A 56769-nucleotide genomic window follows, 5' to 3' on the forward strand; every position below is an offset into this window, starting at 1 on the left:
GGGCTTATAGACCCTACCTCCGAACCAAGTCAACACTCATACTGTAAAAATTCTGACATTTTTCTAAGCCATTGATAAGAAAAAGAGATTTGATGGAACCTGTCGAGATCGTCCGCTTTTGCCCACAGGCGCTCCCAAAATCTTTGTCCAGATGATCAAAATTCCTGCCGGCCGACCAAAAAGGCCATGCGTATGCCGCTCTTCCACGAGGCTTGGCTTTTGGCAGTGCCAATCGGAACAGCGAGAGAGCTGATCCAGGGCAATCTCGGATGCTGCATCCGCTCGCTATTCCATAGGGATGCAAGCCTCAGAAAAACCGATATTTTATAAGAGATTTCTGCTATATATAAGAGAAATAGAATAGGAGGGAGGAAACAATGCATAGAGCAAGACCGGAAAGCATCGTCGAAGTCAGCGTCGACAGTGGCGGCGGACGGCGGGCGCTGGGGATCATGAGCATGCGTCAGGCATTGGATCTGCCCGACCTGCACCGCTTCACCTATACACATCCCGACCCGCTAAAGGCTGCAGAGGGCATTGTCCTCAGCCGGGAAGAACTGCGGACGTTTCTGACCTGCCACTGAACAGAAGAAGACAGGTGATATGACATCGACCGCCCGGTGCAGTCGCTGCTGATCCATGCTGCCTCAGGCAGCCTTTCTCTGGCTGACGGCAAGCGGCAACAGCACAACGGCATTAAGCCCGCCGCCCTCGCGGTCCTCCAGGCAAAGCGCGCCGCCATGCGCATCGAGAATTTGCCGAACGATCGCCAGACCCAGACCGCTGCCCCCGAGATCACGGTTACGGGACTCTTCCAATCTCACGAATGGTTCGAGCACTTCCTTGCGTCGCTCCGTCGGAATGCCCGGCCCGCGATCGCCGACGATGATGGCCGCCTGACCGTCGCGCAGCCCCGCCTCGATCTCCGCACAGCCGCCATAACGCAGGGCGTTGTCGATCAAATTATCCAGCACCCGCACCAATGCCGTCTGCGGCACGCTCACGGGCAGAGACTGTCCGAGCGGAGAGAAGGCAACGAGGTCCGACCCGTCCTGGCGTTCGGCAATGTGGGAGCAGATGGCAGCGTCGAGGTCGACAATATTCTTGCCGTCCAGAACGACCGTGCTGCGCGCAAAGCCAAGCGCATCCTCGATAAGACGCTGCATGGCCTCGACATCGGCGATCGCCCGATCGCGATGCGGCGTATCCGGCATCATCTCCACGCGCAGGCGGAAGCGCGTCAAATAGGTCCTGAGATCGTGCGAAATCGCGCCAAGAATGAGGGTCCGGTTATTGACAAGCGCGGCTATGCGCAGCTGCATCGCATTGATGGCCTTGATCAGCATGCGCAGTTCGCAGGCGCCCCTCTCCGGAATGCGGACGGGCTGCAGGCCATTGCCGATGGAGTTGACGGTACGCGATAGCCGCGTCAGGGGCCGCGTTTCCCGTGCCACAGCAGCAATGGCGATGACGGCGACCAGCATGCCAAGCACGCCGGCGATGAGGCCGACCGGAACGCCATGCAATCGGACCGTCGGCGTGTCAGGAAGATTGAAGACGGCAACCTTGCCCCCGGCAACACCGATCGACACTTCCATGATCCGGTCCGATGCACCGACCGAGAACCAGCCCTGCGGCTTCTCAGACAGCGATCGCATATTGAAGTAGCGATTGCCGAGCGCGATCGTTGCGAACTCGCGGGCCAGCTTGTCGGTCAGGGTGAGATTGGACGCACCGTCCTTTTGTTCCGACTGCGGGGTGTCGATGAGCCTCAGGGCCAAGCCATTGGCATTCAGGGCGCGAACGGCGAGCGGCTGGGTCTCCGGCGGAATGGCGTCGAGAAGGCGGATTGCCGACTTGACCTGCATTGCCGGCGAGATCTCGGGATTGAATGAAGTGTCCGGCTTCAACTGCGCCGCAGCGAAAGCCGCAAGCTGGATGACGAACAATGCCACGGCAACAATCATGATGATGCGGGCGACGAGGCCGAGTTTCAACATGGCTCAGACATCCTTCACATCGGTGGTGAGGAGATAGCCGGCGTTACGCACGGTGGTGATGATATGGGCGCCATCGGGCAGGCAATGCCCAAGCTTGGTGCGAAGACGCGAGACCGTCACGTCGATGGTGCGGTCGAAAGGATCGGCGCCGCGGCCGCGCGTCCAGTCGAGCAACTGATCGCGTGACAAGACGCGGCGCGGTCTTTCAAGAAAGCAGACCAGCAGATCGAACTCCGCCGTGGTCAGATGCACGAGCCGCTCGCCCTCCATCTCGATCACCCGGCCATCGAGATCAACGATCATGCCGGCGAAGCTCTTGCGCCGTGCGGGCACCGCGCCCTCCTCCGTCCGCTCGGGGCCCGAGCGGCGCAGGATGGCACGGATGCGCGCCAGAAGCTCTCGCGGGTTGAAGGGTTTGCCGAGATAATCGTCAGCGCCCATTTCGAGGCCGAGAATGCGATCGATGTCTTCCGTCTTCGCCGTCAGCATGAGGATCGGCACCTGGCTGCGGGCGCGGATACGGCGGCATGCCGACAGGCCGTCTTCGCCCGGCAGCATCAGATCGAGAATGATGAGATCGGGAAACCCCCTCGAGAGAATGCGGTCCATGGCGGCAGCGCTATCGGCAGCCTGCACACTGAAGCCCTCGCGACTCAGGAACTCCTCGAGGAGCGCCCTAATCTCGCGGTCGTCCTCGACCAGAAGAAGCGATGCGGAAACCATGACCCTCCATGCGGGGCGGAAGGTGGTTTTGGCAACAGGGAAACCGCCGACGTTACAAACTGTAACAAATCTCGGCCGTTTTGAAAAATCCCAGCAATAGAAGCAATGCAGTTTCCAGGCAGCGACAATCCCTCCGGAGCGAATGGCGGCAGCCTCGATGCCGCCTACCCGACCCCATCGCCCGCTCCGGTCCAAGGCAGGGCTCGCATCCATGACATGCGAGCCCTGCCACCTCCGCGCTGTTGCGACAAACCGAATTGCCTCGTGACCATCCTCGTGCGAAAGGATTGTTCCTGAAGGGCGCCATGCCCGATCATTCCAGAAACGAGCACGAGGCAACACGGTTGAGCCAACGGCATTCAGCGCAGCGGTCCGGCAAGACGGCGAAGGGCAGGCAGGAGCCCGACGGCAAGCGCGTGACCTTGCCGCGGGCGCTTTCCAAGCTCGGCTATTGTTCCCGCACCCAGGCGGAAGCTTTGATCCTGGCCGGCCGCGTGACGGTGGACGGCCGCAAGGTCACGGATCCCTCGACCTGGGTCGATCTGGAGCACGCACGATTTGCCGTGGATGATGTCGCGATATCCGCCGAGGAAAAACTCTATTTCATGCTGAACAAGCCGCGCGGGCTGGTGACTACCCGTGACGATCCCGAGGGCCGGCCGACGGTCTATGATTGCCTGAAAGACATCGATGCGCGGCATCTGGCCCCTGTCGGTCGCCTGGACAAGGCAAGCGAAGGGCTGTTGCTCTTTACCAATGATACGATACTGGCCCAGGCGCTGCTCGACCCGATCAGCCATGTCGGCAAATCCTATCACGTTCAGGTCGACCGCATCATGGATGTGGAAGAGCTTGCGCGCATGGAGCGCGGTATCATCGACGACGGCGAGCTGCTGACCGCCAGCTCGGCGCGCCTGCTGCGCAGCGGCGATCGAAACAGTTGGATCGAAGTGGAGCTGAAGGAAGGCCGCAACCGGCAGATCCGGCGGATGCTGGAATCGCTCGGCATCGAATGCCTGCGGCTGGTGCGCGTCACCTTCGGCGATATCGCGCTCGGCGATCTGCCGAAAGGTGCGGTCCGGGCGCTGACGGAAGCGGAAATCCTTCGTCTCCGCCGGCGGGCCGACTTGAAAACCAAGGGACAGGATGCAGCCAAGGCGAGACGCAATGCAGCCTCATGACTTCTGGCAGGAACTCCATCCACCGCAAAGCTTTTCAACAGGCCAAGAATGCCGCGACTTCTATGTGTCCGAGCTGCCGGATGGCCGTCAGCTGCGGCTGCCGATCCGCGTCCTGGCCGATGGCGAACATGCGCTCGCATCGCTGATCGTCAATCAGGCCAGCTTTTCCGTACAGGAAGCGCTGGCCGAGGCGCTTGCGGCGCGAATTGCCGCCTTTGATGTCGAGGTCGTCGCCGGATTGCCGACGCTTGGCCTGACATTGGCAAGCGCGGTTGCACGCGCACTTGGCCATGCGCGCTACGTGCCGCTCGGGACTTCGCGCAAATTCTGGTATCGCGAGGAATTGTCTGTCTCGCTCTCCTCCATCACCACGCCGAACCAGCAGAAGCGCCTTTATATCGATCCGCGCATGCTGCCGCTGCTTGAAGGAAAGCGGGTGGCGCTGATCGACGACGTCATCTCCAGCGGCGCCTCGATCGTTTCCGGCCTGCAGCTTGTGACGGCTTGCGGTATCGAGCCGGTGGTGATCGGCGCGGCCATGCTGCAGTCGGAGCGCTGGCGGGAGCGGGTCGATGCCGACGGCAAGTCGTGGAGCGAGCGGATCGTCGGGGTCTTTTCCACGCCCATCCTGGAGAAGACCGCAAACGGCGGCTGGCGCGTGCCGAATTGACCACTCCGGTGGACAGGCGAACAAGCGGCCATGAGAATGCACTCTTATATGTGAAAATCGTTCCGATTTCCGTCACAATGCGCTAAGGGTCCGCTGAAGAAGCGTCCGTCGGGCGGACGCATGAGCCTGCTGGTGGACGCGTTGCGAATTCTCTCCGAAGCCCATTTTCCGGAACTGCCCAATTACTATCGCGGCAAGGTGCGCGAGAATTACGACCTGCCTGACGGCAGCCGCATCATCATCAGCACCGATCGGCTGAGCGCCTTCGACCGCATTCTCACCTGCATTCCCTATAAGGGGCAGGTGCTGACACAGACGGCGCGCTACTGGTTCGAGCAGACGCGCGATATCTGCCCGAACCATGTCGTCGACTATCCGGACCCGAATGTCGTCGTCGGCAAGCGGCTCTCCATTCTCCCGGTCGAGGTCGTCGTGCGCGGCTACCTCGCCGGCACCACCGGCACCTCGATCCTGACGCTCTATAAGAAGGGTCAGCGCGACATGTACGGCATCACGCTGCCGGATGGCATGCGCGACAACCAGATCCTGCCGGAGCCGATCATCACGCCGACCAGCAAGGAATTCGATGGCGGCCACGACGAGCCGCTGACACCGGCCCAGATTATCGGCCAGGGGCTCTTGACCAAGGCACAATGGGAGACATTGTCGAGCTATGCCCTGGCGCTTTTCGCGCGGGGGCAGGAGATCGCCCGCAAGCGGGGGCTGATCCTCGTCGATACGAAGTATGAATTCGGCACCGACGAAAATGGAACAATCATCCTCGCCGACGAGATCCACACGCCGGACAGCAGCCGTTATTGGCTTGATGACAGCTACCAGGACCGATTCGAAAAAGGCGCACGCCCGGAAAGCTTCGACAAGGATTTCGTGCGCGCCTGGGTGACGGAACGCTGCGATCCCTACAAGGACGAGATTCCCGAGATCCCGCTGCAGCTCGTCGAGGAGACCTCGAAGGTCTATATCCGCGCCTATGAGGCGATTACAGGTACGCCTTTCATGGCTGACGACCGCGGTGCAACACCGCGCGATAGGGTTCGCGCAAGTCTGGCTCGCTATTTTTAAATAAAGATAAGTGAGATGGCCCTTTGATGGGCTCCGCGCACCGAAAAACCTTCCCATGGTTGCATTTTCGGCCAAATCATTCCTTTCCCGCACCCATGGGTGGTGCGTGAAAGGGTATGTTTTTTGCAACACTTTATATTTTTTTTAACGACACCCTGATATTTTGCTCGATCCCACATATGTTCGCGAACGAGAATTCGTAAAAGCCACTGTGCTATTGCAAAACTCATTGCTAGATTGACGACGACCGCTTCGGGTCATTTGTTTGTTTTGAGTAGGGCTGGAGCGCCGACACACATGGGTCACGTCGACCCTTAAAACACTGATCAGTAAATTGAATTGTGGGACAATGTGATGGTTTCCATTCGTACTGCCGCCCCCGCCCTGCTGCTTATTCTGGCAGGTTGCGTTAGCGGCCCAGACCATAAACCACCGGAAATGCCTCTGCCGGCCAAATTCTCGGAGGGCGGTACGAAGATGAACGGCGATGTCGCCGGTTCGCAATGGTGGACTGCTTTCGGCGACGCCAAGCTGAATGCCTTCGCCGCGCAGGGACTTGCCCAGAACCTAAACATCCAGCAGACGCTGGAGCGCATCAACCAGGCTGAAGCCGCAGTCGTTACCGCAGGCGCCGGCGGGCTTCCGAGCCTGACCGTCAGCGGCGACAACACGACAAGCGGCCAGAAGGGTGGCTCGTCGGTTTCCTCTTCGGCTGGACGACGCAATGTCACGACGGGCACCGCTTCGGCTTCCTGGCTGCTCGACCTCTGGGGTCAGTATCGCCGCGCGACGGAAAGCGCCAACGCTTCGCTCGACGCCGCCTATTCCAACGTTGATGTTGCACGCCTGACCTATCTGCAGGATCTCGCCAACAGCTACGTCAATGCCCGCTACTACCAGGCGCTCATTTCGATCGCTCAGGAAAACCTGAAGTCCCGGCGCGATACGCTTTCGCTGACCAAGTTCCAGCTCGAAGCCGGCGCAGCATCCCGCCTCGACGTGGTTCAGGCGGAAGGCCTCGTCAACCAGACGCTGGCATTGGTACCTGGTTATGAAATCAGCTATCGCCAGCAGGTGCATCACATCGCGACGCTGCTCAACGTTTCTTCGTCAACGATCATCGCCCAGATGCAGGGCGGCGGCAAACAGCCGGTGTTCCGCGGCAGCGTCCGCACGGGCCTCCCGGCTGACCTCATCCGCAACCGTCCTGATATTCGCGTTGCAGAGCGTACTCTTGCAGCCTCGACGGCTCAGATCGGCGTGGCGGAAGCCAAGCTCTTCCCGTCGATCACGCTCAGCGGTTCGATTTCGCCGACCTATACCCATACCTCGGCAGCAAGCGGCGGCTTCACCACCTGGTCGTTCGGCCCGTCGCTGAACCTGCCGATCTTCGACGGCGGCGCCCTGCGCGCTGGCGTCAAGAGCGCGCAGTCGTCAAGCCGCGAAAACTATATCGCATGGCAGCAGACGGTACGGTCGGCTATCGAAGATGTCGAAAACTACCTCTCAGCCGTCTCCCGCGATGCACAGACGGTTGCTGCGCAGCATGCTCAGGTCAAGTCCTATCAGGAAGCCCTGCAGCTCTCGACCGCGAGCTACAAGGACGGTGCGTCTTCGCTGCTCGACGTTCTCGATGCACAGCGTAACGTGACAGCCGCCCAGCAGAGCCTGGCACAAGCCGTTCAGCAGAGCGCCCTCGACTACATCGGGTTGAACATCAACATCGGTGCTGGTTATGTGCCGGCCGGCAAGGCAAACGTGGCCGAAGCTCCGGCCAAGATCGTCAAGGTCTCGGCCAAGAAGGCGAACTAAGGACAGCGCCCGGCCACGCCGGGCTCATTCCTCGAATTTAAACCGCCGCAGGCAACTGCGGCGGTTTTTGTTTTCCGGGAGAAAAGCGTCGAAAATGAAAATGGCGCGTCCCCGTTTTCACAGGAAACACGCCACCACCATGAAAACAAAAAGGCCGGAACAATCCGGCCTTTCGTCATCCGCCCTCGCAACAGTGCCAGTACATCCGTGGTCAAAGGGAAAGCGGAACTGCAGTCAGATTGCTCGTCAAAAGTTAACGAAAGGTCAACTTGCTTCGACAATCCCGACGGACGAACACGGATCGCTCTCAAGCGCTCCAGCCATCCATCGGCTGCATGACTGGACTGTATATCGGACGGCAGGATGGCGATTTCAAGGCCACCACCATTGTTCTCTCATGATTGCAAGCGAGCATAAGAAACTCAACCGATGACAACCCACCAACGGCAGGCGAGGCTTGCCATGAAATCTCCCGGTACCCCAATGCATGATGATTGGTCGTTCAAGCTGTATTCATGCAAAGACTTCTAAAACACATGTAAAGATTGAAGGCGCGCCATGGAATCCTATCAGATTCCGTGCATGCGCAGGCCTTTATCTTGCCGAATTTGGAACGTCACTGCGAATGGCGTCGGGGTAGACGCACGACAGATGGAACAGGCACCGGTCGATGATTTCGAGCGCCGGTGTGCAAGGGGGAGAGTTTTCATGAGATTCAAGGTTTTTGCCGCGAGCATACTGGCCGCATTCATTGCGTTGCCGGCCATCGCGGAGGCAGCGGAGGGTTTTGCCACCGCAAACGTCAACATGCGGTCCGGCCCGAGCACCGCCTATCCCGCCGTCACCATGATACCCGTCGGCGTACCGCTGCAGATCAATGGCTGCCTCAACGACACGCCCTGGTGCGACGTCTCGTTCTACGGCGGCCGCGGCTGGGTCGCCGGCCGCTATATTCAGGCGACCTATCAGTCGCGCCGCATCTATGTCGACCGGCAATACTACCGCCCGCTCGGCATCCCGACGGTGGTTTTCAATTTCGATGACTATTGGGGCCGCTACTATCGTGGCCGCGACTTCTATCGCGATCGCGATCGCTGGCGCCGCGGCCCCGGCTGGGTCGACCGTCGTCCGGATAACAACTGGGATCGCAATCCTCCGGGATGGGATCGCGGATCGAACTGGAATGACGGGCAGGATCGCAATTGGGATCGCCGTCCTGACCGCAATCGCGACTGGGATCGCGGGTCTGACTGGAACAACGGGTCGGACCGCAACTGGGATCGCCGCCCTGATCGCAATCGCGATTGGGACAGGCAGCCTGACGGCAATCGCGATTGGGGCCGCCAGCAGCCTGACAACAATCAGGGCTGGGGCAACCGCCCGGATCGTCACCGCGACAACAATCGCCCGGACAACCAGCCCCGCCCGGAACCGCAGCGTCAGCCGCAGGCTCAACCGCAGCCACAGCCGCAGCCGCAAAACAATCCGCGTCCGAATGCGGGCACGCCGGGACCTTACAGCCCCGATCAAAAGGATTGCCCGGCATCGGAACCGAATTGCCGCATGTCTGTCAGAGGCTCAAACCGCTAACAATACTGCGCCCCGCTAGACAACACAAAGCCAGCGACCTTTAAGGTTGCTGGCTTTTTTGATGAGAGACGGGTGATTTGAAGAATGCAGGCCGTCTACGCAGAGGGGCGGGGCGCTAGAAATATGCCTTGCGAGAAAGTACGCCTTCAAAGGTCGCTGCCCCTTGCGCGCTCCCGCCGGCTCACAGGATCGGGTCACTAAACGGGCCGATAGTCTCGACTGGCGTCAGTGCATCTTGAGATGCGCTTCGCGCGTCGCCGAAATGAACATTTCCCGCGCTTCTTCAGCTGACTTGCGGCCGTCGATTGCCGCGCGGCAAATGCTTCTCGCCGCGACATAGAGCGGACCGCGCCGGTCAGGCCAAAGATTGGCCATGCAATTCAATGCCTCGGACGGACCTGTCACGAGCTGAAACGTACCTTGAGCAAAACCGATCTCGATTGGGTTGCTCCATTTGATGTGTCGCATGAATACTCCTCCTCACGCGCTGCCGCTTGTTTGGAACCACCCTCCAAGACGGCCACATGACAATACTATAACCTCGATCAGAGCTTTCGAAAATACGGAAGATTGAGGGCGCGCCGCGAAGTTTCGACGCATTCGATCAAGGGGAGCCCCACACCGATCCGGCTGGCGCTGGTCTATTTGTCCCGCGCGATCCGTTTGGCTTCGTCAGGCGAAAACCCGGCGCGGCGCGCGAGCCGTTCAAGCCCGAAAATCCGGTCGATCCGATCGACCAGCCATAATTCAAAACGCTTCCACATCGGCATAGCCTCCTCCGCCGCCAGCCTCTCAGCCGCAACGGCCCACGATCGACATCGCGCCGGGCCTGCCAATCTCGCTCAGCGAAATAGCGGCGGCCTTTGCGCGTTCGAGAGCAATTCCTGCTTTGTCGCGAAGTCGCCGAACAGCTTTTTCAGCCGGGCTTCCTCCTCCTTGCAGATCCGGTGACGCCGGGCAAAATCCTCGACGCTCCAGACTTCCCGCAGCTTGCTCCCGCTGCCTTCCTCTATCTTCGTCAACGAACTCATATGCTCGTCCCCTTCGTTTTTATGATCGGATAATGCCCGAAGCGGCGGAAAGTTCCCTGAAAGGCCTGCCAGCACAGGCGAAACCGCTGTCACACAAGCGTCGGGAATGTTCTTAATCCCTCCTTAAATCGCCGCATTTACAGTTCAGGCGGGATTTGATGTCTTCACGAGGGGTTCGTGAGCAAAGGCGGGTGGCGTCCCGCTCCGGGAATCGGTATCCATTTTTCGGAACGACGTGCCAGCAAGGGCGGCTTCTCACGCTGAAAGCCATGTGCTGCCGCAGCGATCAGCCTGACAGAAGACATGGAACACTAGGCATCGAGGTACGACCGGCCCGCAATGGCAGATAAGAAGAAATCACGCCAGAGGATAGAACCATCCTTTTCCAGCGGTCGGGAACGCAACGAAGACGGATTCAATGCCGGCGAACGCATCATCGGCAACAGGCGCTCGGCCAAGAAATATCCGTCTCCTTCCAAGACATACTACGAAGAACCTGAGCCCGACGAAGACGAGGATGAAGACGACGAGGATGAGCCCGTGGTCGAAAAGCCTCGCCGCACCCGCGCCCGCAGCCGCCGCAAACCTGCGCGCCGGGCGCAGCCGCGGCGCGGCTTTTTCGGCTTCATCCGTTCGACAATCTACTGGGGTCTTGTGCTCTGCCTCTGGGGCGGTATCGGCCTTGCCGGCCTTGTCGCCTATTACGGCTCGCGCATGCCGAGCGCCAGTACCTGGGTCATTCCCGAGCGGCCGCCGAACGTCAAGATCACCGACCTCGACGGCAGCCTGATTGCCAATCGCGGCACGACCGGCGGCGAGGCCGTGGCGCTCAGCGACATGTCGCCCTACATTCCGGAAGCCATCATCGCCATCGAGGATCGGCGCTTCTATTCGCATTTCGGTTTCGATCCGATCGGCCTTGCCCGCGCCGTCGTGACCAATGTGGTGACGGGCCACGCCGTCCAAGGCGGCTCGACGCTGACGCAGCAGCTCGCCAAGAACCTGTTCCTCTCGCCGGACCGCACGCTGGAACGCAAGGTGCAGGAAGTGCTGCTGGCGCTGTGGCTGGAGCACAAGTACACCAAGGACCAGATCCTGACGATGTACCTGAACCGCGTCTATTTCGGTTCGAACGCCTACGGCGTCGAGGCGGCGTCACGGCGCTACTTCAACAAATCGGCCAAGGACGTCAATCTCGGTGAAGCGGCCATGCTTGCCGGCCTCGTCAAGGCGCCATCAAGGCTCTCTCCCGCCCGCGATCCCGCCGCCGCTGAGGCGCGCGCGCAGCTGGTGCTGCAGGCCATGCAGGATCAAGGCTTCATTACCGAGGCCGATACCAAGACGGCGATGTCTCAGCAGCCAACACGATCGAAAAGCTACTGGACCGGGGCTGAGAATTACGTCGCCGACATGGTCATGGACCAGCTTCCAAAGCTGATCGGCGGCAACGTCAAGGAAGACCTGATCGTCGACACCACGCTCGACATGTCGCTCGAGGAACAAGCCGAAAAGGCACTGGAAGACGTGCTTTCGAAAGACGGCAAGAAGCTGAACGCGTCGCAGGCCTCGCTCGTATCCGTCGATGCGACTGGTGCTATCCGCGCGCTGGTCGGCGGCCGCGATTATGCGCAGAGCCAGTTCAACCGCGCCGTGACAGCCAAACGCCAGCCCGGCTCCGCCTTCAAGCCTTTCGTCTATACCGCGGCGCTGGAAGCGGGCCTGACGCCCAATTCGATCCGCCAAGACATGCCGGTCAAAATCGGCAATTGGGCGCCGGAAAACTACGAGCAGCGCTATAGCGGCCCCGTGACGCTTGCAACAGCAGTGGCGAAATCGCTGAACACGGTTGCCGCACAGCTCGTTGCGGAAGTCGGCCCCGATCAGGTGATCAAGGTGGCGCACAGGCTCGGCATCGAATCCGACCTGCAATCCAATGCCTCGATCGCGCTTGGAACCTCCGAAGTGTCGCTGCTGGAGCTTACTTCCGCCTATGCCACCTTCATGAACGGTGGCTTCAAGGTGGCGCCGCACGTCATCACCAAGGTAACCACAGCCTCGGGCAAGGTGCTCTACCAGGCCAATACCGACAATCCGCAGCGGGTGCTGAACCCGGATATCGTTACCAACATGAACGCCATGATGGCCGGCGTCATCGCCTCGGGCACGGGCAAGTCGGCGCGTATTCCAGGCTGGCAGGCGGCCGGCAAATCGGGCACGACGCAGTCCTTCCGCGACGCGCTGTTCGTCGGCTTCACCAGCCATCTGACCACCGGCGTCTGGTTCGGCAATGACGATGGCAAGTCGATGCGCAAGGTGACCGGCGGCGGGCTGCCGGCCAGGGCGTGGAAGGAATTCATGATCGCCGCCCATAAGGGCATCACGCCGACGCCGATCTTCGGTGGCGGCCAGATCATCGACAACGGCCTGCCGGTGGCGCAGACCGAGCCGAATGCGGGTCAGCCGACGACGATCGGCAATATCATCTCCGGCTCGCTCGATGGCGGGCAGCCGATCCAGCAGCCAACATTGCAGCAACGGCCGTCGCAGCAGCCGATTCAGCCGCAGATCGTCAATCAGGCCTCGGCCAATGACGACCCTCAGGATCTGCCGCCGGCCAACATTGCCGACGATACCAATCCCTACAGCTCCAACTCTTACGACACCGGCGATATCCCGCCGGCCGATGTCGGCGAGACCGCTCCTCCGACCGCAGCAGCACGGCCACACCGTTCGTCGCTGCTCGACGTCATTCTCGGGCGGTGACGCGGTAGAGGAAGCGAATTCTCCGAGGATTGCCGAACCGCGGCGCGTCATCTGACATTGGCGCGTCGACGGAATGGCCGCGGCGGCTGAACGATCAGCATCAAGAGATGATCATCTGCGCGCCGCGACCGGCAGCTTTCGTTTGACGTCAGATTTCTTCGGCCACGATGCGGGCAACTTCGGCCAGGATGGCCTCCTGGTCCTTTATCGAGCCCGGTGCTTCGCCGAGATAGGCCGCAACCACGATCGGATCGCGGCCGGGTGGAAAGATCACCCCGATATCATTGGTGGAAATTCCGTTCCATGTCCCGGGCTTATTCGCTATACGCCAGCCGTTCGGCAGGCCGACGCGAAGGCGCTGCGCGGCCGCATCCTTGGAGGCGATCATCCAATTTGTCAGCTTCGCGCGGGACGCGGCTGACAGCGCGTCGCCAAGGATGATCTTCTGCAGCGTGGCCACCATGGCACGGGGAGAGGTCGTGTCATGTGTTTCGCCGGGCTTGACGATATTCAGATCCAGCTCGATCTTATCAAGCCGCGTCACCGGATCGCCGAGGGATCGAAGATAGCCGGTCAAGGCCGCAGGGCCGCCGAAGCTCGCCAGGAGCAAATTGGCGGCGGTGCTATCGCTTACGATCAGCGCCGCCTCGCATAGCTGCTCGATCGTCATCCCATCCGCCAGATGCGGTTTCGTTGCCTTGAAGGGCGTCACCAGATCGCCCTCCTTGAAAAAGATGCGGCGGTCGAGCTGCTCTTGCCCGTGATCGACGCGGGAAAGCGTAAACGCGACGGCCAATGCCTTGAACGTGCTGCACATCGCAAAGCGTTCGTCCAGACGGTTGCCGGCAAGCTGCCCGGTGGCGGTGTTCAGCACGGCGACACCCAGGCGTCCACCGCTGCGCTTCTCCAGCTTTTTAAGTCTTGCCGCGATGCCTTTGTCGCTATCTTTGGCGAGAACATGGGATCCCAACAGCCCCGTCATGGCGAGGAATGGCGTCATTAACGCAACGCGACGCGTGATTGTAACGGACATATAATTGCAATTTCCTGTTTTGATTGTCGGATACAGCGACGGTGAAAACAGGAGGCAGCAAGGCGTCAAATTTAAGACGGGACGACGAAGCCGATAGGCCTTGGAAACCTCATCCCCAACGACGGAAATCGACTTGTCGGCGCAGGCACTCGTTGCGGCGCCTTCGATCGAAGCAGCACCGATTCAATGCATCGCTAAAGGACGAGATATCAATCGCGCGAAGGCGCTCGTCAAAACGCCATCTTTTACAAACTTTCCGCTGCGAACCAATCTGCCCGGACCTATATAAAATCGCAATTTTGCGCCTTGCCGCTTGCATGGTCGCCGCAAGGCTGCTCTGATATAAGATTGCTTCAAATCCGCAGGGTCTCGGCGCACTCACGGCCATGTGGAATTTGGGCGACAAACCATTCGTTTTGCTGGATTCCGGGTGATTTCCTGCCTTGCAGTCAGTAAAACCGCTACTTATATACGCGGCATCACCGCAGTCATGGCTGCGCAATCCTCAAGACCATCCCGTAAGGGGCTGTCAATGGAATGCCTGACAGGGGTTCCGACAGCTTGCTTCAAGGAGAGAATGATATGGCAAAAGTAATTGGTATCGACCTTGGAACCACAAATTCCTGCGTCGCCGTCATGGACGGTAAAGACGCCAAGGTGATCGAGAATGCCGAAGGCGCCCGCACGACCCCCTCAATGGTCGCCTTCTCCGACGACGGCGAACGTCTCGTCGGCCAGCCGGCCAAGCGCCAGGCTGTTACAAACCCCACGAATACCCTCTTCGCTGTCAAGCGCCTCATCGGCCGCCGCTACGAAGATCCGACCGTCGAGAAGGACAAGCACCTCGTTCCCTTCACGATCGTCAAGGGTGACAATGGCGACGCCTGGGTCGAAGCTCAGGGCAAGGGCTATTCGCCCGCACAGATTTCCGCAATGATCCTTCAGAAGATGAAGGAAACCGCCGAATCCTACCTCGGCGAAAAGGTCGAGAAGGCCGTCATCACCGTTCCCGCATACTTCAACGACGCCCAGCGCCAGGCAACCAAGGATGCCGGCCGCATTGCTGGCCTTGAAGTCCTGCGCATCATCAACGAGCCAACCGCTGCTGCACTTGCCTACGGTCTCGACAAGAAGGACGGCAAGACCATCGCCGTTTACGACCTTGGCGGCGGCACGTTCGATATCTCGATCCTGGAAATCGGCGACGGCGTCTTCGAAGTGAAGTCGACCAACGGCGACACCTTCCTCGGCGGTGAAGACTTCGACATGCGTCTCGTCGAATATCTCGTTGCCGAGTTCAAGAAGGACAATGGCATCGACCTCAAGGGCGACAAGCTTGCCCTGCAGCGCCTGAAGGAAGCTGCCGAAAAGGCCAAGATCGAACTGTCTTCCGCTCAGCAGACCGAAATCAACCTGCCCTTCATCACGGCAGACGCGACCGGCCCGAAGCACCTGACGCTGAAGCTGACCCGCGCCAAGCTGGAAAGCCTGGTCGACGATCTCGTCCAGCGTACGATCGCTCCGTGCAAGGCTGCCCTCAAGGATGCCGGCGTTACGGCTGCCGAGATCGACGAAGTCGTTCTCGTCGGCGGTATGAGCCGCATGCCGAAGGTACAGGAAGTCGTCAAGCAGCTGTTCGGCAAGGAGCCGCACAAGGGCGTCAACCCGGATGAAGTCGTCGCACTCGGCGCCGCCATCCAGGCCGGCGTTCTGCAGGGCGACGTCAAGGACGTTCTGCTGCTCGACGTGACCCCGCTGTCGCTCGGCATTGAAACGCTCGGTGGCGTCTTCACCCGTCTGATCGAACGCAACACGACGATCCCGACGAAAAAGTCGCAGACCTTCTCGACCGCCGATGACAACCAGTCGGCCGTGACCATCCGCGTCTCGCAGGGCGAGCGTGAAATGGCTGCCGACAACAAGCTGCTCGGCCAGTTCGACCTCGTCGGCCTGCCGCCGGCACCGCGTGGCGTACCGCAGATCGAAGTCACCTTCGACATCGACGCCAACGGCATCGTCCAGGTTTCGGCCAAGGACAAGGGCACCGGCAAGGAACAGCAGATCCGCATCCAGGCTTCCGGCGGTCTTTCCGACGCCGACATCGAAAAGATGGTCAAGGATGCAGAAGCCCATGCTGCCGACGACAAGAAGCGTCGCGAAGGCGTCGAAGCCAAGAACCAGGCCGAAAGCCTGATCCATTCCAGCGAGAAGTCGCTGAAGGATTACGGCGACAAGGTTAGCGAAGCCGATCGCAACGCCATCTCCGACGCGATTGCAGCGCTGAAGACCGCGACGGAAGCTTCCGAGCCGGACGCCGAAGACATCAAGGCCAAGACCCAGACGCTCATGGAAGTTTCCATGAAGCTCGGCCAGGCAATCTATGAAGCTCAGCAGGCGGAAGGCCCTTCGGCCGATGCCTCGGCAGCCGGCAAGGACGACGTCGTCGATGCCGACTACGAGGAAATCAAGGACGAAGACGACCGCAAGCGGTCTGCATAAGTACGAACCGAAAGGTTCTCTAGGAGACTTAGATCCGGCTGCCTTCGGGCAGCCGGAAATCCATTTCCGGGGTCTTATCCTTAATGGCAAAAGCGGACTACTACGAGACATTGGGCGTCTCAAAGACGGCGGACGAGAAAGAGCTGAAGAGCGCCTTTCGCAAGCTGGCAATGCAATTTCATCCGGACAAGAATCCGGACGACAGCAGCGCCGAGCGGAAGTTCAAGGAAATCAACGAAGCCTACGAAACGCTCAAGGATCCGCAGAAGCGCGCCGCCTATGACCGCTATGGCCATGCTGCTTTCGAGCATGGTGGCATGGGCGGTGGCGGCGGTTTTGGCGCCGGCTTCGGTGGCGGCGGCGGTTTCTCCGATATTTTCGAGGATATTTTCGGCGAGATGATGGGTGGCGGCCGCGCACGCGGACGCTCCTCCGGCGGTCGCGAGCGCGGCGCCGATCTTCGCTACAATATGGAAATTTCCCTTGAGGAAGCCTTTGTCGGCAAGACGGCGCAGATCCGCGTGCCGACCTCGCTCACCTGCGACGTCTGTTCCGGCTCGGGCGCCAAGCCCGGCACACAGCCGAAGACCTGCGGCACCTGCCAGGGCTCCGGCCGGGTACGCGCCGCACAGGGCTTCTTCTCTGTCGAGCGCACCTGCCCGACCTGCCACGGCCGCGGCCAGATCATTCCCGACCCTTGCACCAAGTGTCATGGCCAAGGCCGTGTGACCGAAGAGCGTTCGCTCTCCGTCAACATCCCGGCCGGCATCGAAGACGGCACACGCATTCGCCTGCAGGGCGAAGGCGAAGCCGGTCTGCGTGGCGGGCCTGCGGGCGACCTCTACATCTTCCTCTCCGTCAAACCGCATGAGTTCTTCCAGCGAGACGGCGCCGATCTTTATTGCGCAGTGCCGATTTCGATGACAACGGCAGCGCTCGGCGGCACCTTCGATGTGGCGACGCTCGATGGCACCAAGTCGCGGGTCACCGTTCCCGAGGGTACGCAGGTCGGCAAGCAGTTCCGCCTGAAGGCGAAGGGCATGCCGGTGCTGCGCTCGAGCCAGGTCGGCGACCTCTATATCCAGATCCAGATCGAAACGCCGCAGAAGCTGACCAAGCGCCAGCGCGAGTTGCTGCAGGAATTCGAACAGATCTCGTCGAAGGACAACAACCCCGAATCGACGGGCTTCTTCGCCCGGATGAAGGATTTCTTCGACACCTTCAGCGACTGAGTGGCGAATCACATTGTTTCACATGAATCCGGCCGATGATTCGGCCGGATTTTTTGTTTGGCGGCGAATCACCGCCCTCGTCATTCGAGACGGCCCTTTGGGCCTCCTCACCATGAGGACTAGTCCTCGTCGAATCGATCTCTTTGGGGCCGGGTGCAAGATCTCACTCCACCCCCATCCTGAGCCCGTCGAAGGACGCGGGTGGCCCATGACGGCGCTTACACGGCGGCCCATCGGCAAAAACCTTGCACTTGGCCAATGTTCGGCATACCCCTCGGCCACCGACCAAGAATCCGAAAGACCGATGCCCAACAAGGTTTTCATCTCGCGCCTGAAGCTCACCGACTTCCGCAACTATGCGGCGGCGGCGCTGACGCTTGATGAACGGCATGTGGTGCTGACCGGCGACAACGGAGCCGGCAAGACCAATCTGATGGAAGCGGTCTCGCTGCTGTCGCCGGGCCGTGGCCTGCGCCGCGCCGCCTATGCCGATGTCACCCGCGTCAACGCGCCAGGCGGATTTTCGATCTTTGCCGAACTCGACGGCATGGACGGTACGGTCGAGATCGGCACCGGCATCGATGCAACGGACGAATCGGCTGCCCGCCGACTGCGAATCAACGGCACACCGGCCAAGACTGTCGACGAGCTCACCGATCATCTGCGGCTTCTCTGGCTGACGCCGGCCATGGATGGGCTGTTTACCGGCGGCTCTTCGGAACGCCGCCGCTTCCTCGACCGGCTGGTGCTGTCGCTCGATCCGGCTCACGGCCGCCGTGCCAGCGATTTCGAGCGCGCCATGCGCAGCCGCAACAAGCTTTTGTCCGAAGGCCGGTTCGACCCCTCCTGGCTTGCCGGTATCGAGGAGCAGATGGCAAGTCTCGGCATCGCCATGGCGATCGCGCGGCAGGAAATGCTTGGCCTGCTTTCGCGCCTCATCGCCGAAACGCGCGAGGCGACACCGTTTCCTTCGGCAACATTGGAGCTTTCCGGCTTTTTCGACGGTCAGTTCGACCGGCCGGCCGTCGATCTCGAGGACAATTATGCCGCCCTGCTCCGCGAGGGGCGCTACCGCGATGCCGCGGCCGGACGGACGCTGGACGGACCGCACCGCGCAGATCTCCTGGTTCGCCACCGCGAAAAGGATATGGAAGCCGAGCGCTGCTCGACCGGCGAGCAGAAGGCACTGCTTGTCGGGCTGATTCTCGCCCATGCGCGCCTGGTCGGCAATCTCACGGGCCATGCGCCGATCCTATTGCTCGACGAGATCGCCGCGCATCTCGACGAAGGCCGGCGCGCCGCACTTTTCGATCTCATCGATGGGCTCGGCGGGCAGGCCTTCATGACTGGGACGGACAAGGCGATGTTTTCCGCACTTGGCGAGCGCGCGCAGTTCTTTACCGTTGCGCATGGCGGCATTACGAAATCCTAGCATCTCAAAACCGCCGATCGTGATAGAGTGGCCGCTATGGATCCTTTGACTTCAGACGAAATCGCCCGCTACCAGCGCCATATCCTGCTGCCTGAAGTCGGCGGCGCCGGCCAGCAGAAATTGAAAGCGGCGCGCGTGCTGGTGATCGGTGCGGGCGGGCTCGGTGCGCCTGTGCTGCAATATCTTGCGGCCGCTGGCGTCGGCACGATCGGCATTGCCGATGACGACCACGTTTCGCTCTCCAACCTGCAGCGGCAGGTGATCCACGACAGCGGCACCATCGGCGAATTGAAGACGCAAAGTGCCGCCGACGCCATTGCGCGGCTCAATCCGCATGTGCGGACCATCCGTTTCGAGGAGCGTTTTGCGCTTGATACAGCGGCCAGGCAGCTCGCCGGCTTCGATCTCGTCATCGACGGCTCCGACAATTTCGATACGCGCTATGCCGCGGCCGATGCGACAGAGGCCGCACATCTGCCGCTCGTAACGGGCGCAGTCGGGCGATTTGATGGATCCGTGACGACGCTGAAGCCTTATGAGAGTGGCGCCGACGGCGCACCCAATCCGCGTTATCGTGATCTCTTTCCCGCGCCCCCACCGCAAGGCCTTATCCCGAGCTGCGCCGAGACCGGCATCATCGGCGCATTGACCGGCGTCATCGGCACGCTGATGGCGATGGAGGCCATCAAGCTTGTCACCGGCATCGGCGAGCCGCTAATCGGCCGCCTGCTGCTTTATGATGCGCTCTCGGCGAAATTCGAGACCATTCGCTATCGTCGCAAGCGTGCCAAGGTGGCGGCCGAGTGAGCGATATTACGATTCAACGGCTTAATGGCAGCTTCGACCGGTGGGACGAGTTGCTCGATCTGATCCTCTCATCGTTCGCCTATATGGATGGACGAATCGATCCGCCCTCTTCGGCACATGCGCTCACGGTGCAGTCTCTCAGGGAAAAAGCCCGCAACGAAATCGGTTATGTCGCGCTCGATGGTGATCAGATAGTCGGCTGTGTATTTTGCCGCGCCGAGCCGGAGAGCCTCTATATCGGCAAGCTCGCCGTGCTGCTGGAAGCACAAGGCAAGGGCATCGGCAAACGGCTGCTGACATTTGCGGAAGCCGCGGCGCGCAAGCGAGGTCTCGCCATCCTGCGGCTGGAGACGCGGATCGAACTTGTCGACAATCACACCACCTTCGCCGCCTGGGGCTTCAGCAAGACCGCCGAAAACTCCCATCCGGGTTTCGATCGCACGACGTCGATCGAGATGCGCAAATTCCTAACCTAGTGAATAGCTCCTGCGCCCTCACACCTCCCGCGGCGGAATACGCTTGATTCGGGCGCCGAGCGCATTCAGCCGCTCCTCGATGCGCTCATAACCGCGCTCGATCTGCTGGGCATTGTTGATGACGCTCGTGCCTTCGGCGCACATCGCGGCGATCAGCATGGCCATGCCGGCGCGGATATCGGGGCTTTCGAGTTGGGCGGCGCGCAACTTCGATGGGCCGGCGACGATGGCGCGGTGCGGGTCGCAGAGTACGATCCGGGCGCCCATGGCGATCAGCTTGTCGACGAAGAACAACCGGCTTTCGAACATCTTCTCGAACATCAGCACGACACCGTCGCATTGCGTTGCGGTGACGATGGCGATCGACATGGTGTCGGCCGGGAAGGCCGGCCAGGGCTGATCCTCGATCTTCGGAATATGACCACCGAAATCGGGCTGGACCTTCATTTCTTGCCCAGCCGGGATCACCAGATCGTCGCCTTCGATGCGGCAGCGGATGCCAAGCCGTTCGAAGGTCATCAAGGTCGAGCGCAGATGCTCCACACCTGCGCCGCGAATGGTGATCTCGGAGCCGGTGACGGCGGCAAGGCCGATCAGCGATCCCACTTCGTTGTGGTCAGGGCCGATGCGGTGGGTGGCGCCGCCAAGCGGTTGGCCGCCATGGATCGTCATCATGTTGGTGCCGATGCCTTCAATGCGGGCACCCATGGCGATCAGGAAGCGCGCCAGATCCTGCACATGCGGCTCGGAGGCGCAGTTTCGCAGGATCGTCGTGCCCTCGGCGAGAACGGCCGCGCAGAGCGCATTTTCAGTTGCCGTCACCGAGGGCTCGTCGAGGAATACGTCGGCGCCGCGCAAGCGCTCGGCACGAAAATTATAGGCGCCGTTGACAGTGATCTTGGTGCCGAGCTGTTCGAGCGCCAGGAAATGCGTATCGACACGCCGGCGGCCGATGACGTCGCCGCCCGGCGGCGGCAGGGTAATTTCGCCGCAGCGCGCCAGCATCGGGCCGGCGAGCAAAATGGAAGCGCGGATGCGGGCGCAGAGATCGGGATCGAGATTGGCCGGCCTGAGTTCGCGGGCCTCGATTTCCAGTTCGTTGCGGCCAAGCCAGCGCACCTTGGCGCCCACGGACTGGATCAGCTCCACCAGCGCCTCGACATCGCGAATACGCGGCACATTGCTGAGCACGACACGCTGATCGGTCAAAAGGGAGGCGGCAATGATCGGCAGCGCCGCATTCTTATTGCCGCTCGGCTCGATCTCGCCAGCCAGCTTGAAACCACCTTCTACGACATATTGAATCCGCTCATGCGGCAGCGACTGCGCCATTGTCTTCGCCCTTCCTGCTTCGTATTTCCGGCCACCTCTGGGCCGCCTTTATGACATGGGCGTGACCGGTGGAGGGGATGTGGATCGTTTTTGGATGTGGGTGGCAGGTTGCACCTCGGTGCGGGTGGAGCCGGCACCAAGCCGCCCTGCCCGCAAGCGTAAACCTGTCACCTGAACGGCAGCACGCGATTGGGCGGGCGATGGCCGTCAATGAAGGTGCGGATGTTGATGATGACCTTGTCGCCCATGTCGATGCGGCCCTCGAGCGTGGCCGAGCTCATATGCGGCAGGATGACCACCTTGCCTTCGTTGGCGAGCTTCACCAGCTTCGGATTGACCGCCGGCTCGTTCTCGAACACGTCAAGGCCGGCACCGGCGATCTTTCCCTCGCGCAGGATCTTGATCAGCGCCGTCTCGTCGATGACGTCGCCGCGCGCGGTGTTGACGATGTAGCTCGTCGGCTGCAGCAGCGCCAGGCGGCGAGCCGAGACCAGATGATAGGTCGCAGGCGTCGACGGGCAATTGACCGAGACGATATCGACGCGGGCCAGCATCTGGTCGAGGCTGTCCCAATAGGTCGCCTCCAGCTCGTCTTCCGTCGCCGGATTGACCCGTTTGCGATTGTGATAGTGGATCGAGAGGCCGAATGCCTTGGCGCGGCGGGCGACGGCCGTGCCGATGCGGCCCATGCCGACGATGCCGATGCGCTTGCCATGGATACGGCGGCCAAGCATCCAGGTCGGCGACCATCCCGCCCATTCGCCAGGATTGTCCGTCAGCACACGCGCACCTTCGGCAAGACGCCGCGGCACGGCGAGGATGAGCGCCATGGTCATGTCGGCGGTATCTTCGGTCAGCACATTCGGCGTGTTGGTGACTGTGATGCCGCGACGGGCAGCGGCCTCGACATCGATATGGTCGGTGCCGTTGGAAAAGCTGGCGATCAACTTCATCTGCGGGCCGGCTTCCTCGATCACCTCGGCGTCGATGCGGTCGGTCACCGTCGGTACCAGCACATCGACCGAGCGGACGGCCTCGATCAATTCGGCCTTGGTGCGCGGCCGATCATCAATGTTGAGCTCGGCATCGAAGAGTTCGCGCATCCGCGTTTCTACCGCGTCAGGCAGTTTACGCGTCACATAGACCTTCGGTTTTTTCTTCGGCGTCATGGAGAGCGGCGATGCCTTGTTCAGATGTTCTTAACCAAGAAGCGGGATAATTTCCCCGTTCCGGGCATTTCTACCAGACCCGCAGGCGAAGACAAACAAAACTCGCTGGCGCGAACCGAGGATTTGCCGATAGCCGGAGCGCAAAGGCGATCGAAACGGCGCCTTTGTCATGACGAACGAACGGAAACTCCATGCGTGGCAAAGTATTGAAGTCCTGCGCTATTTTCGCGATTGGCCTGATGATGGCTGCCGCAACGGCCGATCTTGCCGCTGCTCAGGCGGCCAAGGGGCCAAGCGGATTGCCGCTGCCGCGCTTCGTCACGCTGAAATCGAAGCGGGTCAATCTGCGCATCGGCCCGAGCGCCGACTATGCCGTGTCATGGCTCTACCTCAAGCAGGGACTGCCGGTCGAGATCATCCAGGAATATGATAATTGGCGGCGCGTGCGCGATGCCGACGGCACCGAAGGCTGGGTCAACCAGTCGCTGCTGTCAGGCCAGCGTTCTGCGCTTGCAGCTCCATGGATGAAGGGCAAGGGTAAGGCCGTGTTCGTCAATATGCGTCGCGAAGCCCAGCCATCCGCCACCATCATCGCCAAGCTTCAGCCCGGCGTGATGATGAGCGTTCGCGAATGCACGGGCGACTGGTGCATGGTCACGGCTGATGGCACCGAAGGCTGGGTGGCTCAATCCGAGATCTGGGGCGCTTACCCCGGCGAAGCCTTCAAGTAACGAAACACCTCATCAAATCGGCACCCCGAGACTTTTCCTGCGCCATGATATATCTGGCAGCGGAAATGGAGACGGACGATCTTGGGCTATCTACTCGGCGTTTTGGGCGTTGCGATCGTTGTGTTCACATCGACGAATGTCGACGACATCTTTGTTCTGCTCGGCTTTTTTGCCGATCCTAAATTCCGCGCGAAACAGATCATCATCGGCCAATATCTCGGTATTGCCACTCTTTACGGCGTCAGCGTCGTCGCCTCATTTCTCGTGCTCGTCATTCCAGCCGCCTATATCGGCCTGCTTGGTTTCGCCCCGATCTATTTCGGGCTGAGGAGGCTGTGGGAACTCTGGAACGGCATCGAAACAGACGGCGATCCGGAAGACCATGAGAAGGCCTCGGCGGGGCATGGCAACATCGTTGCAGTGACCCTCGTGACGATCGCCAATGGCGGCGACAATATCAGCGTCTACACGCCGCTCTTTGCCACCCGCTCCGCCTATGAAATCATGGCTATCGGCTGCATCTTTGCGGTTCTGACCGCGATCTGGCTCGGAGCGGCCCATTCCCTTGTCAACCATCCGAAGCTTGGCGCACCGATCAGGAAACATGGGCACAGGGTCGTTCCGTTCATTCTGATCTGCCTCGGGATCCTTATTCTCTATGAAGCCAGGACTGCGACGCTCTTCTGGAGCTGGGCGGCCGCTTGATCCGATTCATATAAAAAGCCGCCCCGACGATTTGTCGAAGGCGGCCCTTATTCTCAGCATGTCAAACGACTTGGCGATCTAGTTCGATCAGAGAAGCCCGAATTGCTTGCCCGCTTCCGACAGCGACCGCATCGGCCGAGGGCCGATCTGTTCGATGACGATGGCCGCGGCGAGGTTGCCGAGCTTGGCGCAATCTTCCAGCGCGCGTCCCTGCGTATAGCCGAACAGGAAGCCGGCGGCGAAAAGATCGCCGGCGCCGGTCGTATCGACACGTTCATCGATCGGATGCGCATCGACGACATAACGCTCGTTTCCACGCACGATGACAGCGCCGTCCTTGCCTGTCGTGACGGCAGCGATCTTGCAATCGGCCGCAATCGACGTCAGCGCCTTGTCGAAATCGTCGGTCTCGTAGAGCGACAGAGCCTCGTCACGATTGGCGAAAACGATATCGACCGTGCCGGAGCGCATCAGATCGAGGAATTCGCCACGATAGCGACCGACACAGAAGCTGTCGGACAAGGTCATCGACACTTCCCGGCCATGGGCATGGGCGATGCGAGCGCATTCGCGGATCGCTTCCTTGGCGCGCGGCGGATCCCAGAGATAGCCTTCGAAATAGGTGACCTTGGCGGCAGCGACGACATCTTCCTCGACGTCTTCCGGGCCAAGCTCGACACAGGCGCCGAGATAGGTGTTCATCGAGCGCTCGCCGTCCTCGGTAACGAAGATCATCGAGCGGGCGGTGGGCGGGAAAGTGCCCTTCGCCCTGGTCTCATAGTGCACGCCCTGGGCGCGAATATCGTGGGCGAAGATCTCTCCGAGCTGATCCTCGGCGACCTTGCCGAAATAGGCGGCCCTGCCGCCGAAATTGGCAACGCCGGCAGCCGTGTTACCGGCACTGCCGCCGGAAGCCTCGAGCGCCGGGCCCATGCGCGAATAGAGGAGCTCTGCGCGGTCGGCATCGATGAGATTCATCGCAGCCTTGGTGATTTCGTTGTCGATCAGAAACTGATCGTTGCAGCGGGCGATAATGTCGACGATGGCATTGCCAACGGTCAGTACATCGAAACGAGTCATCAATAGGAAGGTCCCGGTATAGGTGATAGCCGGTAATCGGTATTATCGGTTTTTCCGAAGTTTGGAAGAAAAATCGGTATATTGGCGGCCAACTTAATTCCGATCAGTCATTTGGCTGTCACTTTCTATCTTTAAATGCTTATCAAGCGGCTGGGATCGGAAGCTCACAAGGCTTCCAGGCCAGTCTGGGAAGGTATGATACCTTCCGCCTCACCGGTACGCGGGCCGACCACGGATGAACTGGCGGCATGTGCACCGGGGGGACTCTTCGGCGAAGCCGGACAGGCAAAAGCGGGTTTGATCCCGCTTTTTTTGTTTTGCGGCTTCTCACCATGAAGCAAGCTGCTACAACTTCCGGATCAAATCCCTCGAGCCATCATTTCAACGGCCTCGCCCGGCATGTCCGAAATCCTGACCGACGTCCTTCCCGTTTTCCTGATGATTCTCGTCGGCTGGGTGATCGTGCGCACTGGCCTGCTGAAGGCCGAAGTCGGCGAGGCCATGAGTGAATTCGTCTTCAAGATCGCCGTGCCGTTGCTGCTGTTCCAGACCATTGCCGAGGCGAATTTTCAGGGCGAGTCGCCGTTTCGATTGTGGATCGCCTATTTCTCCGGTGTTGCGGTCACCTGGACCGCTGGCCATCTGGTGACGACACGGCTGTTCGGCCGGGATGCGCGCATCGGCGTTCTGGCCGGGGTTTCGTCGGCCTTCGCCAACACGATCTTCATCGGCCTGCCGCTGGTGGGCCGCACGGTCGGGCCAGACGGCATCATGGCGATGTCGATCCTGATCGCCGTGCATCTGCCGACCATGATGATTGCCGGCACGCTGCTGATGGAACAGGCCGAGCGCAAGGAAAATGCCGGGGCCGGCCGCAGCACCGGCGAGCTTCTGCTGCAGGTCGGCAAAAACCTCGTTCGCAATCCGCTGGTCATCGGCCTCTTCTGCGGCCTCGTCGTGCATATGATCGGCATTCCCATCCCGGCGACGCTCGGCACCGTGGTCGACAACATCGCCAATATCGCCGGTCCGGCCGCGCTGATCTCGCTCGGCATGGCGCTGCGCCAATATGGTCTCTCGGGCAATATCGGCATCACCAGCGTCATATCGGCCTTCAAGCTCCTGCTGCTTCCGGCCTGCGTATTTGTCGCCGCATACGTCCTGGGTCTCAGCCCCGAATGGCGGGCGGCACTCGTACTTACTGCAGCCGTTCCTACAGGTGTGAACGCCTGGCTGATTGCCAACCGCTTCGGGGTCGGTCACAGTCTTGCAGCCTCGACGATTACGCTGACGACCGCGCTCGGCGCATTCTCGGTGTCACTTTGGGCCTATATGCTCGGCTAGCCTGACCCTCGCTCGGCACCGGGCGAAGACAATATATCTCCGCAGTCGGAGAAGCAGGCAGGAAAATGGTCATATATTTGCGCATCGCGGCTTTTAAGTCCGGAGCGCAGCAAAGGATGGCACATGAATATTGCAACTCCACTCAGCAACCCCGCTTCGGCCTATGCACACAAGGTCTTCGTCCTGCAGGGCGGCGGTGCGCTCGGCTCCTATCAGGCCGGCGCATTTGAAGCGCTGAGAGAACAGAATATCGAACCGGACTGGATCGCCGGCATCTCGATCGGCGCCATCAACGCGGCGATCATGGCCGGCAACGTACCGGGCGAGCGGCTCGAGAAGCTGCGCTCCTTCTGGAACAAGGTGGGCATCCAGCTCCCCGTCGACGTGCTGATGGAACATCAACGCGAGACCAGCCCCTTCTACCGTACCGTCAGCAGCTGGTGGGTCTCAACCTTCGGCGTGCCCGGATTCTTTTCGCCCTGGCAGATCCCGGCCTGGTTCCAGTCACGCGGCTCGGCCGGCGCGACAAGCATCTACGATACCGGGCAATTACGCCAGACGCTGCTCGACCATGTCGATTTCGACCGAATCAACCACGGCCCGGTGCGGCTGAGCCTCGGTGCGGTCAATGTGCGCACCGGCAACTTCGCCTTTTTCGACAACAAGGACACCAAGATCACGCCGGAGCATGTGATGGCGAGCGGCGCCCTGCCACCGGGCTTTCCCTCAATCAAGATCGGCGGCGAGCACTATTGGGACGGCGGCCTCGTTTCAAATACGCCGCTCGGCTACGTGTTGCGCAACGGCGCCGGCGTCGACACCGTGGTGTTTCAAGTCGACCTCTTCAGCGCCGTCGGCCCGTTGCCGCAAGACCTCGAAGAGGTCGAGGAGCGGCGCAAGGACATCACCTATTCGAGCCGTACCCGCCTCAATACCGATCTCTTTTTGGAGCGTCATCGTCTGCGGCGCGCCATAGCCGAACTCTATGCCCGCCTTCCCGACGAGGCCAAGGTTGATCCGGAGATCCAGAAGCTGCAGGAGCATTCCAGCGATTACAGCGTCACGATCATCCACCTGATCTATCGCAACAAGCAGTTCCGCTCCCATTCGAAGGATTATGAATTTTCGGCGCTTTCCATGCATGAGCATTGGCAGGCGGGCCTGCGCGACGGCCGCAAGGCACTGGCGCCGGAAGAATGGCGTGTGCCGCCCAAGGCCGAAGAAGGCCTCAAGGTCTACGATCTCGATCAGAGATCGCGTTCGCGCAAACATGCTCTCTAGAACACATCACGAATAAGCCCGGTCGTTGTGACCGGGCTTTGTGATTGTGCGTGCCTCTCAAACGATCAGTTGGTCGCAGCAGCCGGGGCGGCGTTCGGATCCGGCAGCGGCTCCGGCGTATCGGCGAGCGTGCGCAGATAGGCGATCACGTTCGCACGATCCTCTTCCTTCGGCAGGCCGGCAAAGCCCATGGCCGTTCCGGCAACGAACTTCTTCGGAGCGGCGAGGAAGTGATAGAGGTGGTCATACGTCCACTTCTCCGAACCGCCCTTGGAGAAATCCTTCATGCCGGACGAATAGGCAAAGCCCTCATGCTCGCCGACCGGGCGATCGACAATACCCCAGAGATCAGGGCCAACCTTGTTTGGCCCTCCCTTCTCTCCGGAATGACAGGCCTGACACTTCTTGAAGATCGTTTCGCCGACCTTGGCATCAGCCTTCTGCAACAGCTGAGCGATCGGCGTTTCCGGCTTGGCGGCAGCAGCCTTGTCTCCACCTACGGCCGGTTCTTCGGCAACGATGGTGAAACCGGGCTTTTCCGGTGCCTCCGAATGGAAAATAAATCCTGACGCGAGCGACACGGACTTCAACACGAACAGCGTGGCCAAAAGTGCCCCGACTCCCATGTTCACGTAGGATGAATTCATCTGCTATGCTCCCCTCGCCGCCGGCATCCTCCGCCGGCCCATCTTGAATTCGCGCGAAACCTATGTCTTTTGGCTGTTTCTTGCAACGCTGTAAACGGTCTCCACCGTGAGACGTTTTGACACTTTTCCCGCAGGAATAGAAGGCCCAAGAATGACAGATTCAAATTTAGACAAGACACTGGTCCTCATTCCCGCCCGCATGGCTTCCACTCGCCTGCCAGGCAAGCCGCTCGCCGATATTTGCGGCCTGCCCATGATCGTACAGGTTGCCAAGCGGGCGCGCGAGGCGGCGATCGGTCGCATCATCGTTGCGGTCGACCATGACGATACCTATGCCGCCGTCGCCAATGCAGGCTTCGAAGTCGTCATGACGCGCCAGGATCATCAGTCCGGCTCGGACCGCATTTACGAGGCGCTCCAGGCCGTCGATCCAGAGGGCCGCGCGGAAATCGTCGTCAATGTCCAGGGCGACCTTCCCACCATCGACCCCGAGACCATCCGCGCCTCGCTGCGCCCGCTGGAAGACCCGGCCGTCGACATTGCCACGCTGACCGTCGAGATCAAGGACGAGGAAGAAAAGACCGCACCGAGCGTCGTCAAGGTCGTAGGGTCGGCGATTTCCGACAATCGCCTGCGCGCGCTCTATTTCACCCGGACAACCGCGCCTTACGGCAATGGTCCGCTCTACCACCATATCGGTCTTTACGCCTATCGTCGGGCAGCGCTCGAAAAATTCGTGAGCCTCGGGCCATCGCCGCTCGAACGGCGCGAATCGCTGGAGCAGCTGAGAGCACTGGAAGCCGGCATGCGCATCGATGTCGAGATCGTTGACACGATCCCGCTCGGTGTCGATACTCCCGCCGACCTCGAAAAGGCCAGACGCATCCTTTCCGCCGCTTCTTGACAGACGGCATTCCCCCAAGGGCAGTCCCATGATTACCAAGACCAACAAGATCTCCTTCCAGGGCGACTACGGCGCCAATTCCGACATGGCGAGCCGTGACATGTTCCCGACCATGGAGCCGCTGCCCTGCCAGACCTTCGAGGATGCCCTCACCGCCATCGACAATGGCGAGGCCGATCTCGGCATGATTCCGATCGAAAACACGATCGCCGGCCGCGTCGCCGATATCCATCACCTGCTGCCGGAATCGCGGCTACATATCGTTGGCGAATATTTCATGCCGATCCGCTTCCAGCTGATGGTCCTTCCGGGCGTCAAGAAGGAAGAAATCCGCACCGTGCACAGCCACATCCATGCGCTTGGCCAATGCCGCAACATCGTGCGCGCCAACGGCTGGAAGCCCGTTATCGCCGGTGATACGGCTGGTGCCGCCAAGCTGGTGCAGGAAACCGGTGACCGCAGCATGGCGGCGCTGGCGCCACGATTGGCCGCCGATCTCTACGGCCTCGAAATCATCGCCGAGAACGTCGAAGACACCGAAAACAACATGACGCGCTTCGTTGTCCTGTCGCGCGACGAGCATTGGGCGGAGCGCAGCTCGCCGGACGAAAAGATCGTCACGACCTTCGTCTTCAACGTCCGCAACATTCCGGCAGCGCTCTACAAGGCACTCGGAGGCTTTGCGACCAACGGCATCAACATGACCAAGCTCGAGAGCTACCAGCTCGGCGGCCGTTTTGTAGCAACGCAATTCTATGCCGATATCGAGGGCCACCCCTCCGATCCGCATGTGCGCCGCGCCCTGGAAGAACTGCGTTTCTTCTCGGAGAAGGTCCGGATTCTGGGTGTCTACAAGGGGCATCCGACGCGGGGGCAGCTTTAAGCGTTGATGCGAGCCTCGGGGCCACCTCGTGGTTCGAGGCACTCCCGTTTTCGCTACGCTCTGACGGCAGTGCACCTCACCATGAGGTGGAGTGCATACCGCGGCAGACGCAGTGGATCAGCCCTCATGGTGAAGTGCGGAAGCCCTGAGCTTGTCGAAGGGGCTGGAGCCTCGAACAAGAGGACGCGTGGCGAGATCATCGTAGGCCTATCCAATCGCTATTCAGCGGCCTTGGTGACGACCTCGATGTGGTGACCATCCGGGTCGATCACAAAGGCAGCGAAATAGTTCGGCCCGTAATGGGATCGAAGACCCGGCGGTCCATTGTCCGCACCGCCATGAGCCAGCGCAGCCTCATGGAACGACGAAACGGCTGCACGACTTGGAGCCGCAAAGGCGAGATGAAATCCCGAACCCGGAGCTCGGGCATCCCTGCCGCGCAATTTGATGGCGAATTTGTCGCCATCGCCCGCCGGGCCATATCCGATCGCCTGGTCGGGGTCGCCCGGGTTCAGGTCTTCCCAAACCCGCACGTAGCCAAGCGGCGCAAATGCTGCGTCGTAGAATGCAGCGGCTTTCTCGATATCTGCGACACCGAATGAAATATGATGCAGCAACAACGCCTCCCGTGGCTCCCTGGGTTATCGCTCAGTCTCGTCCGTGAATGCTGCAAGTCAACTCGAATGATGGACGATCTGCACCTCATCCGGCCTGCCAACCACCTCTCCCCACCCTTTGACAAGCTCAGGGCGGAGAGAGGCTGCCGTGGGAGGCAGATCGAATGTTGTACTTTACTTATCCGGCTCACAAACGCGAAGGCGATGGCCGTCGGGATCGAGCACGACGAAGGTCGGGCCGAAATCCATGGTCGTCAATTCCTGAGCGATCGGCAAACCACGCGCTTTCCAATCCTTGTAGTGCTGTTCGACGGCACCGGGGCCTTCGACCATGAAGCCCAACTCGCCGCGATTGCCGATGGCGGAGGGTTGCGGCTCGACGCTGCTGCGGCGCCAGAGACCGAGGTTGAAACCATTGCCGAGCTCGAAGGCCACGAAAGTCGGCGCAGCAAAGCTCGGCTCGCGGCCGAGCAAGTCGCGATAGAACGGCGTGCTTTCCGCCGGGTCCTTGACATAGAAGATAATGAGATTTGGGTTGGTCATGGGATATTCCTCTCGTTTTGGATGGATATGAAGGCAGCAGTGCCCGGTCCGGCAGGCTCAGCGGTGCCTGCCGGTGGAAGGCTGGTTGCGTGTGTCGAACGTTGGGTGAAGCGTTGGCGGTGCAGTTAGTGCATCCGCTCTTCCTCACGGTAAGGGGCGCGTCCGTCCAGGAAGCCCAGATCGCGCTTCACCGAATTCGGCGTTTCCTCGATATCGAGGCGATTCCAGCGGTGGGTGAAATAGCCAAGCGCAATCTGCGAGAGGCGAGCCAGTGGCGCGGCTATGGAAGCGCCCCTGCCGGCCCCGGCGTGATCGCGCTGTGCCTGTTTCGTCGTGACGAAAATGTTGCTTGCCATGATCGATCCTCCTTCCTGCTTGGATGGGATCGATAATAGGCGCGCCTACTGACAGTTTCTGGCAGTAGTCTTAGGCTCTTGGATCAATCATTCGCTCTGCCATGCAGCGTGTGCCATTCCTTTGCCAAAGCGACGCGGCGGCGGGGATAGCGGGCATCCAGCACCGCAAAGTCGACAATGCGGTCGGCGCGGAAATGACGGTAGCCCTCGCGCAATTCGCACCAGGCGACGATCATGCGCACGTCGTCGAAATAGCCGAGCGCAAAGGGCCAGATGCGCCGGGTCGAAACGGAACCGTTCACGTCGCCATAGGTCAGCTGCACCACGCGCTCGGAACGGATCGCCTTGCGCATGAGCGAAAGATCAGCCTTGTCCACGATCACGCGCTTTATCGCGACGAGCAACGTTGCCTGGTCGATCGCCTCGCGCATTTCGGCCGGCAGCACCGCGGCGATCTTGGCAAGCGCATCGGCGCCGGCGGCGGCCAGACGCTCATCGGTTGCGCGCGCCACCCATCGCGACCCCAGCACCAGCGCCTCGATCTCGTCCTGCGAAAACATCATCGGCGGCAGCATGAAGCCGGGCTTCAGCACATAGCCGATGCCCGGCTCGCCCTCGATCATCGCCCCCTGCGACTGCAGGCTGGCAATATCGCGGTAGAGCGTGCGCAGGCTGACGCCGGTTTCCTCGGCCAGCACAGCGCCGCTGACCGGACGGCGGTAGCGGCGCAGCGTCTGCAACAGTGTCAGCAAACGTTCCGAGCGCGCCATGGCAGGGGGAAACCTATCGCTTCCATTCGACCCAGTCGCGCATCAGGCGATGGGCAATGGCCCCCTTGGGCGGGGAGGTGTTGCCGGAGGCGGAAACGCGATCGAGCATGGCGAGCGTTTCTTCCGGCGTGAACCAGCGGCAATCCTCGAGTTCGGCATCGTCGATGCGAATCTCGGTCGATTTCGCCTCGGCATAGCAGCCGATCATCAGCGAATGCGGCATCGGCCAGGGTTGCGAAGCGTGATAGCGCACCCGGCCGATGTGAATGGCCGATTCCTCAAGCGTCTCCCGGCGCACGGCATTCTCGATGGTTTCGCCCGGCTCGACGAAACCGGCGAGACAGGAATACATGCCGGGTGCGAAATGATGGCTGCGGCCGAGAAGGCAGCGGTTTCTCTCCTCATCAACCGCCAGCATGATGACGACCGGGTCGGTGCGCGGGAAGATCATATGTTCGCAGGCGGTGCAGACGCGCTTGTAGCCGCCGATGCGGCTTTCCATGACCGAGCCGCAACGCCCGCAGAAGCGGTTGTCGCTGTTCCAGCGCAGCAGGCTCATGCCCTGCGCCGCCTCGCCGAGGATCTCGCCCTCCAGCAACAGGTCGCGCCAGAGCGAGCGCATGTCAGCCGGCTTGTATTGGCTTGCAAGCTCATCGGCATTGATGCGCACCGGCACGGCAAGCCGGGGCTCGCCGGTGTTGCGGTAGCCGAGCAACACGGCCGCCTCCCAATCCGGATCGAGGTCCTTCAGCTCGTAGCGGGCAAACAATGGATCGAGCACCTGTCCGTCATGCTTCAGGACCAGCTGTTCCTTGGCGAAAGCCAGGATATGCGTGCCTTCCCTGGCAAGCGCCTCTTTGATCGTTTCCTCGTCGCGATGCTCGGCATCCCGGTTAAGCTGGTTTTCCGCAAAAGCGGTGAGACTGCTGGGTTCCGGATGCGGCACATCCGAGGAAAAGATGGAAGGGCTCATTGTGAAAGCGTTTCCCGCAACTTGGCTATGAGGCTGTTCATGTCTTCGTCCGAATAGGGCTCCGCCTTGCCGAAGCCCCAGATCGGGCCGGGCCAGTTCGCATCCCCTTCGAACCGCGCAATGACATGAACATGAAGCTGACGGACGATATTTCCAAGAGCCCCGACGTTGATTTTTGTCGCCCCCGTCACCGTCTTCAGGGCACTTGCGACCTTGTCGCTCTCGAAGGTCAACAGGATGCGGTCGAGCGGCGTCAGCTCGAAAATTTCCGATTTGTCGGGCCGGCGGGGAACCAGCAAAAGCCACGGCCAGCGGCTATCCTTCATCAGCCGCACGTCGCAAAGGCCGGTGATCGCCACGGAAACGCTGTCATTCGCCAGACGGTCGTCGAGCGTAAACTCCTTCAAGGGGGCATCCTCCATTGTTTTATCAAATGTTTAGCAGTTTTTTTTGACCTTGGCTTGCTTTTGATGACGATATTGCCGATATGTGCATCCGGGAGGTTGGTGGTGGACGAGCCACTCGCCAACCGGGTCAGGTCCGGAAGGAAGCAGCCCCAACGAGCCCGGCACGGGTCATCGTGCCAGCCTCCCACCCTTTCTGAAAGCAAGACCCGGCTTTCTGCGGGCAAAATAAGCAGGGCAATGAGCGACAGCGAGCGACAAGCAAAAGATGCCGCCTCGACCGGCACCGGTTACCGGGTGCTGGCTCGCAAGTACAGGCCCAAGGACTTCACGGACCTCATGGTCGGCCAGGAGCCGATGGTTCGAACGCTGACGAACGCGTTCGAGACCGGGCGCATTGCGCAGGCCTATATGCTGACCGGCGTGCGCGGCGTCGGCAAGACGACCACGGCCCGTATCCTTGCCCGCGCCCTCAACTACAAGACACCGGACATCGATCGCCCGACCATCGACCTGCGCGAGCCGGGCGAGCATTGTCAGGCGATCATGGAAGGCCGGCATGTCGACGTCATCGAGATGGACGCCGCCTCCCATACCGGTATCGACGATATCAGAGAGATTATCGAGCAGGTGCGCTACCGGCCGGTCTCGGCGCGCTATAAAGTCTACATCATCGACGAAGTGCACATGCTGTCGACGGCGGCCTTCAACGGGCTGTTGAAGACGCTCGAAGAGCCGCCCGAACATGTGAAGTTCATCTTCGCCACGACCGAAATCCGTAAAGTTCCGATCACAGTGCTGTCGCGCTGCCAGCGCTTCGACCTGCGCCGCATCAGCGCTTCCGATCTCGTCGGGCTGTTCACCACCATTGCCGGCAAGGAAGGCATCGAGGCCGAGCCGGAAGCGCTCGCCATGATCGCCCGCGCCGCCGAGGGCTCGGCCCGTGACGGCCTGTCGCTGCTCGACCAGGCGATCGCCCATGGCAGCGGTTTCGTTGCCGCCGATGCCGTGCGCGCGATGCTGGGCCTTGCAGACCGTGCCCGCATCGTCGATCTCTTCGGCCATGTCGTCAAAGGCGATGTTTCGGCTGCACTTGCCGAATTCAACAGCCAGTACGAAGCCGGCGCCAACCCCGTCGTCGTGCTGACCGACCTTGCCGATTTCACCCATCTCGTCACCCGGCTCAAATATGTGCCCGATGCCGCCGACGATCCGTCGCTGAGCGAAGTCGAGCGCATAAAGGCCTCCGAATTTGCGCAGGGCGTGGCCGTGACGGCGCTGTCGCGTATCTGGCAGATGCTTCTGAAGGGCATCGCCGAGACCGAAAACGCCTCGAGAACCGCTGGCGCCGCCGAGATGGTGCTGATCCGGCTGGCACATGCAGCCCATCTGCCTGCGCCAGAAGATGCCGCACGCAGGCTTGCGGAATTTTCCGATGGCAATGGCGGCGCACGGCCACCATCCGGAGCGCCTGCGGGCAATGGCGGGGGATCGGCGGTTTCCTATCAGGGCAGCGCCGTGGCGCGAGCCATCGAAACGCCGGCCCCGCGACCCACGCCTTCGGCGCCGGTCGCGATGTTACGCTCCGTGCCGAATACACAGCCGGATTCGCAACCTGTGGGCCGCATCGAGCCGAAGCCCGCCGAAGCGCCGAAGCCGCTGGTGCCGATCAACTCGATGACCGACATCGCCGAGCTTGCAGGCCAGAAGCGTGATCCAAAGGTCAAGGCGCTGGTGCGCAGCTTCGTGCGCCCTGTCAGGCTTGAGCCGGGCCGGCTCGATGTCAGCCTTGCGCCCGGCGCGCCGGGCACTTTGCTGAACGAGCTCGCCGTCAAGCTGAAGGAATGGACCGGTATACACTGGATCGTCAGCCTCAGCCGCGACGAGGGCGAGCCGACGCTGGTGGAAGCCGAAGCGAATGCGCAGAAGCAACGGGTCGCCGATGCACGCCAGGACCCCGATGTCGCGGCGATCCTGTCGCAATTTCCCGGCGCCAAAATCATTGACGTGCGCGTGCGGGCTCCGGAAGTCGAGGAAGAAGAGCAGACCGCTGCTCCGGCCATCGCCGAATCCGTCGATGGCGACATCCTGCCAGGCGACGACATAGAATTTTAAGGTTAAAATAGACAACAGCAGGACCGCTCGGCTCGACAACCGCAGCGGCTGGCGGCAGATTGTAGCCGTCGGGAATAGCAACATGCAGAAGAAGGACAAATGACGATGCGCGACATCATGGGCATGATGGGCAAAGTTAAGGAAATGCAGGCCAAGATGGAGAAGATGCAGTCGGAGATCGCCGACATTCGCGTCGAAGGCAAGGCCGGCGGCGGCCTCGTCACCGCCACCGTCAACGGCAAGGGCGTGATGCTCGGCATCAAGATCGATCCGTCGCTCTTCAAGGAAGAGGATGTCGAGATCCTCGAAGACCTGATCGTAGCCGCCAACAAGGATGCCCAGGACAAGGCCGAGGCGATCACCGCCGAAAAGACCCGCGAACTCACCGCCGGCCTGCCGATCCCGCCCGGTTTCAAGCTGCCGTTCTGAGATCGAAGCCCAAAGACTTTAGCTACCGGGCGGTCGCCTTGCGGATCAATTCGCGGCCGATCGCCTTTGCCGGCTCGTTTCGCAGCACCAGCGACGTCGTTACCGCACCATGGCGGGCGATGGAATCGACGATGGTTTCAAGGTTCTCCGCAGTCGGCACGAGGACCTTGAGCAGAAAACAATCCTCCCCCGTCAATCTGAGAACTTCGATTATCTCTGGCATTTCCGAGAACTGCTTCAGACAGGGGCGAATATGCTCATGCGAGGTACGCAGCCGGATGACCGCCATCATGCCGAGGCCGACGGCGGCGGGGTCGATGACGGCACGATAACCCGCAATCACGCCTCGTTCCTCCAGCCGCTTTAGCCGCTCCGATGCCGCCGGCTGTGAAAGCCCGACGCGGCGACCGAGTTCCGATACGGAAATTCTTCCGTCCTGCTGCAGGATCTCGATGATCGACATGTCAGTCGGATCCAGTCCCTTTTCGATGCTTTCCATATTTCACCTTCAATTCATCGGCCGGTGAAGATTTTGTCCGATGGATTGCAATGTCAATTGCCTGAGCAAGGTGTCAGTTTCTTTCCCTCAGATAGCGAGAGAGGACAGAGATGAGCGACATCATCATGCTGCCGGGGCTTGGCGGCTCCGACGGAGATCATTGGCAGACCTTATGGGAGCGGCAGGATCCGCGCATGCGTCGATTCCAGCCATCGAGCTGGGACAAGCCGATCCTTACCGACTGGATCGAGGCGCTGGACCGCGAAATCGCCGGCTCGCAAACGCCGCCGATCCTGATCGCCCACAGTCTTGCCTGCCAGTTGATCTCCCATTGGGCGCCTCTGCAAAAGAGACCAATCCTTGGTGTCTTTCTTGTCGCCCCACCGGAACCGACAGGTGAGGTCTATCTGGCCGAGGCCGGCAGTTTCGCCAATCCGCCGCGGCAACGACTGCCGTTTTCCTCCATGCTCGTCGCCAGCACCGACGATCCCTACGGCCCTTACGATTATGCCCGCGATAGCGCCGAAATCTGGGGCAGTGCGTTTGTCGATGCCGGACCGCTCGGCCACATCAATTCGGCCTCGGGGCTGGGTGACTGGCCTGATGGCAAGGCACTCTTCGAGCGATTTCGCGCGCAGCTCGGCTGAGTGCGAAACCGGCAATTTGGAAAACGGCGGCCGGAGTGCTATTTCTGGCGTCTTCCAGATGTTTCATGGCTTGCCCGGATCGGAGAGAATGCGATGAGCCTGTCGATGCTGCTTATTTTTGCCGGTGCATTGTTCATCGCGGCGGGATCGCCGGGTCCGAACATCGCAGCGCTTGTGGCACGCGTCCTCACCAGGGGTGCACGTAACGTGCTGCCCTTTCTCTCCGGCATGTGGCTTGGCGAGGCGATCTGGCTGACTTGCGCCGTTGCCGGCCTTGCGACCGTCGCCGAGACCTTCCACTGGGCTTTCGTGATCATCAAATGGCTCGGCGTCGCCTATCTGCTCTACCTCGCCTGGAAGATGTGGTTTGCCGCCTCGGATACGGCAGAAGAACAGCTGCCGGACGAACAGTCAGCCGCGCGGCTTTTCCTTGCCGGCTTCACGGTGACCATGGGCAATCCCAAGATCATGGTGTTCTATGTGGCACTGCTGCCCTCGATCATCGATCTTCACGCCGTCACGCTTTCCGGCTGGGCCGAACTGGTGGCGACGATGTTCGTGGTGCTTGTCGTCATCGACCTTTCCTGGGCAATGCTTGCGGCGAAGGCGAGAACATTCCTCAAGAGCCGCCGCGCCGTGCGCATCGCCAACCGCACCAGCGCCGCCACCATGGCAGGCGCTGCCGTGGCGATTGCCATGCGCTAACCGCCAGGATCAGTCTCGAGAAAAGCCCGCAGCCTATGGTGAATGGGCGTCGTGAGATAACGCGCCCGATCTTCCGGTGACAGCCGCCCGCCGAGCATTGCCATCAAATCCGGCATGGTAACACGGCTGCCCTCATAGGGAAGATATGTCACCTCCGCACCGGCACTCACCGTGCTGCTCTGAAGGACACGGCAGTAGATGCCGGGCCGCCCTGCCTGCATGTAGCGCTTCACGAATTTCGGATCGCCCATCTTCGCGGCGAAGGTGGCACAGGGGATGCGGGCCGAGGTGACCTCCAGAACTAGATCGTCAGCTATGAATCTGTCACCGACTGCCACCGCGCAATTATCCAGCCCGTCGATGACGAGATTTTCGCCGAACGAACCGTATTCCAGAGGTCGACCGAGTTCCTTCACCCACCAGTCCAAAGTCAATGATCCCTCGACATAGACGGCCTGATCGCGGCCGCCATGATGCCGGCGATCGCAGATCGCATCGCCGATCACCCCTTCCCCGTCGATCATGACGGCGCCGCTCACGGCATGCTTGTTGATGCCGGTCCTGCTTTTCCTGCCGGGCAGCGTTTCGGCGGCGCCGGCACAAACAGCCAGAATTTTCATCGGTCAACCGTCCCTTCGATGATTCCGTTTCGTGAGCATATGAGCTAAAAGCCTCCCATGGCAAAGCGAGTCACCGGCCCCGAAATCGAAAAACTCATCCAGCTTCTGGCGAAGGTGCCTGGGCTCGGACCACGCTCGGCGCGACGGGCAGCGCTGCACCTGATCAAGAAGAAGGACCAGCTGCTCGGCCCGCTTTCTCACGCGATGGGCGATGCCTATGACAAGGTGAAGATCTGCTCGCGCTGCGGCAATGTCGATACCGTCGATCCCTGCACCGTCTGCACCGACGATCGCCGCGACCAGTCCATCATCATCGTGGTGGAAGACGTTTCCGATCTCTGGGCATTGGAGCGGGCCGGCGCGATGAACGCCGCCTACCATGTGCTCGGCGGCGTGCTGTCGCCACTCGACGGCGTCGGGCCCGACGATCTCAACATTCGCGGCCTGATCGAGCGCGTCAGCGAAGGCGGCATCCGCGAGATCATCATCGCTGTTAACGCAACGGTAGAAGGGCAAACCACAGCACACTATATAACCGACAGGCTTGCCGGCCTCGAGGTCAAGATCACCCGTCTTGCCCATGGCGTACCCGTTGGCGGTGAACTCGATTATCTCGACGAAGGCACGCTGACAGCGGCGCTCAGGGCGCGGACGGCGATTTGACCTCTGCAATAAAGGACTGCGTATGAGGAGAGTGTTCACCCCCCTCTGTCACTCCGTGACATCTCCCCCACAAGGGTGGAGATCGGTGGCCTGTGGCACCGTCTTCATCAAACAATCGGCTGCTGCATCTGCAGAAACTTCGGACCGCCGGCATGGCACAAAACGCGCCGCCAACGATCTCCCCCCTTGTGGGGGAGATGTCCCGAAAGGGACAGAGGGGGGTATCTTCCGACACATTCTACGGCTGCTCATCCTCCTTCTCACCCTCCTCCCCCTGCCCGCACTCGCCGCCTCGAAGGCCGATGTCGAAGCGCAGTTTCAGGCCTGGATTCAGAAGGACCTGCGGCCGGAAGCGCGGAAGGACGGCATTTCCGACAGGATATTCCAGGCCGCTTTCGCCGGCGTGACGCTGAACTGGGATCTGCCGGATCTGGTGCCCCCGGGCTTTCCGAAGCCCAAGGAACAGAAACAGACGCAGGCCGAATTTTCCTCGCCCGCACCCTATTTCAATGAGGCGCGGCTACAGAAGCTGGCGGCGACGGGGCGAAGCCTCGCCTCGCAATATGGGTCAGTGCTGCGGCAGATCGAGAAGACCTATGGCGTGCCGGGACCGATCCTGCTCGCCATCTGGGGCCGCGAGACCGGCTTCGGCGCCGCCAAACTGCCGAATTCGGCGATCCAGGTGTTGGCGACCAAGGCCTTCATGTCGACCCGCAAGGACATGTTCCGCACCGAGCTCATCGCCGCGTTGCGCATCCTCGATCACGGTGACGTCACGCCGGATCAGTTCAAGGGATCCTGGGCCGGCGCGCTTGGCCAGCCGCAATTCATGCCGACCAACTACCTGAAATACGCCGTCGATTTCGATGGCGACGGCCACCGCAACATCTGGACCTCGGTGCCGGATACGTTGGCATCCATAGCCAACTATATGGTTCAGAAGGGCTGGCAACGCGGCCGCGGCTGGGGATACGAGGTCACCATTCCGCAGAATGTGTCCTGCGCGCAGGAAGGGCCGGACCTTGCCAAGCCGATCTCGCAATGGGCGTCGCTCGGCATATCGAGGGTGTCAGGCAAGGCATTTCCAGCGGACGAATTGAAGGCAAGCGGCATGATGCTGGTGCCGGCCGGCCGCGACGGACCGGAATTCATCGTCACACCGAATTTCTACACCGTCAAGGAATACAACAACTCCGACCTCTACGGCCTCTATATCGGCAATCTTGCCGACCGCATCGCTTATGGCAGCGGCGCGTTCGAGGAAAAATGGGGCGATGTCGGCAAGATGCTGCGCTCCGATGTCGCCGGCATGCAGAAGACATTGGAACGCAAGGGCTACGACGTCGGCGGCACGGACGGTCTGCCGGGCTACAAAACCAGACGCTCGATCGGCCAATGGCAGGAAAAGAGCGGCATGAAGCCAACCTGCTATCCCGACAGTTCCATGCTTGGCGTCTTGAAGTAGTTACCTCTTAGCCGCAGGAAGTTCATCCGGCCTCCCGCCATCGGATGATGTCGGGAAAATTGGCCTATTTGCCCTCAGCCAGTTCGACGATTTCCCTGAGATAGGCAACATGTTCCCGGAAGGCGCGGCGCCCCTCTCGCGTCAGGGATATGCGGGTCTGCGGCTTCCTATCGACGAAGGCCTTGGTTGTGGAGATGTATCCCGCTTGCTCGAGCGTCGACAGATGGCTGCCCAGATTGCCATCCGTCGCGCCGGTAATCTTCTTGAGGGTCGTGAATTCCAGCGCCTCGCTCGCAGTCTGAGCGTAAAGAGCAGCCATGATCTTCAGGCGCAGGGACTGGTGGATTACCTCGTTGAGAACCGCCATTACAGCTTCCTCATCCACAAACCACCGATCAGCAGGCTGCCGCCGCCGAACACGGCAATGCAGAGCGACAGCCATTGCTGCAGAAAGACGTATGGCACGAGGCTGCCAAGCGATACGGCCACGGCAAGCCACACGAAGCCGCGGAGGAAAAATACCCCGATCAATCCATAGGCGAGGCTGAGAACCAGCGCCGGAAATATGGTATATTGAGCAACATCCATGGGCTGCATGACCTTGATCATGGCAAGCATGAACAGTGTGATAATCGCAAAGACGGCCAATACGCGCCCGTTGACCTTCTTCACGTCGTCGCGGGCGCGAAATGTCTTCACGCCAATCAGCACGCTGCCCCCCAGGCCCAAGCCATCCAAAACCAGCCAGATCAAATTTGCCGATAATGTCGGCCAAAAGAACATGCTCGAATAACCGACAAACCAGATGGCGCCCCAAAGAATGAGATAGGGAGCCGAGCCGCGATACCGCTGCGAGCGGTTGCTGCGCAGGGTTGCCTGCTCGACTTCATGCAAGGCATGCCGGGCTTCCGTGGGAGAGATCTCCATAGGCGCTGCTCCTCCAATGTTTCAAGGCGATCGGGGCTTACACTCTGCAGCACATCGCTCTCTGTAATACAGAGTACATAACAACCAGTACTCTGTCAAACAGAGTTCTTTGCGACTATCGATATCCCAGTGCCATTCGCGCATGGCTAAAGCGTCCGGCAAAAGCCTTGCAATTTGCCGGAAACGGGCTTATATCCGCTTTCAAATTCTTGATCGTGTGATGAAGAGTGGGCCGCAAGGACCCGCTCTTTTTTATTAGCTCGATCTCCCAAATGCAGCACCCTGCAGGAGTGAACGCTTGTCGGAAGTGACAAACGCAGACAATACCAATGAACCGCGCCTGATCGTCGAAACCGGCCTTGACCAGCGCGTCGCCGCCATCATCGAGCCCGTAATCGTCGGCTTGGGCTTTCGCCTCGTGCGAGCGCGCCTTCTCAACCAGAACGGCTTGACCTTGCAGATTATGGCCGAGCGCAACGACGGCACCATGACCGTCCAGGATTGCGAAGAGGTCTCGACGGCCATTTCTCCGGTCCTGGATGTGGAAGATCCGATCGATAAGGCGTATCATCTCGAAGTATCTTCGCCGGGCATCGACCGCCCGATGGTGCGCAAGTCGGATTTCGTCCGCTGGATCGGCCATATCGTCAAGTGCGAGACATCGATCCTGGTTGACAACCGCAAGCGGTTCCGCGGCAAGATCGCCGACGTTACCGACGAAGGCTTTACGATCGAACGCGACCAGGTCGCTTATGGCGAAGAGCCGAAAGTAATCATTCCGTTCAGCACGCTGGCCGACGCCAAGCTGATCCTGACGGACGATCTCATCCGCGATGCGTTGCGCGCCGACAAGCTGGCGAAAGCCGAGGCAGCGAACCAGAACGAAGCGGACGAAGAAGAATAACCGATCAACGAACCGCCTAACGGGACGGGAACCCCAGGGCAGGAAGACGGAGACTAAAAATGGCAGTCAGTGCGAACCGGCTAGAACTTCTGCAGATCGCAGATGCAGTGGCGCGCGAAAAGGTCATCGACCGCGAGATCGTGCTTGCCGCGATGGCGGACGCGATCCAGAAGGCCGCGCGCTCGCGTTACGGCACGGAATCGAACATCCGCGCCGACATCAACCCGAAGACCGGCGAAATCCGTCTGCAGCGCCTGCTCGAAGTCGTCGAGAAAGCCGAAGACTATTCCACGCAGATCCCGCTGGAACTGGCCCGCGACCGCAATCCGGATGCAGCCCTTGGCGACTTCATCGCCGATCCGCTGCCGCCGATGGATTTCGGCCGTATCGCTGCCCAGTCGGCCAAGCAGGTCATCGTGCAGAAGGTGCGCGAAGCCGAGCGTGACCGCCAGTTCGACGAATTCAAGGATCGCGTCGGCGAAATCGTCAACGGTACTGTCAAGCGCGTCGAATACGGCAACGTCATCGTCGACCTCGGTCGTGGCGAAGGCATCATCCGCCGCGACGAGATGATCCCGCGCGAAAACTTCCGCTATGGCGACCGCGTCCGCGCCTATGTCTACGACGTGCGCCGCGAACAGCGCGGTCCGCAGATCTTCCTGTCGCGCACGCATCCGCAGTTCATGGTCAAGCTCTTCACCATGGAAGTGCCTGAAATCTACGACGGCATCATCCAGGTGAAGTCGGTTGCCCGCGACCCGGGCTCGCGCGCCAAGATCGCCGTCATTTCGAACGACTCGTCGATCGATCCGGTCGGCGCGTGCGTCGGTATGCGCGGTTCGCGCGTTCAGGCCGTCGTTGGCGAGCTGCAGGGCGAAAAGATCGACATCATCCCCTGGTCCAGCGAGCCGGCGAACTTCGTCGTCAACGCGCTGCAGCCAGCCGAAGTCGCCAAGGTCGTTCTCGACGAGGATGCCGAGCGTATCGAAGTCGTGGTTCCAGACGAGCAACTGTCGCTGGCCATCGGCCGCCGCGGTCAGAACGTCCGCCTCGCCTCGCAGCTGACCGGCTGGGATATCGACATCATGACGGAAGCCGAGGAATCGGAGCGCCGCCAGAAGGAATTCAACGAGCGCACCAACCTGTTCATGGACGCGCTCGACGTCGACGAAATGGTCGGCCAGGTTCTGGCTTCAGAAGGCTTTGCCGCCGTCGAGGAACTGGCTTACGTCGATCTCGAGGAAATCTCCTCCATCGACGGCTTCGACGAAGACACCGCCCAGGAAATCCAGACCCGCGCCCGCGAATATCTGGAGAAGCTCGAAGCCGAAATGGACGAGAAGCGCAAGGCGCTCGGTGTTTCCGATGAGCTGCGTGAGATCAACGGCATGACCGCACAGATGATGGTTGCCCTCGGTGAGGACGGCATCAAGACGATCGAAGACTTTGCCGGCTGCGCCGCAGACGACCTCGTCGGCTGGTCCGAACGCAAGAACGGCGAGACAAAGAAGTTCGAGGGCCTGTTCTCCAAACTTGAGGTCTCGCGCGTCGAAGCCGAACAGATGGTCGTACAGGCTCGCCTGCTGGCTGGCTGGATCACCGAAGCCGATCTCGCCACCGAGACCGAAGAGGTCGCCGCGGAGGATGAAGCCGAGCAACAGGCATGACGATCACCGAGGGGCCGAGCGCACCGCCCGAAGACGACAATCTCGGGGGTGACGGCGCAAACGGCCGCATGTGCATCGTAACACGCGAAAGCGGATCAGCCGACGAGTTGATCCGCTTCGTCGCCGCTCCGGACGGGACCGTTGTTCCCGATCTGAAGCGGCAGCTGCCGGGACGCGGCTGCTGGGTCAAGTTCGACCGGGCACTCGTGGACAAGGCAGTGGCAAAGAAATTGTTTTCACGCGCCTTGAAGGCGGAGGTGACGGCACCGGGCGATCTCGGCGCCACCGTCGACCGCCTTCTTGTGGCGCAGCTTGCCGGGATGATGCACATGGCGCGCAAGGCGGGCCAGTTCGTCAATGGCTCGTCGAAGGTCGACGGCGCGGTTCGCAATGGTTCGGCACTCGCCGTGTTCCATGCGATCGATGCCGCAGCCGACGGCGTTCGCAAGATCGACCAGGCACGAAAGGCCTGGCATCTCGGTATGGAAACCGAAGAGGAAATACCGTCTTTCCGTGTCTTTACGGAGGCGGAAATGGAAGAACTGATGGGCCAGAACGCTTTTATCCATGCCGCAGCGCTTGCAGGGCGGGCGGGTGAAGGTGTAGTGAAGCGCGCAAACCTGCTCGAACGGTACCGCAACGGCGGTCAGTCCCGGGCAACGGGCGGCGCTGGCCGGCGAAAACAATGACGCGGTCACCGGTGGATACCGGACGCCTCATTAAGGTACATGCATTGAACGACAGGGTCTGACGGACGTTTCCGAGCCCTGTCCGAAGGAACGGGAACGGAATGACCGACAATCAAGACGACAAGACGCTGAATGTTTCAGGTAAGAAGACTCTCACCCTGAAGCCTTCAGGCGTGAACCAGGGCACCGTGCGCCAGGACATGGGCCGCGGTCGCACCAAGGCGGTCGTGGTTGAAACCCGCAAGCGCCGTCCGCTACGCCCCGAAGACGAAAAGCCGATCGTTGCTTCGACGACTGCTGCCGCGGCACCATCCGTGACGCGCGTTGCGGAACCGACGCCGCAGCCGCCGCGCCCGCCGCAGCCGGCTCCGCGCATTCATCAGCCGGGTGGCCAGCAGCAGCGTCCGCAGCAATCCAACCAGAACAACCAGCAGCGCCCGCAGCAGGAACGTTCGTCGCGCCCGGTGGTTCTGAACCATCTGTCAGCCGGCGAAATGGATGCTCGCCGCCGCGCGCTTGCCGAAGCCCAGGTCCGTGACGCCGCCGATGCGGTTCGTCGCGCCGAGGAGGACGCACGCCGCGCCGAGGAAGAGGCAGCCCGCCGCATCGAAGAGCAGGCTGAAGCCGCACGCCGCGCCGAAGAAGAAGCGGCTCGCGCCCTCGAAGCCAAGACAGAGACACCTGCACCGGTCGAAGCACCGAAGCCGGCAGCTCAGGCTGCTCCGGCTCCTGTCGTTGCCCGTCGTCCCGATGCGGCTCCGGCACGCCCTGGTGCTCCTGCGGCAGAGGCTCCGGCCAATCGCCGCCGGGTCAACGAAGAAGAAACCGATCGCGGTCCTCCGCGCGGCGCTCCGGTACGTGGCAAGGTCACGCGTCCTGAGCCGGCAAAGCCGGTTACCACCCGCCCGAAGACGGATGACGAGCGTCGCCGCGGCAAGCTGACGGTGACGACGGCCAATGTCGACGAAGACGGCAGCGCTCGCGGCCGTTCGCTTTCGGCCATGCGCCGCCGCCAGGAAAAGTTCCGCCGCAGCCAGATGCAGGAAACGCGCGAAAAGATCTCGCGCGAAGTCGTGCTGCCGGAAACCATCACCATCCAGGAACTGTCGCAGCGCATGTCTGAACGCGCCGTCGACGTCATCAAGTTCCTCATGAAGGAAGGCCAGATGCTGAAGCCGGGCGACGTCATCGACGCCGATCTGGCCGAGCTGATCGCCAACGAATTCGGCCACACCGTCAAGCGCGTTTCCGAATCCGACGTCGAACACGGCATCTTCAACGTTGCCGACGAAGACGGCGAACTGGTGTCCCGTCCGCCCGTCGTCACCATCATGGGTCACGTCGACCACGGCAAGACATCGCTGCTCGACGCCATCCGCCACGCCAATGTGGTGTCCGGTGAAGCCGGTGGCATCACTCAGCATATCGGCGCCTATCAGGTCGAACATAACGGCCAGAAGATCACCTTCATCGACACTCCCGGCCACGCCGCCTTTACGGCAATGCGTGCTCGCGGCGCCCAGGCGACCGACATCGCCATCCTGGTCGTTGCTGCCGACGATAGCGTGATGCCGCAGACGATCGAATCGATCAATCACGCCAAGGCTGCCGGTGTTCCGATCATCGTGGCGATCAACAAGATCGACAAGCATGAAGCCAATCCGCAGAAGGTCCGCATGGAACTGCTGCAGCATGAGGTCTTCGTCGAATCCCTGGGTGGCGAAGTGCTCGACGTCGAAGTTTCGGCCAAGAACCGCGTCAACCTCGACAAGCTGCTCGAAGCCATCCTGCTGCAGGCGGAAATCCTTGACCTCAAGGCCAATCCGAACCGCACCGCGGAAGGCACCGTCATCGAAGCCCAGCTTGATCGTGGCCGCGGCTCGGTCGCTACCGTCCTCATCCAGAAGGGCACGCTGCGTCCCGGCCAGATCGTCGTTGCAGGCGATCAGTGGGGCCGCGTGCGCGCACTGGTCAACGACAAGGGCGAGCATGTGAAGGAAGCCGGCCCGGCCATGCCGGTCGAGGTCCTCGGTCTTTCCGGCGCACCGCAGGCTGGCGACAAGTTCGCCGTCGTTGAGAACGAAAGCCGTGCCCGCGAAATCTCCGAATACCGCCAGCGCCTCACCCGCGACAAGGCAGCAGCCCGTCAGTCCGTCCAGCGCGGTTCGCTGGAACAGATGATGATGACGCTGCAGGCCACTGGCACCAAGGAGTTCCCGCTGGTTATCAAGGGCGACGTGCAGGGCTCGATCGAAGCCATTGCCGGCGCACTGGACAAGCTCGGCACCGACGAGGTTCGCGCCCGCATCGTCCATTCGGGCGTCGGTGGCGTGACCGAATCCGATATTTCGCTGGCCGGAGCTTCCGACGCGGCTATCATCGGCTTCAACGTCCGTGCCAATGCCCAGGCCCGCACGATGGCCGAGCGTGAAGGCATCGAAATCCGCTACTACAACATCATCTACGACCTGGTGGATGACGTGAAGGCGGCAATGTCGGGCCTGCTCTCTCCGGAGCGTCGCGAAACCTTCCTCGGCAATGCCGAAATCCTCGAGGTGTTCAACATCACGAAGGTCGGCAAGGTCGCAGGTTGCCGCGTTACCGAAGGCAAGGTCGAGCGTGGCGTCGGCGTCCGCCTGGTGCGCGACAACGTCGTCATCCACGAAGGCAAGCTCAAGACGCTCAAGCGCTTCAAGGACGAAGTCTCGGAAGTCAACGTCGGTCAGGAATGCGGTATGGCCTTCGAGAACTACGAAGACATCCGCGCCGGCGATACGATCGAATGCTTCCGCGTGGAGCACATCACCCGTACGTTGTAAGCGGCCTTCCTCTTGGCTAGATATCAAAACCGCCGGTCATCGCCGGCGGTTTTTTATTGGGTTCGAAGGAACTGCAGAAAGGCACTCGGCTCGTGACGGCATCATCGGAGGGCAGTGACCAGATCGTCGTTTCCTATGTTCGTCAGCCGGACGAGCATATTGCCGTCATGCGGCAAGCGGGACGCCGTTTCGCCATTCGCCGCCCTGGGAATGCCTACCAAAGATGGGGCTTGCTCCTGTTGTGGGTGATCGGGGTCAGCGCCGGCCTGGCCGCTCTTTTCCATTTTCTGCGCGCCCACGTCTTCATTCCGGTTTTCGGAATACCGCCATCGCTCGATAAGAATGACCTGATGGTCATCTGGATTATTCCGACTGCGATCCTCTATGTGCTCGTCGGGTTTTATTTTCGCTGGTTAACGCGGCGGCGACTGGCGACAATGCAGTCGCGCATCCGCCCTGGTATCACCATTACGGTGACGATGACCTCGCGGGGCGCATCCTGGGATACCGCCCATTCATCGATGTGGCTCGCCTGGAGCGAGATCACCGATATCACCAGCCAAAACCGCCGGATCGAGTTCGATCTCGAAACCTTCGTCACCTATATCCCTCTCTCCGCTTTCTCCAATCGGGAGGAACAGGACGCCATATTCAGCCGGATTCTGGGCCTCTGGAGGGCAGATCGGGCCATCCAGCCTTGACCTTTGCGCCGGATCGAGTCATGTGACCCGCTTTATAGCGTCCAGGGGACGCTGCTAACGGAAAAACCATGACCAGACCAACCTCTTCCGCGCCTTCGCAGCGTATGCTTCGCGTCGGCGAACAAGTGCGCGCCGCGATCACGCAGGTCCTGCAGCGCGGCGAAGTGCGCGACGACCTGATCGAGCGCACCGTGATTTCCATTTCCGAAGTGCGCATGTCGCCGGATCTGAAGATCGCCACCGCCTATGTGACGCCGCTCGGCGTCGCCGACCATGATGTCGTCATCGACACCCTCAATCGTCATTCGAAATACATCCGCGGCCGCCTCGGCCCGTTGCTTCGGCAGATGAAGTACATGCCGGAAGTCCGCTTCCGCGACGATACCAGCTTCGACAATTACAAGAAGATCGATGCGCTGCTGCGGTCGCCTGAGGTCCAGCGCGACCTCAAGGACGACGATACCGACACCGACGAAAACCGATAACAGAGACAGACAATGTCCAAGCCACGCAAGCCCAAGGGCCGCCCGATTTCGGGCTGGCTCATTCTCGACAAGCCGGTGGATTTCGGCTCGACCGAGGCCGTTTCCAAGATCAAGTGGCTGTTCAAGGCCCAAAAGGCCGGCCATGCCGGTACGCTCGATCCGCTTGCCTCCGGCATGCTGCCGATCGCGCTTGGCGATGCCACCAAGACGGTTCCCTATGTCATGGACGGCCGCAAGATCTATGAATTTACCGTCACCTGGGGCGAAGAACGCGCCACCGACGACCTCGAAGGCGAAGTGACCGAGAGCTCTGACAAGCGTCCGAGCGAAGAGGACATCCGGGCGCTGCTGCCGCAATATACCGGCGTCATCAGCCAGATCCCGCCGCAGTTCTCGGCGATCAAGATCGCCGGCGAGCGCGCCTATGACCTGGCCCGCGAGGGTGAAACCGTCGAGATCCCCTCCCGCGAGGTGGAAGTGTTCCGCCTGACGCTGCTGGCCTGCCCGGATGCCAACACGGCGCATTTTGAAGTGGAATGCGGCAAGGGCACCTATGTGCGGGCGCTTGCCCGCGATTTCGGCCGCAATCTCGGCTGCTACGGCCATATCTCCGAGCTGCGTCGCAGCTTCGTCGCCCCCTTTGCCGAAGAGGCGATGGTGCCGCTGGCCGATCTCGTGGCGCTCGAGGCGATCGAAGATGCCGACGAGAGGCTCGCCGCCCTCGATGCATTGCTGATCGATACGGCCGAAGCACTGTCATCCCTGCCGCATCTCATCATCAACGACGATCAGGCCCACCGTCTGAAGATGGGCAATCCCATTCTCGTGCGCGGCCGCGATGCGCCGGTTGCCGAAACCGAAGCCTATGCCACGGCACGCGGCAAACTGATCGCCATCGGCGAGATCGGCGAAGGCGAATTCCGCCCGAAACGGGTTTTCGCCTGACCGGCATCCGGGCCAAAGAGGCGGCTATTGCAGGGCAATAGCGATGCGATATGCTCCCCGACGGGTCATGAAGGCCCGTCCAAGGGGGAGAACATGCGCAGAGCTGCCATCGGATTACTGACGTTTCTTTCGTTGTTCCTGACAATTGCGAGCGCGCATGCCGCCGAGCGGTGGGCCGCGCTCCCGGCCTTTCCGCCGATGCCACAGCCGAAGGCCAGCGGCATGGCCGATATCAACGACATCAAGATGTATTATGCCGAATACGGCGCGGGCGACCCGATCCTCTTCATCCATGGAGGACTTGGGAATGCGGACGTCTGGGGCGCTCAGGTCGCCGATTTCGCCAGGGATCATCTCGTCATCGTTGCCGACAGCCGCGGCCATGGCCGCTCGACGCGCAGCGAGCAGCCCTTCGGCTATGATCTGATGACTTCGGATTACGTCGCGCTGCTTGACTATCTGAAGATCGGCAAGGTGACGCTGGTCGGGTGGTCTGATGGCGGCATCATCGGCATCGACATGGCGATGAAGCACCCCGAAAAGCTGACACGCGTGATCGCCCAGGCGGCAAATGTCACCACCGACGGCGTGAAGCCGGACGTCATGAACAACAAGACCTTCAGCAACTATATCGATGTCGCCGGCGAATATTACAGGAAACTTTCGCCGACACCGAACGAATACGACGCCTTCGTCAACCAGATCTCGCAGATGTGGGCCACGCAGCCGGCGTGGACGGCAACCGACCTTGGAAAGATCGCCGTGCCTGTCACGCTTGCCATCGGCGACCATGATGAAGCGGTGAAGCTCGACCATACTGAGATGATGGCAAAGGAGATACCGGGCGCAAAGCTCGTGATCCTGAAGGACGCCAGCCATTTCGCCATGCTGCAGGATCCCGAGGGTTATGATGCCATGATCCGGAATGCCATGGCGGGCCGCTGAAAACCGCCTGGAGGACAAGCCTCTTTCCATTGCGGCTTATTTGGTTTATAGGCAGCGCCAGCATCGGGCCTGCCCGATTGCATTCGCGGCCAATGCTGGACGACATCCCGGCGTTTGGCGACTTTATTTCCTCTCATAGAAAGGACCATCCGATGTCGATCACTGCTGAGCGCAAGGCTGCGCTGATCAAGGAATATGCCACCGTTGAAGGCGACACCGGTTCTCCGGAAGTCCAGGTAGCAATCCTGACCGAGCGCATCAACAACCTCACGGACCACTTCAAGGACCACAAGAAGGACAACCACTCCCGCCGTGGCCTCCTGACGATGGTTTCCAGCCGGCGCTCGCTTCTTGATTATCTCAAGAAGAAGGACGAAAGCCGTTATACCAAGCTGATCGCCAGCCTCGGTATCCGTCGCTAATCGAATTTCCGGCGGGCGTTCACCTGAACGTCCGCCGGATGCTTATGAAGGGTATGAACCCTTGAGACCAGCTTCCCTCGCGCTTCCTGTTTGCGCGATGCGAGACTGCCGGCAGCCCGGATGGGCCGGCGCTGCCAACAACAACCGTTGACCTGTCATGGGGCAGGATTGCCGGATGCTTTCAGCCGAAGCCTCGTGCTTCGGCCTGATTTCGAAAGCCTCTCGTTGTCTTGCCCGTGATGCGTCACATTTCGTGCGGTTGAAGATGTGCCTTGCCGAACGTGTCGGCGACGGCGCCTTTTCCCGCACAATGTAAGGACAAGATATGTTCGATATCCATACTGTCGAAATCGAGTGGGCAGGCCGCCCGCTGAAGCTCGAAACCGGCAAGATCGCTCGTCAGGCTGACGGCGCCGTCGTTGCCACCTACGGCGAGACCGTGGTTCTTGCCACCGTTGTTTCGGCCAAGTCGCCGAAGCCGGGCCAGGATTTCTTCCCGCTCACCGTCAACTATCAGGAAAAGACCTACGCAGCCGGCAAGATCCCCGGCGGCTACTTCAAGCGCGAAGGACGTCCGAGCGAAAACGAAACCCTCGTTTCCCGCTTGATCGACCGCCCGATCCGCCCGCTTTTCCCGGAAGGCTACAAGAACGACACGCAGGTAGTCGTCACGGTCATCCAGCATGACCTCGAAAACAATCCCGACATCCTTTCGATGGTTGCCACGTCCGCAGCGCTCACGCTTTCCGGCGTTCCCTTCATGGGCCCGGTCGGCGGCGCTCGCGTCGGCTACATCAACGGCGAATACGTTCTCAACCCGCATCTCGACGAGATGGACGAATCGAGCCTCGATCTCGTCGTCGCCGGCACGCAGGACGCCGTTCTGATGGTTGAGTCGGAAGCCAAGGAACTGCCTGAAGACGTCATGCTCGGCGCCGTCATGTTCGGTCATCGCGGCTTCCAGCCGGTCATCGATGCGATCATCAAGCTCGCCGAAGTCGCTGCCAAGGAACCGCGCGATTTCACGCCGGAAGATCATTCCGAGCTCGAAGCCGAAATGCTCGGCATTGCCGAAGCCGAACTGCGCACCGCCTACAAGAACACGCAGAAGGCTGAGCGCTACGCTGCCGTCGATGCCGTCAAGGCCAAGGTCAAGGCACACTTCTTCCCGGAAGGCGTAGAGCCGAAGTATTCCGCCGAAGTCATCGGCGCCGTCTTCAAGCACCTGCAGGCCAAGATCGTTCGCTGGAACATCCTCGACACCTCGAGCCGTATCGACGGCCGTGACCTGTCGACCGTTCGCCCGATCGTTTCGGAAGTCGGCCTTCTGCCGCGCACGCACGGTTCGGCGCTGTTTACCCGCGGTGAAACGCAGGCAATCGTCGTCGCCACGCTCGGCACCGGCGAAGACGAACAGTATGTCGACAGCCTGACCGGCATGTACAAGGAGCGCTTCCTGCTCCATTACAACTTCCCTCCCTACTCGGTTGGCGAAACAGGCCGCATGGGTTCCCCGGGTCGTCGCGAAATCGGTCACGGCAAGCTCGCGTGGCGCGCTATCCGCCCGATGCTGCCGACGGCTGAACAGTTCCCCTACACGCTGCGCGTCGTCTCCGAGATCACCGAGTCCAACGGCTCGTCCTCGATGGCAACGGTTTGCGGCACCTCGCTCGCGCTGATGGACGCCGGCGTCCCGCTGGCCAAGCCGGTTGCCGGCATTGCCATGGGTCTGATCCTGGAAGGCGAACGCTTCGCCGTTCTCTCCGACATTCTCGGTGACGAAGACCACCTCGGCGACATGGACTTCAAGGTCGCCGGCACTGCCGACGGCATCACCTCGCTGCAGATGGACATCAAGATCGCCGGCATCACCGAAGAGATCATGAAGGTCGCTCTCGGCCAGGCACAGGGCGGTCGCACGCACATCCTCGGCGAAATGTCCAAGGCAATCACCGAAAGCCGTGGCCAGCTCGGCGAATTCGCACCGCGCATTGAAGTCATGAACATCCCGGTCGACAAGATCCGTGAAGTCATCGGCTCCGGCGGCAAGGTCATTCGCGAAATCGTCGAAAAGACCGGCGCGAAGATCAACATCGAAGACGACGGCACCGTCAAGATCGCCTCGTCCTCCGGCAAGGAAATCGAAGCGGCCCGCAAGTGGATCCACTCGATCGTCGCTGAGCCGGAAGTCGGCCAGATCTACGAAGGCACGGTTGTCAAGACCGCCGACTTCGGCGCGTTCGTCAACTTCTTCGGCGCCCGTGACGGCCTCGTCCACATCTCGCAGCTCGCTTCCGAGCGTGTTGCCAAGACGCAGGACGTCGTCAAGGAAGGCGACAAGGTCTGGGTCAAGCTGCTCGGCTTCGACGAGCGCGGCAAGGTTCGCCTGTCCATGAAGGTTGTCGACCAGGCCACCGGCCAGGAACTCGCTGCCGAAAAGAAGAAGGATGACGCAGCCGAATAAGCTGCGCCTTCATTCAGGTTCCGGGGCGCGGGATTCGTTTCCGCGCCCCTTTTATATGATGGCTGTCGGCTGCTTTTGCTGAAACTATGTGCCCGGCCCCTCACCCTAGCCCTCTCCCCGCCATGCGGGGAGAGGGGATGCGACTGTGCTCGATTATCGCCTTCCTCCAAACTGAGGCACGCTATCTTGCTCTGTCGTCCCCTCTCCCCGTTTCAACGGGGAGAGGGCTAGGGTGAGGGGCAAGCACAGAATACAACGGCGGCACGCATATACGACAATCGAAACTCATTCCCATAACGAGACCACGCTCATGAGCCGCGACGCCCTGAAGACCCTGTTTCATCCCTTTGCCTCCGGCACCATCGATGCGCCCGGCGAGGGCCAGCGGATGCTGTTTCTCGGCGCCGAGGCCGGCTTTGCGCTGCCTGACGGCTTTACCGCCGAGCTTTCCGCCGTCCAGGGCTTCCGGCCTTTCTATCGCCAGCTGCAGGCGCAGCGCATCAACGTGACGCCTGAGATCGAGGGCGGAGATTATGACGGTGCGCTCGTGCTTTGCGGCAAGCACAAGGGCGAGAACGAAGGCAATATCGCTGAAGCGCTTTCGCGGGTGAAGGAAGGTGGTCTCATCGTCGTTGCCGGCGGCAAGGAAGACGGCATCCAGCCGCTGCGCAAGCGCATCGAGGGCTTCGGCCTCACGGTCGAGCACATGCCGAAATATCATGGCGTTGCCTTCTGGTTCACGCGCCCCGCCGACATCAAGCCGATAACAGCGCAGCTCGTGAAGCCGGCAACGCGCGTCGACGACCGCTTCACCACCACGGCCGGCATGTTCTCGCACGACCGGATCGATGCCGGCTCGGAGCTGCTCGCCTCGCGCCTGCCGACAGACTTTACCGGCGATGCCGCCGATTTCGGCGCTGGCTGGGGCTATCTCTCTGTCGAACTGGCAACCAAGTCGCCAAGGATCGCCCGTATCGACCTCTACGAGGCCCATTACGACGCGCTGGAGGCTGCCCGCGCAAATCTGCTTGATAATTGCCCGAAGGTCGCCCAGCGCTTCTTCTGGCACGATCTGGCGAGCGAGCCGGTCAAGGACAAGTATGACCTGATCATCATGAACCCGCCCTTCCATGAAGGCCACGCCGCCGAACCTTCACTCGGCCAGGTGATGATCAAGATGGCCGCCTCGGCGCTACGCGGCGGCGGCCGCCTGATGCTGGTCGCCAATCGCGGCCTGCCTTATGAGCCGGTGCTGACGGAGAACTTCAAGGAGCATGGCGAGGCTTGCCGCAATGCCCGCTACAAGGTGCTCTGGGCAAAGAAATAAGCAAAGCAAAGGCGGCCAGTGGCCGCCTTTTTTGCGTGCACGGGCCAGTCGGCTCAGCGCATGCGGGACACGAGATGATCCCGCAGATGCAGGAAGCTTCTTTCGACGACAAACCAGAGTGCCGCTGCCACGATGAAGCAGGTGGCGACATAGATCACGAAGCCGGACAGGCCTTGGAGATTCTCCCGGCCAAAGACCATCCTGTCGAGCTGGTAGACGGCCTTGTGGGTTAGATACAGGCTGTAGGACAGCGTCGCGATGCCTGTGACCGCCGGAAGATGCCAACGCCCGGTCCTCGGCTGCAAGTCCAGCAGGGCACCGAGGATGAATGCAACTCCGGCCGAGAACAACGGGAAGCCTGCGACTGCGCCGGGAAGCGGCTGCAACAGGAACGGCAGATTGGTTTCCGCAAAAGGCCCTCGTTCAGAAAAGATCATGATGGCTGAGGTCACAAGAATGCTGCCGATGACAAGGGCGATGTAGGGCGGCATATAGCGCTCCCACAGCAGCGGCCTGAACAGCCGAACCGCGGCCAGAACGACGCCGAAGGCCAGACCATCGAGCCGATTGTAAGTCGGGTAATAGATATCCCTGAGATAGGCGGCAAAGGCTTCGTTATATTGGTACGCCGCTGCCGGCAAACCAACCTCGCCTTGCCATATGGCAAGCCGCAAACCCATGCCGACAATCACGATCGTTGCTGCGAGCAGCGTGACGGAGACGATCGTTGCATGGCGTCTCAGCAAAAGAACGAGCACCGGCAGGACCAGATAGAAATGCGCCTCGACGCTCAGCGACCACGCCTCGCTGAATGCAGTACCGGAGCGGGGATCGAGACCGAAATTGAGCGTGGCAATCAGGAACCGCCAGACCGGCTGCATGGCCGGCGCATCGCGCAGGGGCGGGACGAGTGCGTAGAGGCCAAGGACGACGAGAAATGCCGGCAAGATGCGCAGCGCCCGGCGCAGATAGAAGCTCTTGAGATCGATGCTGCCCCGGCGCGCCGCCTCCGCCATCAACTGGGTGCCGATGAGGAAGCCGCTGAGCACGAAGAATATGTCAACGCCAAGCCATCCATAGGGCCTGAGACCCACAAGCGGCAGCGGCGTCGCCTCGGCCGGCAGATGCAGCAGCATCACGAGCAGGATAGCGATCGCGCGCAGTATATCCGGCCCCAGAGCTCTTGAGCGGGCAATGGCGGAGAGCAATGTCGTCTCGCTCGGTGGAGCAAGCGGCTTGGAATTGGCAACAGTTATGGTG

56 protein-coding genes and 1 other RNA gene (1 of these 57 only partly in view) are annotated in these 56769 nt (G+C 60.9%); 36 read left to right on the plus strand and 21 right to left on the minus strand.

The annotated features are described in order from the left end of the window. Positions 1-377 precede the first annotated feature (377 nt). The gene (locus ACQZ6F_RS32370) at positions 378-584 is read left to right on the plus strand and encodes a hypothetical protein (protein ID WP_449096078.1); all 207 of its coding nucleotides are present in this window, start codon (positions 378-380) and stop codon (positions 582-584) included. A gap of 63 nt (positions 585-647) precedes the next feature. Here the strand turns inward: ACQZ6F_RS32370 and ACQZ6F_RS32375 are convergent, their stop codons facing one another. After that, positions 648-2000, minus strand: a complete 1353-nt coding sequence (locus ACQZ6F_RS32375; RefSeq protein ID WP_449096079.1) for an ATP-binding protein — start codon at positions 1998-2000, stop codon at positions 648-650. Between the two features lie 3 nt (positions 2001-2003). Next, entirely contained in the window at positions 2004-2723 is a 720-nt protein-coding gene (locus ACQZ6F_RS32380) for a response regulator (RefSeq protein ID WP_068394838.1), read from the minus strand. Between the two features lie 344 nt (positions 2724-3067). Between ACQZ6F_RS32380 and ACQZ6F_RS32385 the strand changes: the two genes are divergently transcribed. The 5 genes from ACQZ6F_RS32385 (at position 3068) to ACQZ6F_RS32405 (ending at position 9059) form a co-directional block, all read left to right on the plus strand. After that, positions 3068-3904, plus strand: coding sequence for a pseudouridine synthase (locus tag ACQZ6F_RS32385; RefSeq protein WP_449096142.1), 837 nt, complete (start codon positions 3068-3070; stop codon positions 3902-3904). Then, entirely contained in the window at positions 3891-4574 is a 684-nt protein-coding gene (locus ACQZ6F_RS32390) for a phosphoribosyltransferase (RefSeq protein ID WP_449096080.1), read from the plus strand. Before ACQZ6F_RS32385 ends, ACQZ6F_RS32390 begins: the two co-directional genes overlap by 14 nt. A gap of 141 nt (positions 4575-4715) precedes the next feature. Next, complete coding sequence (locus ACQZ6F_RS32395; protein ID WP_449096143.1) at positions 4716-5657, plus strand: phosphoribosylaminoimidazolesuccinocarboxamide synthase; 942 nt, start codon at positions 4716-4718, stop codon at positions 5655-5657. A gap of 354 nt (positions 5658-6011) precedes the next feature. Then, positions 6012-7469 carry an efflux transporter outer membrane subunit gene (locus tag ACQZ6F_RS32400; RefSeq protein ID WP_077472237.1) on the plus strand — a complete coding sequence of 486 codons (1458 nt, stop codon included), beginning with the start codon at positions 6012-6014 and terminating at the stop codon, positions 7467-7469. A 708-nt stretch (positions 7470-8177) separates the two neighbouring features. Then, entirely contained in the window at positions 8178-9059 is an 882-nt protein-coding gene (locus ACQZ6F_RS32405) for an SH3 domain-containing protein (RefSeq protein ID WP_449096081.1), read from the plus strand. A 225-nt stretch (positions 9060-9284) separates the two neighbouring features. Here ACQZ6F_RS32405 and ACQZ6F_RS32410 read toward each other — a convergent pair whose 3' ends face one another. From ACQZ6F_RS32410 to ACQZ6F_RS32420, 3 genes are all read right to left on the minus strand, one after another. Continuing rightward, the gene (locus ACQZ6F_RS32410) at positions 9285-9527 is read right to left on the minus strand and encodes a DUF982 domain-containing protein (RefSeq protein ID WP_068394833.1); all 243 of its coding nucleotides are present in this window, start codon (positions 9525-9527) and stop codon (positions 9285-9287) included. Positions 9528-9700: 173 nt separating this feature from the next. Continuing rightward, positions 9701-9829: a hypothetical protein gene (locus ACQZ6F_RS32415; RefSeq protein ID WP_449096082.1), complete on the minus strand. Its 129-nt coding sequence runs from the start codon at positions 9827-9829 to the stop codon at positions 9701-9703. Between the two features lie 72 nt (positions 9830-9901). Beyond that, the gene (locus ACQZ6F_RS32420; protein ID WP_077472235.1) at positions 9902-10090 is read right to left on the minus strand and encodes a hypothetical protein; all 189 of its coding nucleotides are present in this window, start codon (positions 10088-10090) and stop codon (positions 9902-9904) included. A 339-nt stretch (positions 10091-10429) separates the two neighbouring features. Here ACQZ6F_RS32420 and ACQZ6F_RS32425 point away from each other — a divergent pair, with 339 nt between their 5' ends. After that, complete coding sequence (locus ACQZ6F_RS32425) at positions 10430-12853, plus strand: transglycosylase domain-containing protein (protein ID WP_449096083.1); 2424 nt, start codon at positions 10430-10432, stop codon at positions 12851-12853. Positions 12854-13001: 148 nt separating this feature from the next. On the opposite strand, the gene bla is transcribed toward ACQZ6F_RS32425, so the two are convergent. Next, positions 13002-13886: a class A beta-lactamase gene (bla, locus tag ACQZ6F_RS32430; RefSeq protein WP_449096084.1), complete on the minus strand. Its 885-nt coding sequence runs from the start codon at positions 13884-13886 to the stop codon at positions 13002-13004. A gap of 582 nt (positions 13887-14468) precedes the next feature. Between bla and dnaK the strand changes: the two genes are divergently transcribed. The 5 genes from dnaK to ACQZ6F_RS32455 all read left to right on the plus strand — a co-directional run bounded on the left by dnaK (position 14469) and on the right by ACQZ6F_RS32455 (position 20332). Continuing rightward, on the plus strand, positions 14469-16385 hold the full coding sequence (dnaK, locus tag ACQZ6F_RS32435; protein ID WP_068394846.1) for a molecular chaperone DnaK: 1917 nt from the start codon (positions 14469-14471) through the stop codon (positions 16383-16385). 83 nt (positions 16386-16468) lie between these two features. Beyond that, entirely contained in the window at positions 16469-17617 is a 1149-nt protein-coding gene (dnaJ, locus tag ACQZ6F_RS32440) for a molecular chaperone DnaJ (RefSeq protein ID WP_068394829.1), read from the plus strand. Between the two features lie 304 nt (positions 17618-17921). Beyond that, the gene (gene recF, locus ACQZ6F_RS32445) at positions 17922-19049 is read left to right on the plus strand and encodes a DNA replication/repair protein RecF (protein ID WP_449096085.1); all 1128 of its coding nucleotides are present in this window, start codon (positions 17922-17924) and stop codon (positions 19047-19049) included. A gap of 36 nt (positions 19050-19085) precedes the next feature. Then, entirely contained in the window at positions 19086-19856 is a 771-nt protein-coding gene (locus ACQZ6F_RS32450) for a molybdopterin-synthase adenylyltransferase MoeB (RefSeq protein WP_077472232.1), read from the plus strand. Between the two features lie 5 nt (positions 19857-19861). After that, positions 19862-20332, plus strand: a complete 471-nt coding sequence (locus tag ACQZ6F_RS32455; RefSeq protein WP_449096144.1) for a GNAT family N-acetyltransferase — start codon at positions 19862-19864, stop codon at positions 20330-20332. An 18-nt stretch (positions 20333-20350) separates the two neighbouring features. On the opposite strand, the gene murA is transcribed toward ACQZ6F_RS32455, so the two are convergent. Beyond that, on the minus strand, positions 20351-21664 hold the full coding sequence (gene murA, locus ACQZ6F_RS32460; RefSeq protein WP_449096086.1) for a UDP-N-acetylglucosamine 1-carboxyvinyltransferase: 1314 nt from the start codon (positions 21662-21664) through the stop codon (positions 20351-20353). Positions 21665-21831: 167 nt separating this feature from the next. Further along, on the minus strand, positions 21832-22833 hold the full coding sequence (locus ACQZ6F_RS32465; RefSeq protein WP_449096087.1) for a 2-hydroxyacid dehydrogenase: 1002 nt from the start codon (positions 22831-22833) through the stop codon (positions 21832-21834). Positions 22834-23024: 191 nt separating this feature from the next. On the opposite strand from ACQZ6F_RS32465, the gene ACQZ6F_RS32470 reads away from it, so the two are divergent. Continuing rightward, positions 23025-23564, plus strand: coding sequence for an SH3 domain-containing protein (locus tag ACQZ6F_RS32470; RefSeq protein ID WP_077472228.1), 540 nt, complete (start codon positions 23025-23027; stop codon positions 23562-23564). Positions 23565-23645: 81 nt separating this feature from the next. Further along, entirely contained in the window at positions 23646-24269 is a 624-nt protein-coding gene (locus ACQZ6F_RS32475; protein WP_449096088.1) for a cadmium resistance transporter, read from the plus strand. Between the two features lie 87 nt (positions 24270-24356). Here the strand turns inward: ACQZ6F_RS32475 and ACQZ6F_RS32480 are convergent, their stop codons facing one another. Further along, positions 24357-25349, minus strand: a complete 993-nt coding sequence (locus ACQZ6F_RS32480) for an adenosine kinase (RefSeq protein ID WP_449096089.1) — start codon at positions 25347-25349, stop codon at positions 24357-24359. A gap of 399 nt (positions 25350-25748) precedes the next feature. Between ACQZ6F_RS32480 and ACQZ6F_RS32485 the strand changes: the two genes are divergently transcribed. Both ACQZ6F_RS32485 and ACQZ6F_RS32490 read left to right on the plus strand, forming a co-directional pair. Beyond that, positions 25749-26693 (plus strand): AEC family transporter, encoded by a 945-nt coding sequence (locus tag ACQZ6F_RS32485; protein ID WP_174069626.1) that lies wholly within the window; start codon positions 25749-25751, stop codon positions 26691-26693. Between the two features lie 123 nt (positions 26694-26816). Beyond that, a complete protein-coding gene (locus ACQZ6F_RS32490) occupies positions 26817-27974 on the plus strand; it encodes a patatin-like phospholipase family protein (RefSeq protein ID WP_449096090.1) in 1158 nt (385 codons plus the stop codon). Positions 27975-28039: 65 nt separating this feature from the next. Here the strand turns inward: ACQZ6F_RS32490 and ACQZ6F_RS32495 are convergent, their stop codons facing one another. Beyond that, positions 28040-28621 (minus strand): c-type cytochrome, encoded by a 582-nt coding sequence (locus ACQZ6F_RS32495; protein ID WP_449096091.1) that lies wholly within the window; start codon positions 28619-28621, stop codon positions 28040-28042. A 151-nt stretch (positions 28622-28772) separates the two neighbouring features. Here ACQZ6F_RS32495 and ACQZ6F_RS32500 point away from each other — a divergent pair, with 151 nt between their 5' ends. Continuing rightward, on the plus strand, positions 28773-29525 hold the full coding sequence (locus ACQZ6F_RS32500; RefSeq protein WP_068394817.1) for a 3-deoxy-manno-octulosonate cytidylyltransferase: 753 nt from the start codon (positions 28773-28775) through the stop codon (positions 29523-29525). A gap of 28 nt (positions 29526-29553) precedes the next feature. Further along, positions 29554-30408: a prephenate dehydratase gene (locus ACQZ6F_RS32505; RefSeq protein WP_068394816.1), complete on the plus strand. Its 855-nt coding sequence runs from the start codon at positions 29554-29556 to the stop codon at positions 30406-30408. Positions 30409-30626: 218 nt separating this feature from the next. Here ACQZ6F_RS32505 and ACQZ6F_RS32510 read toward each other — a convergent pair whose 3' ends face one another. From ACQZ6F_RS32510 to ACQZ6F_RS32535, 6 genes are all read right to left on the minus strand, one after another. Next, entirely contained in the window at positions 30627-31025 is a 399-nt protein-coding gene (locus tag ACQZ6F_RS32510; RefSeq protein WP_449096092.1) for a VOC family protein, read from the minus strand. 174 nt (positions 31026-31199) lie between these two features. Continuing rightward, a complete protein-coding gene (locus tag ACQZ6F_RS32515; RefSeq protein WP_068394814.1) occupies positions 31200-31568 on the minus strand; it encodes a VOC family protein in 369 nt (122 codons plus the stop codon). Between the two features lie 125 nt (positions 31569-31693). Next, on the minus strand, positions 31694-31924 hold the full coding sequence (locus ACQZ6F_RS32520) for a hypothetical protein (protein ID WP_068394813.1): 231 nt from the start codon (positions 31922-31924) through the stop codon (positions 31694-31696). Positions 31925-32007: 83 nt separating this feature from the next. Then, on the minus strand, positions 32008-32694 hold the full coding sequence (locus ACQZ6F_RS32525) for a helix-turn-helix transcriptional regulator (RefSeq protein ID WP_077472220.1): 687 nt from the start codon (positions 32692-32694) through the stop codon (positions 32008-32010). Between the two features lie 13 nt (positions 32695-32707). Beyond that, positions 32708-33667 (minus strand): NAD(+) diphosphatase, encoded by a 960-nt coding sequence (nudC, locus tag ACQZ6F_RS32530; protein WP_077472219.1) that lies wholly within the window; start codon positions 33665-33667, stop codon positions 32708-32710. Next, complete coding sequence (locus ACQZ6F_RS32535) at positions 33664-34074, minus strand: HIT family protein (protein WP_449096093.1); 411 nt, start codon at positions 34072-34074, stop codon at positions 33664-33666. The genes nudC and ACQZ6F_RS32535 overlap by 4 nt, the downstream gene beginning before the upstream one ends. Positions 34075-34165: 91 nt before the next feature. Here ACQZ6F_RS32535 and ffs point away from each other — a divergent pair. The 3 genes from ffs to ACQZ6F_RS32550 all read left to right on the plus strand — a co-directional run bounded on the left by ffs (position 34166) and on the right by ACQZ6F_RS32550 (position 36615). Further along, positions 34166-34262, plus strand: an RNA gene (gene ffs / locus ACQZ6F_RS32540) — signal recognition particle sRNA small type. Positions 34263-34311: 49 nt separating this feature from the next. Then, complete coding sequence (locus ACQZ6F_RS32545) at positions 34312-36186, plus strand: DNA polymerase III subunit gamma/tau (protein WP_449096094.1); 1875 nt, start codon at positions 34312-34314, stop codon at positions 36184-36186. A gap of 105 nt (positions 36187-36291) precedes the next feature. Continuing rightward, complete coding sequence (locus ACQZ6F_RS32550) at positions 36292-36615, plus strand: YbaB/EbfC family nucleoid-associated protein (RefSeq protein WP_068394845.1); 324 nt, start codon at positions 36292-36294, stop codon at positions 36613-36615. Between the two features lie 22 nt (positions 36616-36637). Here ACQZ6F_RS32550 and ACQZ6F_RS32555 read toward each other — a convergent pair whose 3' ends face one another. Then, a complete protein-coding gene (locus ACQZ6F_RS32555; protein ID WP_077472218.1) occupies positions 36638-37114 on the minus strand; it encodes an Lrp/AsnC family transcriptional regulator in 477 nt (158 codons plus the stop codon). 110 nt (positions 37115-37224) lie between these two features. Between ACQZ6F_RS32555 and ACQZ6F_RS32560 the strand changes: the two genes are divergently transcribed. Continuing rightward, positions 37225-37761 (plus strand): RBBP9/YdeN family alpha/beta hydrolase, encoded by a 537-nt coding sequence (locus tag ACQZ6F_RS32560; RefSeq protein ID WP_077472217.1) that lies wholly within the window; start codon positions 37225-37227, stop codon positions 37759-37761. A gap of 93 nt (positions 37762-37854) precedes the next feature. After that, positions 37855-38466 (plus strand): LysE family translocator, encoded by a 612-nt coding sequence (locus ACQZ6F_RS32565; RefSeq protein WP_449096095.1) that lies wholly within the window; start codon positions 37855-37857, stop codon positions 38464-38466. Here ACQZ6F_RS32565 and ACQZ6F_RS32570 read toward each other — a convergent pair. Further along, a complete protein-coding gene (locus ACQZ6F_RS32570) occupies positions 38463-39086 on the minus strand; it encodes an MOSC domain-containing protein (RefSeq protein ID WP_449096096.1) in 624 nt (207 codons plus the stop codon). The genes ACQZ6F_RS32565 and ACQZ6F_RS32570 overlap by 4 nt on opposite strands. Before the next feature lie 57 nt (positions 39087-39143). On the opposite strand from ACQZ6F_RS32570, the gene recR reads away from it, so the two are divergent. Beyond that, complete coding sequence (gene recR, locus ACQZ6F_RS32575; protein WP_068394804.1) at positions 39144-39749, plus strand: recombination mediator RecR; 606 nt, start codon at positions 39144-39146, stop codon at positions 39747-39749. An 85-nt stretch (positions 39750-39834) separates the two neighbouring features. Then, on the plus strand, positions 39835-41214 hold the full coding sequence (locus ACQZ6F_RS32580; protein ID WP_449096097.1) for a lytic murein transglycosylase: 1380 nt from the start codon (positions 39835-39837) through the stop codon (positions 41212-41214). Positions 41215-41278: 64 nt separating this feature from the next. On the opposite strand, the gene ACQZ6F_RS32585 is transcribed toward ACQZ6F_RS32580, so the two are convergent. After that, positions 41279-41581: a winged helix-turn-helix domain-containing protein gene (locus ACQZ6F_RS32585; RefSeq protein ID WP_449096098.1), complete on the minus strand. Its 303-nt coding sequence runs from the start codon at positions 41579-41581 to the stop codon at positions 41279-41281. After that, positions 41581-42141: a hypothetical protein gene (locus ACQZ6F_RS32590; RefSeq protein ID WP_449096099.1), complete on the minus strand. Its 561-nt coding sequence runs from the start codon at positions 42139-42141 to the stop codon at positions 41581-41583. Before ACQZ6F_RS32590 ends, ACQZ6F_RS32585 begins: the two co-directional genes overlap by 1 nt. Positions 42142-42439: 298 nt before the next feature. Between ACQZ6F_RS32590 and rimP the strand changes: the two genes are divergently transcribed. The 11 genes from rimP (at position 42440) to ACQZ6F_RS32645 (ending at position 55509) form a co-directional block, all read left to right on the plus strand. Beyond that, a complete protein-coding gene (gene rimP / locus ACQZ6F_RS32595; RefSeq protein WP_068394801.1) occupies positions 42440-43045 on the plus strand; it encodes a ribosome maturation factor RimP in 606 nt (201 codons plus the stop codon). Positions 43046-43104: 59 nt separating this feature from the next. Then, complete coding sequence (gene nusA / locus ACQZ6F_RS32600; RefSeq protein ID WP_068394800.1) at positions 43105-44712, plus strand: transcription termination factor NusA; 1608 nt, start codon at positions 43105-43107, stop codon at positions 44710-44712. Continuing rightward, a complete protein-coding gene (locus ACQZ6F_RS32605; RefSeq protein ID WP_068394799.1) occupies positions 44709-45401 on the plus strand; it encodes an RNA-binding protein in 693 nt (230 codons plus the stop codon). Before nusA ends, ACQZ6F_RS32605 begins: the two co-directional genes overlap by 4 nt. Before the next feature lie 101 nt (positions 45402-45502). Continuing rightward, positions 45503-48220: a translation initiation factor IF-2 gene (gene infB / locus ACQZ6F_RS32610; protein WP_068394798.1), complete on the plus strand. Its 2718-nt coding sequence runs from the start codon at positions 45503-45505 to the stop codon at positions 48218-48220. A 92-nt stretch (positions 48221-48312) separates the two neighbouring features. Then, the gene (locus ACQZ6F_RS32615; protein WP_449096100.1) at positions 48313-48921 is read left to right on the plus strand and encodes a hypothetical protein; all 609 of its coding nucleotides are present in this window, start codon (positions 48313-48315) and stop codon (positions 48919-48921) included. Between the two features lie 68 nt (positions 48922-48989). Beyond that, complete coding sequence (gene rbfA / locus ACQZ6F_RS32620) at positions 48990-49406, plus strand: 30S ribosome-binding factor RbfA (RefSeq protein WP_068394797.1); 417 nt, start codon at positions 48990-48992, stop codon at positions 49404-49406. A 12-nt stretch (positions 49407-49418) separates the two neighbouring features. After that, positions 49419-50351 carry a tRNA pseudouridine(55) synthase TruB gene (gene truB, locus ACQZ6F_RS32625; RefSeq protein WP_449096101.1) on the plus strand — a complete coding sequence of 311 codons (933 nt, stop codon included), beginning with the start codon at positions 49419-49421 and terminating at the stop codon, positions 50349-50351. Between the two features lie 93 nt (positions 50352-50444). Beyond that, positions 50445-51296 (plus strand): alpha/beta fold hydrolase, encoded by an 852-nt coding sequence (locus tag ACQZ6F_RS32630; protein ID WP_449096102.1) that lies wholly within the window; start codon positions 50445-50447, stop codon positions 51294-51296. 152 nt (positions 51297-51448) lie between these two features. Next, complete coding sequence (rpsO, locus tag ACQZ6F_RS32635; protein ID WP_077472209.1) at positions 51449-51718, plus strand: 30S ribosomal protein S15; 270 nt, start codon at positions 51449-51451, stop codon at positions 51716-51718. 325 nt (positions 51719-52043) lie between these two features. Beyond that, complete coding sequence (gene pnp, locus ACQZ6F_RS32640; protein WP_174069595.1) at positions 52044-54182, plus strand: polyribonucleotide nucleotidyltransferase; 2139 nt, start codon at positions 52044-52046, stop codon at positions 54180-54182. 310 nt (positions 54183-54492) lie between these two features. Next, positions 54493-55509, plus strand: a complete 1017-nt coding sequence (locus ACQZ6F_RS32645) for a class I SAM-dependent methyltransferase (protein WP_449096103.1) — start codon at positions 54493-54495, stop codon at positions 55507-55509. A gap of 53 nt (positions 55510-55562) precedes the next feature. Here the strand turns inward: ACQZ6F_RS32645 and ACQZ6F_RS32650 are convergent, their stop codons facing one another. Then, positions 55563-56769: the 3' portion of an acyltransferase family protein gene (locus ACQZ6F_RS32650; protein ID WP_449096104.1), read on the minus strand. It continues 5 nt past the right edge of the window; 1207 of the gene's 1212 nt are visible here — the last part of the coding sequence; the start codon falls outside the window, past its right edge; the stop codon is at positions 55563-55565.

Source organism: Rhizobium sp. A22-96 (assembly GCF_053521805.1).

Coding starts and splice junctions, on each gene's coding strand:
- ACQZ6F_RS32370 (WP_449096078.1), top strand. CDS start 378: ATGCATAGAGCAAGACCGGAAAGCATCGTCGAAGTCAGCGTCGACAGT.
- ACQZ6F_RS32375 (WP_449096079.1), bottom strand. CDS start 2,000: ATGTTGAAACTCGGCCTCGTCGCCCGCATCATCATGATTGTTGCCGTG.
- ACQZ6F_RS32380 (WP_068394838.1), bottom strand. CDS start 2,723: ATGGTTTCCGCATCGCTTCTTCTGGTCGAGGACGACCGCGAGATTAGG.
- ACQZ6F_RS32390 (WP_449096080.1), top strand. CDS start 3,891: ATGCAGCCTCATGACTTCTGGCAGGAACTCCATCCACCGCAAAGCTTT.
- ACQZ6F_RS32400 (WP_077472237.1), top strand. CDS start 6,012: ATGGTTTCCATTCGTACTGCCGCCCCCGCCCTGCTGCTTATTCTGGCA.
- ACQZ6F_RS32405 (WP_449096081.1), top strand. CDS start 8,178: ATGAGATTCAAGGTTTTTGCCGCGAGCATACTGGCCGCATTCATTGCG.
- ACQZ6F_RS32410 (WP_068394833.1), bottom strand. CDS start 9,527: ATGCGACACATCAAATGGAGCAACCCAATCGAGATCGGTTTTGCTCAA.
- ACQZ6F_RS32415 (WP_449096082.1), bottom strand. CDS start 9,829: ATGCCGATGTGGAAGCGTTTTGAATTATGGCTGGTCGATCGGATCGAC.
- ACQZ6F_RS32420 (WP_077472235.1), bottom strand. CDS start 10,090: ATGAGTTCGTTGACGAAGATAGAGGAAGGCAGCGGGAGCAAGCTGCGG.
- ACQZ6F_RS32425 (WP_449096083.1), top strand. CDS start 10,430: ATGGCAGATAAGAAGAAATCACGCCAGAGGATAGAACCATCCTTTTCC.
- bla (WP_449096084.1), bottom strand. CDS start 13,886: ATGTCCGTTACAATCACGCGTCGCGTTGCGTTAATGACGCCATTCCTC.
- dnaK (WP_068394846.1), top strand. CDS start 14,469: ATGGCAAAAGTAATTGGTATCGACCTTGGAACCACAAATTCCTGCGTC.
- dnaJ (WP_068394829.1), top strand. CDS start 16,469: ATGGCAAAAGCGGACTACTACGAGACATTGGGCGTCTCAAAGACGGCG.
- recF (WP_449096085.1), top strand. CDS start 17,922: ATGCCCAACAAGGTTTTCATCTCGCGCCTGAAGCTCACCGACTTCCGC.
- ACQZ6F_RS32450 (WP_077472232.1), top strand. CDS start 19,086: ATGGATCCTTTGACTTCAGACGAAATCGCCCGCTACCAGCGCCATATC.
- murA (WP_449096086.1), bottom strand. CDS start 21,664: ATGGCGCAGTCGCTGCCGCATGAGCGGATTCAATATGTCGTAGAAGGT.
- ACQZ6F_RS32465 (WP_449096087.1), bottom strand. CDS start 22,833: ATGACGCCGAAGAAAAAACCGAAGGTCTATGTGACGCGTAAACTGCCT.
- ACQZ6F_RS32470 (WP_077472228.1), top strand. CDS start 23,025: ATGCGTGGCAAAGTATTGAAGTCCTGCGCTATTTTCGCGATTGGCCTG.
- ACQZ6F_RS32480 (WP_449096089.1), bottom strand. CDS start 25,349: ATGACTCGTTTCGATGTACTGACCGTTGGCAATGCCATCGTCGACATT.
- ACQZ6F_RS32485 (WP_174069626.1), top strand. CDS start 25,749: ATGTCCGAAATCCTGACCGACGTCCTTCCCGTTTTCCTGATGATTCTC.
- ACQZ6F_RS32490 (WP_449096090.1), top strand. CDS start 26,817: ATGAATATTGCAACTCCACTCAGCAACCCCGCTTCGGCCTATGCACAC.
- ACQZ6F_RS32495 (WP_449096091.1), bottom strand. CDS start 28,621: ATGAATTCATCCTACGTGAACATGGGAGTCGGGGCACTTTTGGCCACG.
- ACQZ6F_RS32500 (WP_068394817.1), top strand. CDS start 28,773: ATGACAGATTCAAATTTAGACAAGACACTGGTCCTCATTCCCGCCCGC.
- ACQZ6F_RS32505 (WP_068394816.1), top strand. CDS start 29,554: ATGATTACCAAGACCAACAAGATCTCCTTCCAGGGCGACTACGGCGCC.
- ACQZ6F_RS32515 (WP_068394814.1), bottom strand. CDS start 31,568: ATGACCAACCCAAATCTCATTATCTTCTATGTCAAGGACCCGGCGGAA.
- ACQZ6F_RS32520 (WP_068394813.1), bottom strand. CDS start 31,924: ATGGCAAGCAACATTTTCGTCACGACGAAACAGGCACAGCGCGATCAC.
- ACQZ6F_RS32525 (WP_077472220.1), bottom strand. CDS start 32,694: ATGGCGCGCTCGGAACGTTTGCTGACACTGTTGCAGACGCTGCGCCGC.
- nudC (WP_077472219.1), bottom strand. CDS start 33,667: ATGAGCCCTTCCATCTTTTCCTCGGATGTGCCGCATCCGGAACCCAGC.
- ACQZ6F_RS32545 (WP_449096094.1), top strand. CDS start 34,312: ATGAGCGACAGCGAGCGACAAGCAAAAGATGCCGCCTCGACCGGCACC.
- ACQZ6F_RS32550 (WP_068394845.1), top strand. CDS start 36,292: ATGCGCGACATCATGGGCATGATGGGCAAAGTTAAGGAAATGCAGGCC.
- ACQZ6F_RS32555 (WP_077472218.1), bottom strand. CDS start 37,114: ATGGAAAGCATCGAAAAGGGACTGGATCCGACTGACATGTCGATCATC.
- ACQZ6F_RS32560 (WP_077472217.1), top strand. CDS start 37,225: ATGAGCGACATCATCATGCTGCCGGGGCTTGGCGGCTCCGACGGAGAT.
- ACQZ6F_RS32565 (WP_449096095.1), top strand. CDS start 37,855: ATGAGCCTGTCGATGCTGCTTATTTTTGCCGGTGCATTGTTCATCGCG.
- ACQZ6F_RS32570 (WP_449096096.1), bottom strand. CDS start 39,086: ATGAAAATTCTGGCTGTTTGTGCCGGCGCCGCCGAAACGCTGCCCGGC.
- recR (WP_068394804.1), top strand. CDS start 39,144: ATGGCAAAGCGAGTCACCGGCCCCGAAATCGAAAAACTCATCCAGCTT.
- ACQZ6F_RS32585 (WP_449096098.1), bottom strand. CDS start 41,581: ATGGCGGTTCTCAACGAGGTAATCCACCAGTCCCTGCGCCTGAAGATC.
- ACQZ6F_RS32590 (WP_449096099.1), bottom strand. CDS start 42,141: ATGGAGATCTCTCCCACGGAAGCCCGGCATGCCTTGCATGAAGTCGAG.
- nusA (WP_068394800.1), top strand. CDS start 43,105: ATGGCAGTCAGTGCGAACCGGCTAGAACTTCTGCAGATCGCAGATGCA.
- ACQZ6F_RS32605 (WP_068394799.1), top strand. CDS start 44,709: ATGACGATCACCGAGGGGCCGAGCGCACCGCCCGAAGACGACAATCTC.
- infB (WP_068394798.1), top strand. CDS start 45,503: ATGACCGACAATCAAGACGACAAGACGCTGAATGTTTCAGGTAAGAAG.
- rbfA (WP_068394797.1), top strand. CDS start 48,990: ATGACCAGACCAACCTCTTCCGCGCCTTCGCAGCGTATGCTTCGCGTC.
- truB (WP_449096101.1), top strand. CDS start 49,419: ATGTCCAAGCCACGCAAGCCCAAGGGCCGCCCGATTTCGGGCTGGCTC.
- ACQZ6F_RS32630 (WP_449096102.1), top strand. CDS start 50,445: ATGCGCAGAGCTGCCATCGGATTACTGACGTTTCTTTCGTTGTTCCTG.
- rpsO (WP_077472209.1), top strand. CDS start 51,449: ATGTCGATCACTGCTGAGCGCAAGGCTGCGCTGATCAAGGAATATGCC.
- pnp (WP_174069595.1), top strand. CDS start 52,044: ATGTTCGATATCCATACTGTCGAAATCGAGTGGGCAGGCCGCCCGCTG.
- ACQZ6F_RS32645 (WP_449096103.1), top strand. CDS start 54,493: ATGAGCCGCGACGCCCTGAAGACCCTGTTTCATCCCTTTGCCTCCGGC.